45 protein-coding genes (1 of these 45 running past the window's edge) are annotated in these 57,671 nt (G+C 54.3%); 28 read left to right on the forward strand and 17 right to left on the reverse strand.

What is annotated here, in order from left to right; translation table 11 throughout:
• Positions 1-105 precede the first annotated feature (105 nt).
• From JMJ04_RS13700 to JMJ04_RS13715, 4 genes are all read left to right on the forward strand, one after another.
• Complete coding sequence (locus JMJ04_RS13700) at positions 106-1,173, forward strand: ABC transporter substrate-binding protein (RefSeq protein WP_201371028.1); 1,068 nt, start codon at positions 106-108, stop codon at positions 1,171-1,173.
• Between the two features lie 162 nt (positions 1,174-1,335).
• A complete protein-coding gene (locus JMJ04_RS13705) occupies positions 1,336-2,541 on the forward strand; it encodes an amino acid ABC transporter substrate-binding protein (RefSeq protein ID WP_201371029.1) in 1,206 nt (401 codons plus the stop codon).
• 57 nt (positions 2,542-2,598) lie between these two features.
• Entirely contained in the window at positions 2,599-4,596 is a 1,998-nt protein-coding gene (locus JMJ04_RS13710) for a methyl-accepting chemotaxis protein (RefSeq protein ID WP_201371030.1), read from the forward strand.
• A 38-nt stretch (positions 4,597-4,634) separates the two neighbouring features.
• Positions 4,635-5,240 carry a DUF4388 domain-containing protein gene (locus JMJ04_RS13715; RefSeq protein WP_201371031.1) on the forward strand — a complete coding sequence of 202 codons (606 nt, stop codon included), beginning with the start codon at positions 4,635-4,637 and terminating at the stop codon, positions 5,238-5,240.
• A 76-nt stretch (positions 5,241-5,316) separates the two neighbouring features.
• Here the strand turns inward: JMJ04_RS13715 and JMJ04_RS13720 are convergent, their stop codons facing one another.
• On the reverse strand, positions 5,317-6,087 hold the full coding sequence (locus tag JMJ04_RS13720; protein ID WP_201371032.1) for a 3-hydroxyacyl-CoA dehydrogenase: 771 nt from the start codon (positions 6,085-6,087) through the stop codon (positions 5,317-5,319).
• Positions 6,088-6,122: 35 nt separating this feature from the next.
• Positions 6,123-6,797: a carboxylesterase family protein gene (locus tag JMJ04_RS13725; RefSeq protein ID WP_201371033.1), complete on the reverse strand. Its 675-nt coding sequence runs from the start codon at positions 6,795-6,797 to the stop codon at positions 6,123-6,125.
• Positions 6,798-7,118: 321 nt separating this feature from the next.
• On the opposite strand from JMJ04_RS13725, the gene JMJ04_RS13730 reads away from it, so the two are divergent.
• Positions 7,119-8,981: a MutS family DNA mismatch repair protein gene (locus JMJ04_RS13730; protein ID WP_201371034.1), complete on the forward strand. Its 1,863-nt coding sequence runs from the start codon at positions 7,119-7,121 to the stop codon at positions 8,979-8,981.
• Here the strand turns inward: JMJ04_RS13730 and JMJ04_RS13735 are convergent.
• Together JMJ04_RS13735 and JMJ04_RS13740 are read right to left on the reverse strand one after the other, a co-directional pair.
• Positions 8,978-9,877: a SirB1 family protein gene (locus JMJ04_RS13735; RefSeq protein ID WP_201371035.1), complete on the reverse strand. Its 900-nt coding sequence runs from the start codon at positions 9,875-9,877 to the stop codon at positions 8,978-8,980. The two genes, JMJ04_RS13730 and JMJ04_RS13735, sit on opposite strands and share 4 nt — an antisense overlap.
• 207 nt (positions 9,878-10,084) lie before the next feature.
• A complete protein-coding gene (locus JMJ04_RS13740) occupies positions 10,085-10,879 on the reverse strand; it encodes an MIP/aquaporin family protein (RefSeq protein ID WP_201371036.1) in 795 nt (264 codons plus the stop codon).
• A 242-nt stretch (positions 10,880-11,121) separates the two neighbouring features.
• Here JMJ04_RS13740 and JMJ04_RS13745 point away from each other — a divergent pair, with 242 nt between their 5' ends.
• The 6 genes from JMJ04_RS13745 to JMJ04_RS13770 all read left to right on the forward strand — a co-directional run bounded on the left by JMJ04_RS13745 (position 11,122) and on the right by JMJ04_RS13770 (position 19,323).
• Entirely contained in the window at positions 11,122-11,550 is a 429-nt protein-coding gene (locus JMJ04_RS13745) for an SRPBCC family protein (RefSeq protein ID WP_201371037.1), read from the forward strand.
• A 194-nt stretch (positions 11,551-11,744) separates the two neighbouring features.
• On the forward strand, positions 11,745-13,748 hold the full coding sequence (locus tag JMJ04_RS13750; protein ID WP_201371038.1) for an acetoacetate--CoA ligase: 2,004 nt from the start codon (positions 11,745-11,747) through the stop codon (positions 13,746-13,748).
• Positions 13,749-13,877: 129 nt separating this feature from the next.
• Positions 13,878-14,870 (forward strand): phosphotransferase, encoded by a 993-nt coding sequence (locus tag JMJ04_RS13755; protein ID WP_201371039.1) that lies wholly within the window; start codon positions 13,878-13,880, stop codon positions 14,868-14,870.
• Between the two features lie 164 nt (positions 14,871-15,034).
• The gene (locus JMJ04_RS13760) at positions 15,035-16,234 is read left to right on the forward strand and encodes a hypothetical protein (RefSeq protein WP_201371040.1); all 1,200 of its coding nucleotides are present in this window, start codon (positions 15,035-15,037) and stop codon (positions 16,232-16,234) included.
• A 212-nt stretch (positions 16,235-16,446) separates the two neighbouring features.
• Positions 16,447-17,622, forward strand: coding sequence for a WD40 repeat domain-containing protein (locus tag JMJ04_RS13765; protein WP_201371041.1), 1,176 nt, complete (start codon positions 16,447-16,449; stop codon positions 17,620-17,622).
• A gap of 279 nt (positions 17,623-17,901) precedes the next feature.
• Positions 17,902-19,323 (forward strand): MFS transporter, encoded by a 1,422-nt coding sequence (locus tag JMJ04_RS13770; RefSeq protein WP_201371042.1) that lies wholly within the window; start codon positions 17,902-17,904, stop codon positions 19,321-19,323.
• 134 nt (positions 19,324-19,457) lie between these two features.
• Here JMJ04_RS13770 and JMJ04_RS13775 read toward each other — a convergent pair whose 3' ends face one another.
• Complete coding sequence (locus JMJ04_RS13775; RefSeq protein WP_201371043.1) at positions 19,458-20,711, reverse strand: MFS transporter; 1,254 nt, start codon at positions 20,709-20,711, stop codon at positions 19,458-19,460.
• A gap of 476 nt (positions 20,712-21,187) precedes the next feature.
• On the opposite strand from JMJ04_RS13775, the gene JMJ04_RS13780 reads away from it, so the two are divergent.
• From JMJ04_RS13780 to JMJ04_RS13790, 3 genes are all read left to right on the forward strand, one after another.
• A complete protein-coding gene (locus JMJ04_RS13780; protein WP_201371044.1) occupies positions 21,188-21,589 on the forward strand; it encodes a DUF2203 domain-containing protein in 402 nt (133 codons plus the stop codon).
• Between the two features lie 26 nt (positions 21,590-21,615).
• Positions 21,616-22,515 carry a peptide chain release factor N(5)-glutamine methyltransferase gene (gene prmC, locus JMJ04_RS13785; protein ID WP_201371045.1) on the forward strand — a complete coding sequence of 300 codons (900 nt, stop codon included), beginning with the start codon at positions 21,616-21,618 and terminating at the stop codon, positions 22,513-22,515.
• 148 nt (positions 22,516-22,663) lie between these two features.
• Entirely contained in the window at positions 22,664-23,923 is a 1,260-nt protein-coding gene (locus JMJ04_RS13790) for an undecaprenyl/decaprenyl-phosphate alpha-N-acetylglucosaminyl 1-phosphate transferase (RefSeq protein ID WP_201371046.1), read from the forward strand.
• Positions 23,924-24,002: 79 nt separating this feature from the next.
• On the opposite strand, the gene uvrA is transcribed toward JMJ04_RS13790, so the two are convergent.
• Positions 24,003-27,194, reverse strand: coding sequence for an excinuclease ABC subunit UvrA (gene uvrA / locus JMJ04_RS13795; RefSeq protein ID WP_201371047.1), 3,192 nt, complete (start codon positions 27,192-27,194; stop codon positions 24,003-24,005).
• A gap of 508 nt (positions 27,195-27,702) precedes the next feature.
• Here uvrA and lepB (JMJ04_RS13800) point away from each other — a divergent pair.
• The 4 genes from lepB (JMJ04_RS13800) to JMJ04_RS48015 all read left to right on the forward strand — a co-directional run bounded on the left by lepB (JMJ04_RS13800) (position 27,703) and on the right by JMJ04_RS48015 (position 30,978).
• Positions 27,703-28,329: a signal peptidase I gene (lepB, locus tag JMJ04_RS13800; protein ID WP_236038157.1), complete on the forward strand. Its 627-nt coding sequence runs from the start codon at positions 27,703-27,705 to the stop codon at positions 28,327-28,329.
• Positions 28,330-28,565: 236 nt separating this feature from the next.
• A complete protein-coding gene (gene lepB, locus JMJ04_RS13805; RefSeq protein ID WP_236038019.1) occupies positions 28,566-29,375 on the forward strand; it encodes a signal peptidase I in 810 nt (269 codons plus the stop codon).
• 625 nt (positions 29,376-30,000) lie between these two features.
• Positions 30,001-30,822 carry an alpha/beta fold hydrolase gene (locus JMJ04_RS13810; RefSeq protein WP_201371049.1) on the forward strand — a complete coding sequence of 274 codons (822 nt, stop codon included), beginning with the start codon at positions 30,001-30,003 and terminating at the stop codon, positions 30,820-30,822.
• 24 nt (positions 30,823-30,846) lie between these two features.
• Positions 30,847-30,978, forward strand: a complete 132-nt coding sequence (locus JMJ04_RS48015) for a hypothetical protein (protein WP_268887335.1) — start codon at positions 30,847-30,849, stop codon at positions 30,976-30,978.
• A gap of 63 nt (positions 30,979-31,041) precedes the next feature.
• Here the strand turns inward: JMJ04_RS48015 and JMJ04_RS13815 are convergent, their stop codons facing one another.
• Positions 31,042-31,395 carry a hypothetical protein gene (locus tag JMJ04_RS13815; protein WP_201371050.1) on the reverse strand — a complete coding sequence of 118 codons (354 nt, stop codon included), beginning with the start codon at positions 31,393-31,395 and terminating at the stop codon, positions 31,042-31,044.
• A complete protein-coding gene (locus tag JMJ04_RS13820) occupies positions 31,377-31,670 on the reverse strand; it encodes a hypothetical protein (RefSeq protein WP_201371051.1) in 294 nt (97 codons plus the stop codon). Before JMJ04_RS13820 ends, JMJ04_RS13815 begins: the two co-directional genes overlap by 19 nt.
• A gap of 53 nt (positions 31,671-31,723) precedes the next feature.
• Here JMJ04_RS13820 and JMJ04_RS13825 point away from each other — a divergent pair, with 53 nt between their 5' ends.
• Positions 31,724-31,882 carry a hypothetical protein gene (locus JMJ04_RS13825; RefSeq protein WP_201371052.1) on the forward strand — a complete coding sequence of 53 codons (159 nt, stop codon included), beginning with the start codon at positions 31,724-31,726 and terminating at the stop codon, positions 31,880-31,882.
• A 98-nt stretch (positions 31,883-31,980) separates the two neighbouring features.
• Here the strand turns inward: JMJ04_RS13825 and JMJ04_RS13830 are convergent, their stop codons facing one another.
• Positions 31,981-32,415 (reverse strand): hypothetical protein, encoded by a 435-nt coding sequence (locus tag JMJ04_RS13830; protein WP_201371053.1) that lies wholly within the window; start codon positions 32,413-32,415, stop codon positions 31,981-31,983.
• A 505-nt stretch (positions 32,416-32,920) separates the two neighbouring features.
• Between JMJ04_RS13830 and JMJ04_RS13835 the strand changes: the two genes are divergently transcribed.
• From JMJ04_RS13835 to JMJ04_RS13845, 3 genes are all read left to right on the forward strand, one after another.
• Positions 32,921-35,422, forward strand: coding sequence for an endonuclease MutS2 (locus tag JMJ04_RS13835; protein ID WP_201371054.1), 2,502 nt, complete (start codon positions 32,921-32,923; stop codon positions 35,420-35,422).
• Positions 35,423-35,715: 293 nt separating this feature from the next.
• Complete coding sequence (mscL, locus tag JMJ04_RS13840) at positions 35,716-36,246, forward strand: large conductance mechanosensitive channel protein MscL (RefSeq protein WP_201371055.1); 531 nt, start codon at positions 35,716-35,718, stop codon at positions 36,244-36,246.
• Between the two features lie 359 nt (positions 36,247-36,605).
• Positions 36,606-37,139, forward strand: coding sequence for an adenine phosphoribosyltransferase (locus tag JMJ04_RS13845; protein WP_201371056.1), 534 nt, complete (start codon positions 36,606-36,608; stop codon positions 37,137-37,139).
• 60 nt (positions 37,140-37,199) lie between these two features.
• Here JMJ04_RS13845 and JMJ04_RS13850 read toward each other — a convergent pair whose 3' ends face one another.
• On the reverse strand, positions 37,200-37,778 hold the full coding sequence (locus JMJ04_RS13850) for a nitroreductase family protein (RefSeq protein WP_201371057.1): 579 nt from the start codon (positions 37,776-37,778) through the stop codon (positions 37,200-37,202).
• Between the two features lie 143 nt (positions 37,779-37,921).
• On the opposite strand from JMJ04_RS13850, the gene JMJ04_RS13855 reads away from it, so the two are divergent.
• Positions 37,922-39,043, forward strand: a complete 1,122-nt coding sequence (locus tag JMJ04_RS13855; protein WP_236038022.1) for an RNA-guided endonuclease InsQ/TnpB family protein — start codon at positions 37,922-37,924, stop codon at positions 39,041-39,043.
• 246 nt (positions 39,044-39,289) lie between these two features.
• On the forward strand, positions 39,290-40,432 hold the full coding sequence (locus tag JMJ04_RS13860) for a hypothetical protein (protein WP_201371059.1): 1,143 nt from the start codon (positions 39,290-39,292) through the stop codon (positions 40,430-40,432).
• A gap of 50 nt (positions 40,433-40,482) precedes the next feature.
• Here the strand turns inward: JMJ04_RS13860 and JMJ04_RS13865 are convergent, their stop codons facing one another.
• From JMJ04_RS13865 to ppc, 5 genes are all read right to left on the reverse strand, one after another.
• Positions 40,483-41,220, reverse strand: a complete 738-nt coding sequence (locus JMJ04_RS13865; RefSeq protein ID WP_201371060.1) for a metallophosphoesterase family protein — start codon at positions 41,218-41,220, stop codon at positions 40,483-40,485.
• Positions 41,221-41,296: 76 nt separating this feature from the next.
• A complete protein-coding gene (locus JMJ04_RS13870) occupies positions 41,297-42,556 on the reverse strand; it encodes an argininosuccinate synthase (protein ID WP_201371061.1) in 1,260 nt (419 codons plus the stop codon).
• 2 nt (positions 42,557-42,558) lie between these two features.
• On the reverse strand, positions 42,559-43,965 hold the full coding sequence (gene argH, locus JMJ04_RS13875; RefSeq protein WP_201371062.1) for an argininosuccinate lyase: 1,407 nt from the start codon (positions 43,963-43,965) through the stop codon (positions 42,559-42,561).
• A gap of 3 nt (positions 43,966-43,968) precedes the next feature.
• Positions 43,969-45,276 carry an argininosuccinate synthase gene (argG, locus tag JMJ04_RS13880; RefSeq protein WP_201371063.1) on the reverse strand — a complete coding sequence of 436 codons (1,308 nt, stop codon included), beginning with the start codon at positions 45,274-45,276 and terminating at the stop codon, positions 43,969-43,971.
• Between the two features lie 569 nt (positions 45,277-45,845).
• The gene (gene ppc / locus JMJ04_RS13885) at positions 45,846-48,755 is read right to left on the reverse strand and encodes a phosphoenolpyruvate carboxylase (RefSeq protein WP_201371064.1); all 2,910 of its coding nucleotides are present in this window, start codon (positions 48,753-48,755) and stop codon (positions 45,846-45,848) included.
• A 1,251-nt stretch (positions 48,756-50,006) separates the two neighbouring features.
• On the opposite strand from ppc, the gene JMJ04_RS13890 reads away from it, so the two are divergent.
• From JMJ04_RS13890 to JMJ04_RS13900, 3 genes are all read left to right on the forward strand, one after another.
• Positions 50,007-51,200, forward strand: a complete 1,194-nt coding sequence (locus JMJ04_RS13890) for a protein kinase domain-containing protein (protein ID WP_201371065.1) — start codon at positions 50,007-50,009, stop codon at positions 51,198-51,200.
• A gap of 175 nt (positions 51,201-51,375) precedes the next feature.
• The gene (locus JMJ04_RS13895; protein ID WP_201371066.1) at positions 51,376-52,725 is read left to right on the forward strand and encodes an FHA domain-containing protein; all 1,350 of its coding nucleotides are present in this window, start codon (positions 51,376-51,378) and stop codon (positions 52,723-52,725) included.
• Positions 52,726-52,871: 146 nt separating this feature from the next.
• On the forward strand, positions 52,872-54,008 hold the full coding sequence (locus JMJ04_RS13900) for a serine/threonine-protein kinase (RefSeq protein ID WP_201371067.1): 1,137 nt from the start codon (positions 52,872-52,874) through the stop codon (positions 54,006-54,008).
• A 108-nt stretch (positions 54,009-54,116) separates the two neighbouring features.
• Here JMJ04_RS13900 and JMJ04_RS13905 read toward each other — a convergent pair whose 3' ends face one another.
• Together JMJ04_RS13905 and JMJ04_RS13910 are read right to left on the reverse strand one after the other, a co-directional pair.
• Positions 54,117-54,581 (reverse strand): response regulator transcription factor, encoded by a 465-nt coding sequence (locus JMJ04_RS13905; RefSeq protein WP_201371068.1) that lies wholly within the window; start codon positions 54,579-54,581, stop codon positions 54,117-54,119.
• Between the two features lie 126 nt (positions 54,582-54,707).
• Positions 54,708-56,882, reverse strand: a complete 2,175-nt coding sequence (locus JMJ04_RS13910) for a sensor histidine kinase (RefSeq protein ID WP_201371069.1) — start codon at positions 56,880-56,882, stop codon at positions 54,708-54,710.
• A 328-nt stretch (positions 56,883-57,210) separates the two neighbouring features.
• Here JMJ04_RS13910 and JMJ04_RS13915 point away from each other — a divergent pair, with 328 nt between their 5' ends.
• Positions 57,211-57,671, forward strand: the 5' portion of a protein-coding gene (locus tag JMJ04_RS13915; RefSeq protein WP_201371070.1) for a hypothetical protein. It continues 406 nt past the right edge of the window; the window shows 461 of its 867 coding nt (coding positions 1-461); its start codon is at positions 57,211-57,213; its stop codon lies off the right edge, out of view.

A 57,671-nucleotide genomic window follows, 5' to 3' on the forward strand; every position in this document is an offset into this window, starting at 1 on the left:
AGATAGCGGCAAGGCGGGATCTTGTACAAATGATTCTGTTTTTCTTATGTATATTTTTTTGGTGAAGAAAAGAAAGGCTAAACGGCTCCGATGAAATCTTTCCTAATGAAGCCTTCCCGTATCATTTGGGCAGTGCTTATATGTGCTGTCATTGCAGGAGGACTGATTACATTTAATCAATTCACCAGGGCAAAAGCTGATACAGGCACTTGTATCCAATATGGAGGATTCAGCCGCAGTGTTTCGTTTATCGAGGCGCAAGCGCATGGATTCTTCGCGCAGGAAGGTATCTGTGTTACCTACAATCAGGTCGCTAGCTCCACGCAGCAGTGGAATACTTTATTAGCTGGTCAGTACGATATTATTTCAACAACTGCTGATAACGTGGTGAATCAGTACGTGAATAACAATGTTCCTGCTCAGGTTGTCGCAGGTATTGATCAGGGGGAAGGATTGGACCTGATCGCCAATACTGCGAACGGCATTCATAGTATCGCCGACCTGAAGGGCAAGACCATTGCGGTCGATGCACCTACAAGTGGGTATGTGTTTGCCCTGGAGAAGATTCTCTCTGCTAATGGTTTAAGCCTGCAGAATGGCGACTACTCGTTGCAGGTCATTGGTGGCTCATTGCAGCGCTACCAGGCGTTGAAAGCGGGCACCTTTAATGGCGCTCCTGTCTACGCCACCATCTTGGGGGCTCCCTTTTCAGAGCAATCTCATTATGATGCCAATCTCGCCGATCTAGCTCCTTTCTCTGCATATGTCCGGACTTATCAGGGTCCGGTTGTCGCGGTCACTCAGAGCTATGCCCAGGCGAACTCCAGTGTGATCACAAACTTCCTCACAGCCATGATCCTTGGTCGCCAGTTTGCGGCAAATCCTGCGAACAAGGCCACTGTCATTGCCGACATTGCCAGCTCGTATAGCATTTCAACCCAGATCGCAACGGATGTCTACAACGATGCCGTCCAAAATCCTGCCACTGGTGAGAATTTTGCCGAGTTGGTAAACATCCCTGGTTTGATGAGTACCATCGACCTGCGCCAGGAGTTTGGCGGTTTTAAAACGACCGTGAAAAGCGCTCAGTTAGCGGTGCCATCTGGATCTTCTGTCTACAACGATCAGTACTGGATTAAGGCCTTCGTACAGGCAATGCAGCAATCGCATTAGACTGTACCCTCTTTCAAGAAAGCATGCTGTGTTTAAGACATAGCATGCTTTCTTGGAAATTAGAGTAAATTTTGACGCATATTTTATTTTTTTGCACTCATTTTTAGGAGGAATAGTGTGTTTACACGTCCTTGCAAATATATGAAAAAGGCGCTAACCAGCATGCTTGTGGCTTTAATGCTCCTCGCTAGTTTGAGTGCCTGCTCACAGTCCACCACTACTTTTACAGATCAAACTCCAATAAAAATTGGGTATTCTACATCATTAACAGGTCAGTTTGCCAATGATGGCAAGGCGCTTCAGCAGGGACTTGTCCTTTGGGCAGAGGGTGCGAACCAGAGGGGAGGCTTGCTTGGTCGCCCGGTAACGCTTGTTGGTCTGGATGATGGAAGTGATCCTAAACGTGTTACAGCCAATTATCAAACATTGATTGATAAAGATCATGTAGACCTGCTCTTTGGTCCATATTCCAGTTTGCTGACTAAGTCAGCTGCCATTGTAGCGCACCAGCATAAAGCTGCCATGTTTGCGCCTACGGGAAATGCTCCAAGCATTTTCAAGTTGCAGTTCGACAATATCTTTGTGGTTACTCTCCCTTCACAGCAGAACCTGCAGGCTTTTTCCTACTATATTTTATCCTTGCCTCAGAGTATGCGTCCGCAGACTGCTGCCTATGTATCGGTAGATAGCCCGTTTACCACGCCTCAGGTGAGTGCATCAGCGACTATTTTAGGGCTACCGGAGGGTACCCTGAAAACAGTCTATTCAAAGGTTCCCTATGAAACAAATGCCAATATTCCACAGATGGCAAAGCAGATTGCGCAATCAAAGGCTGATGTAGTTGTCCTTGGTACCAGTGGCCTTGAGGATTGCCTCAGCTTTATCAAGGAGTTTAAGGCAGAGCACTATAATCCTAAAGCGATTGTCTCGACCTCGGGTCCAGAAGAAGGCTCGCAATTTCTCAATGCTCTTGGCGCTAGCACGGCAGAGGGCGTGTTTGCCCCAAATAGCGGGTGGTATGCTCACGCGGCAACCTATCAGAATACCCAGTTTGTGCAGGCATATGTTGCCAAATATGGCGGCTCCCCAGAGGATATTAGCACAACAACTTCGGAAGCTTACTCCGCGGGACAGTTGTTGGAGCAAGCCGTGACGCAAACGCATAGCCTTGACAATGCTACCCTTATCAAGGCGCTGCACACGAATGTATTCAATAGCTTACAGGGACCGCTCCGATTTGACGCAGATGGGGGCAATACCATTGGTATTCCCACCTTGTTCCAGTGGCTGCAAGGACAATTTGTTCCTGTATATCCTTTCACCAACGCGCAAGCGAATCCAGAGTATCCCAAGAGTACCTGGTCCTAAGACTTGTTCGTGTGAAAGTTTCATCATTGGATGCAGCCAGAGAGGATTAGCACTGGAATGTTTACATTTATACGCAATCTACGCATCTTCCCGCGACTCTTTATCCTATTTACAGTCATGGCTGTAATTGCAGTACTGTCTATGGTTTTGCTGGGTTCTTTTTACTTACAGGCGGAGCAGACCCATGCTCAAGCGGTAAAGACAAGCTTTGAGGCGCAGCAGATTGCGACCACTCAACAAATTAATCTACAGCGCATGAATGCCTTACTACAGGCGCGTTTCGCGCAGATTTTTGCCAGCAACAATGATCTTCTGCAAGGAGATCCATCTTTGGCAGCCTCAGGCGCTCTGATTGAGAAGGATATTGTGGCTCGTGAGACCGACTTCAATCAGACGTTACAAAACTATAATACAACCTATAAAATCGCGTCTTCTCCTAATATGAGTGTCATTCATAATATTCTTGCCAGCGATGACGCGAATGCTCCTCTAATCACAGGTCAGCAGGCGGCTCTTGATAACGTCACAAAAACGCAGTGGAATGCATATAAGCAGTTACAGGACCAGGTTTTAGCGCAACTGCATAACCCAGACCTACAGTATCAACCAGCTTATGCAACCCTCTTTCAGGCCAACCTTAAGTTTCAAACGTTGCAGCAGAGTTGGCAGACGGTCGTAGGTGCGGCGACAACTGTGGGACAGGCGGTGACCGCTCTGAATAATTCAGAAATTATGCCTGTCCAGATTGCGACAGTCCTGGCTATTCTGCTTATTATTGCCGTTATTGGCTTTACAGCCGCCCTTGTCAACGCGACTATTTCACGTCCCCTGCGCCAGCTTGCTACTCTGACTACCAAAATCGCGCAGGGTGATACAAGTCAGCGTGTGCATGTGGAAGGGCGAGATGAGATCCAAATGGTCGCACTCTCAATGAATAATATGCTGAATAGCATTGTTCAGCTTATTAAAGAAGCAGAGATGCGCCATACAACGCTCCAGATGCAGGTTGAGCGCCTGATCGGAGAGGTCAGTGGCGCGGGTCAGGGCGACCTGCGCGTGCAGGCGACGGTGTCCTCAGACAGCCTGGGTGTATTGGCCTCCTTCTTCAACTATATGGTCAGCGAACTGGGTGTTCTCGTCATTAACTTCAAGACCCTGGCGAATGAGGTTGAGCGCGCAACGCTGCAGACATACGATGATATGGCGCAGCTTGTAGACAGTGCGGACGAACAAATTGTGCAAATCTCCTCAGCGACCACAAATATCAGCGAGATGGCCAATACAAGTCGTGTGGTCGCTCAGCGTGTTCAGGTGCTCTCGCAAGTGGGAGGTAGGGTATACCAGACGACACAATCTGGTCGTAATGCCGTGCTGCGCACTGTCGAAGGGATGGGGCATATCAATAATGATGTGCATTTGAGTGCTACGAAGGTGCAGCAATTAGCGGAGCATTCGCAAGAGATTAGTGACATTGTGAAAATCATTTCGGGCATTGCTCACCAAACAAACCGCCTGGCGTTGGATGCCTCGATCCAGGCAGCGCTGGCTGGAGAAAATGGCAAAGCCTTCCGAGCAGTGGCAGATGATATTCGTCGATCGGCTGAGGTCGCGAAGACACAGACCAGTAAAATCGAGCGCATCGTGAAACAGCTTCTTGAAGACATCGAGTCAGTAACCATCTCTATACAAGATACCGAAACCGAGGCTGCGACTGGTGCCCAGTTGTCAAGAGAGGCTGGTGCGGCCTTTGAGGCCATCGTTTCCGCTATTGAATACCAATCTCGTGAAATAGAGATGATCAATCAGGCAGCACAGCAACAATTACAAACCTCTAGTAGTGTCGCGCAGGTCATGCGAGGTGTTTCCTCATCGACACTACAGAGTAGTCAGAGTATCCGTGAGGAGGCTAAACGCATGGAACGCGTTGCCCAACTGGCCGAGCAGCTCCTAGTTTCCGCTGAGGTCTTTAAGCTGCGTGATGATCAGGACATCTTTGCGCAAACCAATCGTGAACATATTGTGGCACAACAGGCATTCCCCCAACGTAGCTTTTAGTGAGCGTCTCTTTCAGCATTTGAGTAAAGAGGGAACATGTGGAGAAAGATGTGACGCAACAACAAGGAAGAATAACTGATAATCTTTCCAGGATTATACAGATTATTCAAGTAGAAGGTAGGACCGGAGAGCTGCGAGTGGGGCGTGGAGAAGGAATAAATGCCGAGATCGGGAGCATTGGGTTTACCAATGGACAAATTGTTTTCGCCCAGGTGGGATCATATATGGGGCCGGATGCGCTCAATATAATGATAGGCTGGGGGAAGTGCGTATTTGTTTTTATTCCCCATCTGACTACGGGACCACTGCAACAGACCGGTCCCATTCCGAGCCAGCGCGAGACTTCACCTGTGATACCTCAGCTGAGGCAATCAGCGCCTCAGCAGGGGGGGCAGCCTGCCACCGCATCTGGCAATAACTCGTTTCCGCTGACAGCAGTTCCTAGAGCGACGATGTCAGTTATGAAGGCGATTGGAGTTATCGAGAAGGCGGGGCTTCCACGCTTATATCGCCAGGTCATCTTAGCAATCGATGGTCGTCAGGCAGTTGGAGAGTTAATCAGGTCTATAAACTGTACACCTGAAGAAATGAGCCAGATTTTACAGACACTGGAAGAGTTAACGATCATTCGTGTAGTAAGATGATGAGCATGTGAGAAGCCCGACCCTGCGATTGTGGCATGCCGCAATCGCAGGGTCGGGCTTCTCGCTATAGGCGCTTTTAGCGAGGACTCATGCGAATGCTACCATCCAGGCGGATAACTTCGCCGTTTAGCATGGTGTTCTCGATGATGTGCCTGGCGAGGGCGGCGTACTCGTCGGGGCGGCCCAGGCGTGAGGGGAAGGGGACCTGCTGGCCAAGCGAGATGCGGGCTGCTTCGGGAAGGCCTGCCATGAGTGGGGTATCGAAGATACCTGGGGCAATGGTCATGACGCGAATGCCCAGGCTGGCAAGCTCGCGTGCAATGGGTAGGGTCATGCCTACGATCCCGCCTTTGGAGGCCGAGTAGGCGGCCTGTCCAATTTGACCGTCGAAGGCCGCGACTGAGGCAGTATTGATAATCACTCCGCGCTCACCGTCGTCTCCCATAGGCTGATTCTCGCTCATGGCCGCCGCAGCCAGGCGGATGACGTTAAAGGTGCCGATGAGGTTGACGGAGATGACCTTGCTGAAGTTGGCGAGCGAGTGAATGCCGCGTTTGCTCAGGATCTTTTCCGCGATGCCGATGCCTGCGCAGTTGATGGCGATATTGATCTCGCCACTGTGAGCCTGCGCGGCCTTGATCGCGGCCTGTACCTGCTCTTCATTAGTGACATCGGTTTGGCTAAATATGACCGTGCTCCCTAGCTCGTTCGCTAGAGCCTGGCCTGTTTCGGCGTTGAAGTCAAGGATCGTCACTTTAGCGCCCTCGCCCGCGAGCAGGCGTACGCAGGCGGCCCCCAGACCCGAGGCTCCGCCAGTGACGATAACTCCTTTGTTGGCAATCTGCATTGTTGCTCCCTTTCCTTCCTTGGATAATAAAAAATTTAGCGTGTTTCAGCTACTTTGCTGTGCTCAAGAAGCCAGGAATAGAGTTGTGGATCAGCATAGGCCGGCGTCCAGCTATCATGTCCGGCCTCGGGATAGATGGTCAGCTTGGCTTTTCCTCTTACTTGCTCAAGTGCGTTAATCATGTTCTGACTTGCCCTGAGAGGGACGATCGTGTCTTTGGCGCCATGGAAGGCCCAGACCGGTACATCGCGCATGTTAGCTACCGTAGATGGATCACCCCCGCCACAGATAGGGATGGCAGCTGCGAAGCGCTCGGGATGGGCCGCCACCAACGCCCAGGTACCATATCCTCCCATGCTGACGCCCGTCGCGTAGACGCGATTAGTATCGACCGAGTAGGTCTGGGTTACCTCATCCAGCAGGGCGATCAATTCTTCCTGTTTCGCGGACCAGGAGGTATCGTCTGGACATTGAGGCGAGATCAGAATGAAAGGGAAGCGTTCTCCTTCTTCAACCTGCCTGGGCGGACCATACTTTTTGAGCAGGTCCAGATTGTCCCCGCGCTCACCCACCCCATGCAAAAAAAGCACGAGCGGCCAGCGCGTCCCCGCTAACATCTCGTAGTTATCGGGAAGATAAAGTAGGTAACGCAGAAGGACTGCATTGGTTGTGGTATCGTGCAGGGTCTCTTCCTGTTGTATGCTATGCATGAATTGGTTCTCCATAGAGAGGCTGATGTTGGAACGATCCACCCATTATGAGGTACATCGTTACCAACGGCGTTTTTTATGGACCCTATGCCGTTCTCTCTATTCTTATCATAAAAGATGACGACAGTACAAGTAGTATCGTCTCTTATATGAGCTGTTTCTGACGGCTTGTGCCTGAGGTGCAGGAGTGCTAGACTGCCTATTATGTAGGAGATATGTGCTGCTGGCAAAGCCAGCAGCACATATCTCCTGCACACAATTCTTTGAGCGCCGCAGGCGCGAAGATGCACCATAGAAGCTGATTTTTAAAGGATCGAACGCGTGGAGAAGAAAGAGAAACGTGTACACCTATTGGAGCGACAGCTTCAGCGGGTACAGCGTCATATAGAACAATTAGATGTGCGTAGCAATCGCTACTCGTGGATACGGCTGTTTATTTTCTTTGGAGGCCTGGCTGTTAGCCTGGCGGTGGGCTTTTTTCTCTGGTGGCTGGGGATTATCCTGGGAGTGCTCAGCCTGCTGGCCTTTGGTGTTGCCGCGTATTACCATAGCCAGGTCGATAGAAGCCTGGCACGCCACAAGGCCTGGCTCTTGATCAAATCGACACATCTTGCGCGTGCTAGGTTGGATTGGGAGCACATACCGGCTCCCGCCTCCGCAAGCGGGCAGGAGGATCATCCCTTTGAGTTTGACCTGGATGTGACGGGGAAATACTCGCTGCATCGCCTGCTGGACATGTCCTTCTCTCGTGAGGGAAGCGAGCGCCTGCGCTCGTGGCTTCTGGCAACGGAGCCGGATCTGGAGCGTATACGGACACGCCAGGCGTTGGTTGAGGAACTGCGTCCGTTGAGCCGTTTCCGCGATAAGCTGGTGCTCTTCTCGCTGATTGCGACAAAAGGCAAGACCGGCCAGATGCAGGGGCAGGAGCTTGTCGACTGGCTAAAGCGTAATCCGCCCTCTAAAGGCGTGCGCCCTCTGCTATGGGCCTCGCTCGCCTTGAACGTCTTTACACTTATAGACCTGGTGGCGAGTGTGGTCACTCATACGCCCGATCTCTGGGTGCTGACCTTCTTTGGTGGAATCTTTTTCCTCGCGCTCACGCAGAAGATACGGGGCAATATCTTCGAAGATGCGGGCTACATGAGTGATAACTTTGGTGCGCTAGGGTCGGTCTTTGGCTTCCTGGAGAGCTACTCCTATGGGCGCAACCAGCACCTGGCGCGTTTATGCGCGGCCTTTCAGCAGCAGGGTGAGAATCGACCCTCACGCGTGCTACGCGGCATTGGTCGCATCTCCTCTGCGGCAGGTTTGAAGGCCAATGGGCTGCTCTGGTTGCTGGTGAACCTCTTTCTACCCTGGGATGCATACTGCGCCTATCGCCTGGGCCAGTACAAAGAGCAGATCGTCAAGTTTCTTCCTGGCTGGCTGGATACCTGGTTTGAACTGGAGGCTTTAAACGCGCTCGCGGCCTTTGCCTACCTCAATCCAGAGTATATCCTGCCCGAAGTGTTGGCGAATGATCAGCCCACACAGGAGAAGGCACCGCTCTTTAGCGCGCATTCCCTTGGGCATCCGCTTATCCAGGATCGTGTTCGTGTAACCAATGATTTCGCTTTTCATAGGCTGGGCGAAGTGGATATTCTGACAGGCTCAAATATGGCGGGCAAGAGCACCTTTTTGCGCACACTGGGCGTCAATCTCTGCCTGGCTTATGCGGGTGGGCCTGTCTGTGCTAGCGCGCTGACAACGCGCCTGTTTCGTCTCTTTACCTGCATCCGTGTCAACGACTCGGTGACGGATGGCTACTCCTACTTCTATGCTGAAGTCAGGCGCCTGCGTCAGTTGCTAGATGCGTTGGAGCAGTCTTCTCCTTATCCTCTCTTCTTCTTGATCGACGAGATCTTTAAGGGCACCAATAACCGGGAGCGCCTCAGCGGTAGCCGGGCGTTTGTGCGTGCCATTGTGGGTCATGATTGTCTGGGTGCGATCTCTACCCATGACCTGGAACTGGTCCATCTGGAGGAGGCGGTCCACGACCTGAAGAACTATCACTTCCGCGAGGAGGTGGTCGAGGGGCAGATGGTCTTTGATTATAAACTACGCACCGGCCCCTGTCCTACGACCAACGCGCTCAAGATTATGCAGATGGAGGGGCTTCCCGTGGAGGAGGTCGATGTGCGCTAGTTCATCATCGCGATGGCCTGGCGGATCATCTTGATATAGTTGAGGACCTCGTAACGGTCTTTGGCCTCTGGGGCCAGTTCGCGATAGGCCATCAGGTCATGCAGGGCGCGGCCATAGTGCTTAAGTTGCAGGTGAAGCAGGCCGCGCTCGCGGCGATGAACTGCGGATTGAGGATGGAGCAAGACCATGAGCTCATAGATAGCCAGGGCTGGCTCGTAGGCATCGCGCTCCAGGTAGATGCGTTTGAGGTTATTGAGTATGCGCCCCAGCATCTGCTTACGCGGGACAGGCTCAAACCAGTGATGATGTAACTTGAGTGGGCGATGGGCGATCCGGCGCACCAGCTCTATACACTCCTGCTCGCTAAGCAGGTGTCCCTGGTGGAAGGCATCGATGTAGTAGGTTTCTTCGCCATACTGGCAGCGTGCGATAAAGTGATAGGGCAGGCCAATGCCTTCGATGAAGAGACCAGCGCGGCGTGCGACTTCAATATAGACAAGTGAGAGCGTAATGGGGATGCCGGCGCGGTTATCCAGGACTTTATTGAGATAACTATTGTCGGGATTATTATAGTCGCCGGAGTTGCCGCAGAATCCCTCCTCTGCAAAGATGACCTGGTTGAGAGCCTGGAGAAACTCATGTGGTTCGCGTTCGGGTGAGGTGGGCATGGCATTCAAAGGGAGGGTTGGAGAGAGGCCAAGGATCCCCCGGACTCGCCGCGCGAGGGCGTCGAGCTGTGATTGATAGCATGCAATATCTACTTCTGGATACGCCAGCTTCGCAATGAGAAGGGCCGCTCCCACCAGGTCTATGGCGGCATCTTCCTGGGCGAGAAGCGATGCGAACGCAGTATAGATGCGTTTTTGTGGGCTTTCCCGCGAAAATCTCTCTGACATACTCAGGGCATTAAAGCATACCCACTTATGGGTTGCAAGCTGGAAGGGACCTGTGTACCAGGGAGCCCTGGTACTTTCGCCTACGCCACACGGCTACGTTTGACCGCATTAGAGGACTTTGATATAGCCAAGTATACCATGAAATAGCTCAGTTCTATCAGAGGCACACGCAGGCGCAAGGAATTAAGCCCATAACATCCATGTGTGTTAGCTCGCTGCCTTTTGATCTTGCTCTGGCTGTGAAGGTTGCTGGAGCTTCCTGGTGAAGATGTGTTGGATGGGGATGCGGGGCGCGACGGGATAGTCTTCGAGGACCGGCTTGGCATTCTCTTGATTGCCGCGCAGAAGCTCATACACCAGTGCTCCCAGCAATGCGCCCAGGCAGGGACCCACAATATAGACCCAGGAATTGGCCAGGATAGCACCACCCGCAAAGAGGGCAGGCCCCAGGCTGCGTGCGGGATTCATGCTGCCGCCAGTCAGAGAGTTGCCGAGGATGCCGCAGACGATAATTGTGAATCCAACTGTGAGTCCGCTATCGGCGCGTACAAAGCGTTTATCTGTCGCGCTTCCCATACTGACCATCATCAATACAAAGGTCAGAAGCGCTTCCAGGATGATTGCGGCTGGTAGGCTGGTTTTCAGCGTGTTCGCGCCATAATGGACCAGCTCGGCTTTGTCGGGAAAGAGTAGCATATGCACGAGGCTGGCGCTGCATGCCCCCGCAAATTGGGCCAGCCAGTAGGGCAACATCAGGCGCCAGGGAAGGCGACGCGTAATGGCAAAGCCCAGCGTGATTGCGGGATTGAAGACGGCGGCTGAGAGATAGCTAAAGAGGTAGATCATGGCGGCGACCGTCAGACCGAAGGTCAGATGGACTACAAAGATGCCTGCGATATTCTCGGTATCGCCAACTATGGCGCGTACCCCACAACCAAAGAAGACCAGGGCGAAGGTACCCAGGAATTCCGCGCAACTGCGTCTAAATATATCTCGTTTCATAGAAAATACCTCTTTTGGATTCTGTATAGTATTAGTACGCGGAAAGAGGTTGGGGTGCATACATATCCCTGGGGATGCGTCTCTGATTGCAATAAGAAACGGGCGGATTGGCGCGGAACAGGGAGCATAACTGGAGAATATGAGGCATGTGGGTATGTGTATACAGGGAGTATAATTTTGTGCAGGACCCTGGCACGTGACAAGCAAAACTGGATAGCGCAAGAGAAGCAGGAGGAGACGCTGTGCGAGTAGCGAAGACCGTTCTGATCAACCGTCCGGTCGAGGAGGTATTTGCCTACGTGACGGATATGTGCAAGGTCACGGAATGGACACCTGCACGCGAAATTCGCCCGGTCAATGATGTTCCCATGGGCGTCGGTGCCCGCTTTCTCCAGGCAGGTGAGTTCCTAAATCAGCGTATGGAGTTTACCACAGAGGTAACGCACTACGAGGTGCCCAGGCTGTTTGGCTTTAAAAGCCTGACTGGACCCGTGAATTTAGAGACGACGATCATCTTCGAACCAATCGAGAGCGGTACGCGGGTTACCATGATGGGCGAGGGCGAACCGGGAGGAATGCTGAAATTCGCGCGTAGCCTGGTCTCCACCATGCTCGATAAGCAGATTAATGCCCAGGTTCACAAGCTCAAAAAGAACCTGGAGAAAGCATAGACTCGCAGGCTCGCCTCCGAGGAAGGTGTATGGTGAGGGGCTGGCTTTTGCCAGCCCCTCACCATACACCTTCCTCCCTGAGCGCCGCAGGCGTGGCAAGAGGGAGCGTGTTATAATGACGTTGAGATTAAGACATCGTGGCTCATAGCTTGACAATGATGCAAGCGAGCAAGGGAAAGGCAGTGAGCGACTGTATGGAAAGAGTATTTGAAAGCCAACCTCTCTGGGAACCCTCGGAAGCAGTGAAGCAACAGGCCAACGTCACCCACTATATGCGCTGGTTACGGGAAAAGAAGGGACTGCATTTTCAGACGCGCGAAGCGCTCTGGGAATGGTCCGCGAATGAGATTGAAGCCTTCTGGGGCTCTCTCTGGGAATATTTTTCAATTCAGGCATCGACCCCCTATACAACTGTCTTGCGCCAACGTGTGATGCCAGGGGCGCAATGGTTTCCCGGTGCGCGCCTCAATTACGCGGAACATGCCTTCCGCAACGCCACCGAGGCACGCCCGGCCCTCCTTTTTCGCTCTGAACGGCACGAACTTGTTAGTGTCTCATGGGTAGAACTGACGCAAAAGGTTGGCGCCATCGCCCAGGCCTTGAGGGATCTAGGCGTAAAACCTGGCGATCGCGTCGTAGGCTATATGCCTAATATTCCCGAAACAGCGATGACCTTTCTGGCATGTGCCAGCATAGGCGCAACCTGGTCAAGCTGCTCGCCCGATTTTGGCACCAATAGTGTTATTGACCGCTTTAAGCAGATTGAGCCAAAGGTTTTATTTGCCATTGATGGGTATCAATATGGTGGCAAGCGTTTTGATCGCCGCCCTATTATTGCGGAACTGCAGGAGTCGCTACCGAGCGTAGAGCATACTGTGCTCTATTCCTATCTCTTTGGTGAGCAGGGAACCCGGCCTGCGGCGTTGTCGAATACACTCTCCTGGCAGGAGCTTGCCGCGAAGTCAGCTCCTCTACAATTTGAGCAAGTCCCCTTTGATCATCCGCTGTGGATTCTCTACTCTTCGGGAACGACGGGCTTGCCCAAGCCCATCGTTCATGGCCATGGTGGTATTCTCCTGGAACACCTGAAGTGCCTGACGCTGGATAAGGATATCAAACCAGGAGATCGCTTATTCTGGTTCTCGACCACGGGCTGGATGATGTGGAACCTGCTGCTTGGTGGCCTGCTGGTAGGGGCAACAGTCCTACTCTACGATGGTAGTCCAGCCTACCCAAACATGGGAACGTTGTGGCAGTTTGCCGCCGATGCACAGATGACAACCTTTGGCACCAGTGCGGCTTATATTTCGAGTTGTATGAAGAGCGGTATCGAGCCGGGCCAGAACTATGATTTGCGTCACCTGCGAACTGTAGGTTCAACGGGTTCGCCGCTGACGCCCGAGGGGTTTCGCTGGGTTTATGAGCATGTCAAGTCCGACCTCTGGCTAGCCTCAGTTAGTGGTGGTACGGATGTGTGTTCCGCTTTCGTGGGTTGCTCGCCCCTGCTCCCCGTGTATGAGGGGGAGCTTCAGTGTCGTATGCTCGGCGCGAAGATTGAAGCTTTTGATGAGGCCGGAAATGCACTGATTGGTGAGGTTGGCGAGCTTGTGATTACGAATCCGCTACCCTCCATGCCGCTCTACTTCTGGAACGATCCCAACTATGAGCGGTATCGCGAGAGCTACTTCTCTCTTTATCCCGGTGTCTGGCGCCACGGTGACTGGATCAAAATTACGCCCTCGGGCAGCGCCATTATTTATGGCCGTTCCGACTCCACGATCAACCGGCAGGGCATTCGGATGGGCAGCAGTGAGATCTATCGCGTGGTTGAGAGCCTCCCAGAGGTACTTGATAGCCTGATTATCGGCGTGGAAATGCCGGGTGGACGCTATTACATGCCGCTGTTTGTGGTCTTGCGCGAGGGCGTTGAGCTGGATGAGAGCCTGAAGGCGAGGATCAAGACGCAGCTTCGCTCAACTGTCTCGCCCCATCATGTACCCGATGAGATTCAGCAGATTCCCGAGGTGCCGCGTACCCTGAGTGGGAAAAAGCTCGAGGTGCCGATCAAGAAGCTCTTTATGGGTATCCCTGTTGAGAAGGCAGCCAGCGTGGATGCCCTGAGTAACCCCCAGGCGCTGACCTACTTCGTAGACTTCGCCCAGAAGGTAGTAGCCAGGCGTGAGGATACGGCTGTATAAGTCCTGGTAGGAGTGGCACGACGCTACTGAAGTACGTGTCTACATATGACCATTAATATGTAGACACGTACTTCAGTAGCGTCGTCAGGTGCACGAGATCAGCCTTCTGTATTTTTTGAGGTGCCAAGTATGGCAGATTCTTCACTGGAAAAGCCACTATTGGCGGAATTGTTGCGTGAATGGTTGGGGGCTGCCTTTACATCCGGTTCGCTGCTGCATGTGCAAATACCTGAACAGGGGACGATCCATCAGACGCGTCTCCTGGAGACATCCTCTGGTCGCTATGCCTTGCGTCGTTATCGCTATGATCAGGATCGGCACATAGCGATAACATATGAGCATGCTCTGTCACAGTATGTCCATGAACAAGGCTTACCGGCGATTCCTCCGTTACCACTGCTTAATGGTGGTACCTGGATTGAGCATGAAGGCGTGTACTATGCTCTCTATCCCTTTGCTGCAGGCAGGCAGGTGGCGCGTCAGGAACTTTCTTCCCATAATCTCTGGGCAATGGGACAGTGTCTAGCGCGCTTACACACTGTGTTGCGTGACTATCCCTGCGTCCAGGTGACACAGCGTAACTTCCATTTTAATATGCAGAAAACCTTTGCGTATATGGGCGAGCTGGAAGAGATAATTCGTGCGCGACCGAGGATACAGCCACAGGATGAAATTGTACTGGCGCACCTTGCGGCACGGCGTGCATGGCTTCTGGATCATCAGGATGATCCCTTTTCTGATTTTCACGCATTGCACCAACAGGTCATTCATGGCGATTACCAGGAAACAAATCTCTTTTTTATGCATGACAAGGTCAGCGCGATCATCGACTGGGATCAAGCTTATAGCGCACCAGCAGCATGGGAGATTGTACGTATATTAGATATCGTGTGTGATTTTGCGAAAGAGTTATGCCAGGCATTTCTCGATGGCTACCGGGCGCTCCTCCCCCTCTCTCATGATGAGCTTGATTTGCTCATCTATTGTTATGGATGGATGCGCGCACAGAATTTGTGGCTGTACGAAGAGCTCTATATCGAAGGCAACGAGCGTGTCAGGCGCTTTCTGCCTGATGGCCCTTTTATCCCGATTAGTGAAAAGTGGGAACGCATAAAGATATGATGGGAAGAACGTCCCTCTAGTTACAGGCACTCCCAGGCGTTGTGCTATACTACGCGTGACGTATAGCAAAATGCCTGTCAGCAAGTATGTTCCTCCGTGATGCGGCCGCTCGTCAGCCAGTGTAATGGGGGCATTCAGATAATTAGTAGAGACATGGAGTAGGTATGGGTTACGAGCCGAATTCACCAGGCCCCAATTCAGCCACAAATGGTCACGCGCGTATAAAGCGCTTTGGTGCGCGTTTGCGCCCATCGGAGATAGAGCAACAGCTTTTCCAGGAGCAGGGTGTGCAGGTTCAGCGCGAGGAAACTATTCCAGGTTTCTATGAACCATCAGGACCGGGTATACCCCCACAGGGAATGGCGTGGCGTGGTCAGGTAGAGCCTGGATATGGAACCAGCCTTGATTCACCATTACCTGGCAATTATGGTTCATGGGAGTTCTCACCAGAGAAGGCATTCCCGCAGGCCGCTCCTTCACCAGCACCATCGTTTCCGCCTGTTCCTGGATTTAATCCAACTCCCGAACCTCTCTATGTGCCCCAGAATATTGCTTATAGCCAGAGTGAGGCACGCCAGCCCTCAATCAGTCCACCTTCTCTAACGCCCCTGACCAGTTCTGCTGTTCCTCCCTCGCCCTGGGGTCAGAAAAAGAAGAAACCGCTGCTGCTGGGGCTGTTGCTAGGTGTGCTACTGCTTGGTGGTTTGAGCTACTACGTGTATAGTTACATGCACATTGCCCACCAGATAAATACGCCAAAGGATCAGGTAGTGACGCCTACAGTCAATGCCCAGGCCACTGCCCTGGCGTCAGCCTATCCTTTTAGTAAGGACCTGGTGCTGACCGATACCCTTAAGGATAATAGCCAGAAACATGGCTGGCTGGAGGACCGCTACTGTACATTTGCTGCTGGTGCCTATCAGGCGCGCGAGCCAGAGGCAAATACCTATTACACCTGCCCTGCACTCAAGACTGCGTTTACCAACTTTACCTATCAACTCACTATGCGGATAACGAAGGGTGAGATTGCTGGCTTAACCTTTCGTGGCGATGATGTCGGCTACAAATACTACGCCTTTATCTTTAATAGCAATGGCAGTTATACCCTGCTTGTCTACACCGGGCGCAATGTCCCTCCACGCTCTCTTTATACTGGTAGCAGCAGCCAGTTTAAGCCAGGTGCCGATAATCAAATTGCCGTTACGGCTGCGGGCTCCACGCTTCGTCTCTTTGCCAATCATCAGCTTTTGGCATCGGTCGAGGATGCTACCCTGACGCAGGGCCAGATAGGCGTAGCAGTGTATACCCAGAAGAACGAGACGCAGGCGCTCTTTCGCGACGCGAAAGTCTGGAAGCTTGCCTGATTTCCAGGCTAACAAATCTTCTTTACGTAAGTCTTTTCCTCTTCGTGCCTGCGGCGCTGGAGGGAGGTGTATAGTGGACGCTTGGCTCCGCCAAGTGTCCACTATACACCTCCCTCGAAGACGAGCCTGTGAGCCGAGGCAGACGCCAAAGGTGAAAGGAAACTACCAGGCGGGAGGATATAAGCGCCCAGACCTCGGCACCCTTACCCGCTTTGACCTCTAAATCGTCGACCGATGCGGTGACACTGCCTGTAGCAGACGAGGTTCTCGCCAGTTTGCAGGCTGACGGCGCAGGCGAGGCTGAGGGCACAGGCGAAATTATATATCCACATCCATATCCAGATCGAGTCGTGTCCGCGTCCAGAGCTGGCGTGACGCGGCGCAAGGTCTTGCTGGGTGCGGGCCTTGCTGGTGCCGCGCTTGTCGGTTCAGCTGGCCTGTTAACATGGTTTGTACGCTCGCACCCTATGCCTATGCCACTCGCAACAGATGTCGAGGACAAGCCAGCGCTCCTGACCTATACCGGCCATACCTCTTATGTGTGGAGCGTGGCCTGGTCGCCCAATGGTCAGGCGCTTGCCTCGGCCAGCGATGACCAGACTGTGCATGTCATAAGCGCGCTCCAGGGGACGCTACTGGCCACGCCTTATAGCCGGCATACCGATAGCGTCTATAGCGTGGCCTGGTCATCTGATAGCAAGCGTCTTGCCTCGGTCAGTGCAGATCAAAGGCTTGAGACCTGGGATGCGCCGGATGGATATTATCCACGCGATTTTCGCGCGAGCTCCTGGATCTGGAGTGTGGCCTGGTCGCCCGATGGTCGCTACCTGGCATCAGGCGGAGGCGATCGCTTGGTGACAATCTGGGATGTAGTCACGGGCGGTAGTACTCTGACATACAAGGGACACAAAGGTAATATCAATGCGCTCTCCTGGTCGCCCGATGGCCGCTCTATTGCTTCGGCGAGCAGTGATCATACTACCCAGGTCTGGTCGGTTGCTGGGGGAAAGTTGGTGCGTACACATGTTGCCTATCCTATGGCGGTTACGATGCGTAGCGTGGCCTGGTCACCTGATGGCAAGCGTTTAGCGGTAGCCTGTGATAACCAGACGGTGCAGGTCTGGGATGCCTTCACAGGGGATCACCACTATGTGTATCAGGGACATACCGACCTCGTCTATAGTGTGGCCTGGTCTCATGATGGTCGTTACCTGGCCTCGGCGGGCGATGATCAAGCGGTGCAGGTCTGGGACGCGACAAATGGAGAGGTGTTGCACACATTTCGTGGGCATAGCGAGGGCGTGCGCTCGCTCTCCTGGTCGCCTGATGGCAGATATCTCGCCTCTGGCTCCTGGGACAAGACGGTCAAGGTCTGGTCGCTGAGTTAGCATACCGCGTTACGATGAACTTAGCAGCTACCTGGGGATGTCTAAGGCGTTAGTGGGATAGCTTCCTTCGTGTACAACTTTTTTGCCCCTGACAAGTACATGTATTATGTGGATTGCAGCGAAGAAAATATGAACCTGCGCATATTATGAGAAGAGTGGAGAATGGGGTGAGGAGCGCGAACTGTACAGATATAGCTACAAAGTGGCATCCCGGCTAAAAAGGCTGCATGCAAATGTTTTACCCATTGTGGGTTCTGTGACAAAAGAGAGCGGTAGAAAATGATTTCAGATGTGAGTAAAGATAATAAAGAGCATGCCTCTGGTCCCCCAGGGACGGTGGAACAGTCACGATTTCCGGTGCAACGTTTTTCGCTTATTGCGGCCATTCTCTCAACCTTGCTGATTCGTATTGCGGGCCGTACAAGCTTTGTCATCTTAGGATTTTACCTGGGCGAGCGCTTCGCTTCGGCGACGTTAGTGGCACTGGTGCTTGAAGCATTCTATATTACCGAACTCTTGCTATCGCCTGTTGTTGGAAGCCTCTCCGATCATGCGGGCAGACGTCCATTTCTCTTATTCTCCCCTATAATGGCAACCATAGCCACGCTCTGCTTCTTGCTGGCCTCGCGCCTCTACCCGCATCCAAATGTTCATGTCTTGAATGTACACCTCGTGCTGCTGCTCGTGATCATCCTATTCGGACGCCTGCTGGAGGGTGCGACAACTGGTATGAATGTGCCTGCGACCCTGGGCTACCTGACGGATATCACGATTGGCTCAGAGCGCCTGCGTATGCGTGCAGTGACGGCCTTTGAGGTGGTGACGGTAGGCGCCATTGGCCTGGCCATTCCCTTTGCGGGAAAGGTCAGTAGTACGCTTGATACCTGGGGTTTCCTGGTTGTCGCGGCATTATATATGCTTGCGCTACTCATCATTTTCCTGGGTGTGCGCGAGAGCGTGGAAATTCAGGAGCGTACCACGTCCCGGCGCTCATTCCTGGAGGGCTTTAAGGTCCTGCGCTATCGCCGAATTTCGACCTTCTTGCCCGCCTGGTTCTCGGTCAATGCCCTGGTGGGGGCGTGGGCTGTACTCATCACTATCATGCTGGCTTATCCTAAACACGCGGCGGCTCTGCGCCATCCTGGACAACTCCTCTATGGCGGCTTTAGCAAGATGGAGTCATCGCTCTGGGTGGGAGGTTTTGCCCTGCTCTTCCTCTGTGGGATGGGCATATGGATGCTGTTTGTCGCGCGTTTCCGCCGTTCAACCGTGATGCTGATTGGCCTGGTGGGCCTGGGGATAGCGATAAGCGCACTAACGGTGATAAACGGGTTGGGTGAGACAATGGGTGATGTCGTACCAGACCAGTCTACGGTAGTCCTGATCCTGCTAGGTATTGTCGCCCTGGGTGTGCTCTTGCTTAGTGGCTTTACTCCTGTGGCATTAATGCAGATGAGCGCCATCGCTGAGTCGATGCGTGGCAAGCGAGGAGCGGTCATGGGCCTCTACTCAGTGGTTCTGGCCATAGGACAGCTTATCGGGACCTCGCTAGGCGGACTCTTTGTCGACTGGCATGGTTTCTATGGCCTGATGCAATTCTCGCTTTTGATGGGTGTGTGCTCCTTCTTAAGTGTGCTCTATATGCGTTATCATCGCGATGATCTCTTGCAGCCACCCAAGAAAGGCTTACTTTCTAAATAGGGATCATCCTTGTTTGACTTCTCGCGCCAGCGGCGCTCGCTTTTATTAAAGGTGGTGCAAGTTGGCAGCCGCAGGCTGCCAACTTGCACCACCTTTAATAAAAAGTAATTTGTGCGTGAGGCTCACTATGTTTTTCAGGCCCGGCGCAGAGGTGTAAAGCTGGCGAGTAGCGTGATCAGGCCCAGGCCGAGCGCGATCCAGACTAACTCCTGACGGGCGCCCAGAGGGAGGAGCAGGAGCCCCCAGAGCGCTTTCCCCACGGGTTCAATGCCAAAAGTGAGCAGGCGAAACGAACTATTTACCCTCCCCAGCAGTTCATCGGGGGCAAGCGAGAGTCTGTAGGAGACGACTACTACGGCATAGCAAGGCCAGAGCAGGCCGATTAGTCCCATCGCAAGGATGAGCATCCAGGGGCCAGAACTCAGTGCCAGTAGTACGCTCGCCAGCGTCCAGCCAAGCAGGGAGCCGAGCATGATTGGTCCCATGCCCAGGTGCCTTTGTAGCCAGGGCGCGATGGCGCCTCCCAGGAGGCCCCCAATCCCGTTGGCGCTGATGACGATACCCAGGGTAAGCGTGTCCAGGTGAAGGGTGTCACGTGCCAGGAGAATCACCGCCAGGGTAATTCCGGCCTGCATAAAATTGATTAGCGTCGTGAGCAGAGCCATCAGGCGGAGCAGGGGCTGGCGCCAGAGAAAGCGTAGTCCTTCAAGTACATCCTGCACGAGCGATTGTGGTTGTGTCACAACGCGTTGCTGTTGAAAAGGCACACGAATACCGCCCAGCGAGAGCACTGAGACAAGGTAAGAGAGGCTATCAGCCATATATGTCAGCATCGTACCTGGCAGTGTAGCGCCTGCGAACTGAATCAGCAGGCCCCCAAGACTGGGGCCAACCAGTGTGGCGGTACTCTGAGTAATTTCGCTCAGCATATAGGCTGAGGGGACATCCTTGGGCGCGACTACACGTGGCAGGGCCGAGAGCTGAGCGATGCCAAAGAGCACGTTGGCTGTCCCTTCGAGGAAGGCCACGACATAGAGCTGTGGTAGCGTCAGGTGACCGAGATAGAAGGCCACAGGCACAGAGGCCAGGAGGAGCCAGCGCAGCGTATCGCAGGCCAGCATGACCAGCTTGCGGTTCCAGCGATCCACCAATGCGCCCGCGGGCAAGCTAAAGAGTAGGTAGGGCAGTAACTGGACGGCGCTGAGAAAGCCGGCCTGAGCAGGTGAGTTGGTAAAGGCGAGTACAAGCAATGGGAGCGCGAAAAGTGAGACCTGGCTCCCTGTCTCGGAAACAATCTGCCCACTCCAGAGGAGCAAGAAGGCGCGATTGCGCCATAAGCTAGCCGTGGGTTGAGGTGGCCTGGCTGGCAAGGTATCGATCTGATCCATATAAAGCGAAATCCTTCATTGTGTGTCCAGGGAAAAGAGTAAAAAGCTTTGTGAAGATGACTTATGAGGCACACAATAAAAGGAGGAGCACGACTATGGCCAGGCGGAGCATGCTGGCAGCCTTGTGCTTCTCTTGTGAGATTGAGGCAATGAATGCTTGTTTGAGTTGGACGCTGACCAGTACTCCAACCAGCTCAGAAGGCTCAATAATGAGGCTGCACCGTGCGGTATCCTCCAACTGACTGCTAGAAAACGAGATGTCCTTCTTACATTTGTTTATAGGGATGAGTATAGCGAAATCCTTCTGGCTGGTCAATGTGAAGGGTTCTGGCGCAATAGAGCAGTTGACTTTTGTGGGGCACTGACACTAGAAACAGGGAGAATGATAAAATACTAAGCAGGTCGGTTTTCGCTCTGTGATATGACAACAAGTGGTATGCTTGTTGAAGCCAGCAACAGAGAAGAGGAGGGAGCATATGCCGCACTACTTTACGCGTGCCGAAGCGGAGGCTTTGCTGCCTGCGATCAGTGTGGAGCTAGGCAAAATCCAGGTTCACTATCGCCAGGCGCAAGGGCTAGAGAAGGATCTTGAGGAGATGCAGGTGAAGTCTATGGGCAATGGGCACCACCTGCAAGGCAAGATACTGCATGTTCAGGAAAGCTTGCTGGAGCATGTCCAGGCGTTGCAACAGGCAATGGAAGAGTTGCAGAAACTGGGCTGTGAGCTGAAGGACCCGGAAATTGGTCTGATTGATTTTTTGAGCTTGCGTAACGGCGAAGAGGTCTACCTCTGCTGGCACCTGGGCGAAGAGCATATCGACTACTGGCATACTCTGGAGGCTGGCTTCGCGGGCCGTCAACCATTTGAGGATGAGTAGCAAGAAGAAGTACGAGAGAGTTTGGTATGACAAGCATTCAACGGGTGCTACAAGAGGGAATACAGCGTTTGCAGATGCGCGATGGGCGCGGAGGGGAACAGAATCCGCGCCTGGACGCCCAGGTCTTGTTGGGACATATACTACAGGTGCCACGGGCGACATTGTACGCCTATCCCGAGCGAGAGTTGAGCGCAGAGCAGGAGAAGCGCTTTCGCGAACTCATTGAACGGCGCGCCCGCAACGAGCCTGTCGCGTATCTTGTTGGCGAGAAGGAATTTTATGGACGCGACTTCCAGGTGGATGCGCGCGTGCTTATTCCCCGCCCCGAGACGGAACTACTGGTGGAAGCTGCGCTCAAGGAGGCGCGGCGTCGCCTGGATGCGGGAGAGACGCCAGTTGTGGCCGATGTTGGCACCGGGAGCGGGGTTATCCCGATTACCCTGGCGCTAGAGGAGCCACGCCTGCCTGTAATCTATGCCTGCGATGTCTCGACGGAGGCCTTAGAGGTTGCGCGTGCTAATTGCCAGCGCTATGGCGTTGAGGAGCGTGTGATCCTGTTGCAGAGCGATCTCTTGCAGGCCTTGCTCCAGCCCGTAGATATGCTGCTCGCCAACCTACCGTATGTCGGCACAAACGAATTACCACAGATGGCTCCCGACGTATGGAATTATGAGCCACACCTGGCCCTTTTTAGTGGTCCAGATGGGCTAGGCTTATTGACGCGCCTGTGTCGCGAAGCCCGTCAATATGGTATGCTGAGGCCTGGGGGATGGTGTGTGTTGGAAATGGGTTACCTGCATCAAGAGCCACTGACACGCCTAGTAAAGAGTTTCTGGCCCGAGGCCGATGTGGCGTGTATCAGTGACTACGCTGGATTGGACCGCCACCTGGTGGTGCGACTACCCGGCGGCAACCAGGTCCCATAACTGATCGCCGTTACTGAGGCATGATCCTGGGTTATACCCCGCTTCATATATGAGACCGTCAAAAGTGATGTATTTGCGTGTTTTTATAGAAAAGAGTGCGTAGTAGCAATGTACCTTTGCTGTGACGCGTTTAGCGGGGAGAGTCCACATGGCTCTGTTGAGAATCGTTGAGGCTCAAGTGTCATCGTTTAGTTTACCAGACCTGCTCTTAATTCTAGGAGGCGGCGCGGTCGCGTTTCTGCTTTCGTACCTCTTTACCTTTGGGGTCATCAAGTTTTGCACCCGGTTCGATTTGCTGGATCGGCCTACGAAAGAGCGCGACCGTATCCATAAGAAGCCAGTGCCACGCCTGGGCGGGGTAGCTATCTTCCTGGCCTTCGTGGTCGCCTCACTCATCTTTTACGCGTCCAACCACGAGGTGAAGCCGGATGAGATGATTCGTTTTATCTTATTGATGGCGGCCTCCCTCTTACTGGTAGCTGTCCATGCATATGACGATGTGCGTGGGATGCGTGCCCTCCATAAATTTATTGTCCAGTCGCTCGCGGTCGTGATTATCCTTGGTCCGTGGAACTGGCATTTTTATGGCATCATTCTCTTTGGCTTTAGCAATCCCTTTGGAGTCGCGGTCGAGCATCCCGGTCTCCCCTGGTATCAGCAGCCAATCATCTCTATCTTGATTCACAAGCCCGATATTACCTGGCTGGCGATCCCAGCTGTCATCGTTACCTGGTTCTGGTTTACGGGCATGACCAATACCATCAACTTTGTAGATGGCCTGGATGGGCTGGCCACGGGTGTGGTCGGAATTACTGGCTTCTTCATTACCATCATTAGTATTTACCTTGGTCAGTACACTATTGGCCTGCTGGCGGGAATCTTCACAGGTGCGGTGCTAGGCTTTCTGCCGCACAACTGGAGCCCGGCCAAGATCTTTATGGGTGATAGCGGGGCGCAATTTCTCGGGTTTATGCTGGCGGCCCTCTCCATCATGGGCGGAGCCAAGCTGGCTCTGGCGCTCATGGTCCTGGGTGTGCCCATACTGGATGTTGCCGTGATCATCGTGAGCCGCCTGCGTCGTGGCCAGTCGTTCGCCCAGCCTGATACGACCTCTCACCTCCACTATCGCTTGATGGCTACAGGCTTGAACGCCAAACAGATCTGTTATATCTTTTATGGCCTGACAACGGCCTTTGGCCTCCTGGCCCTGAGCCTGCCAAAGGGGGTTAAGATTGTCGGACTGCTGCTCGTTGGCGCGACGATGCTCTTTCTGACCTTCTGGCTGGACAATCTCCAGAAGCAGCGCGAGACCCTGCTCAACTCGCCACGCCCGCCTCTCTCTGACGAGCAGGAGTCAAATCCAACTGGGGGCGAGCACCATCACGCACGCTTGCAGACGGAGAGCTAGGTTAAGGCCGTGTGGTTGTCCGACAAAGAGAAGGCCCCGGTGCTTGTACAAGCACCGGGGCCTTCTCTTCTGCTTTCTTCTACGCCATGACTTCGTTGGAGGTCTCATTGAGCTGGCGAATCATCTCGATTTCTTCCTCCAGCATGCGCTTAAGGAAGTGCCCGGTATAGGACTGTGGCGCCTGTGCCACCACCTCGGGCGTACCCTCGGCGATGATGCGACCACCCCCGTCGCCCCCTTCGGGTCCCAGGTCAATGATCCAGTCGGCGCACTTGATGACGTCCAGGTTATGTTCAATGACGACAATCGTGTTCCCAGTATCTACCAGGCGTTGTAGGACGCTGAGCAGGCGATCTACGTCGGCGAAGTGCAGACCGGTGGTGGGTTCGTCCAGGATGTAGAGTGTGCGTCCCGTGGCGCGGCGTGATAGCTCGGTCGCCAGCTTAATGCGCTGAGCCTCACCACCTGAAAGCGTGGTCGCGGGCTGCCCCAGGCGCATATAGCCCAGACCCACATCCTTGAGCGTCTGCATCTTGGTATGGATAGAGGGGACGTTCACGAAGAAGCTAGCGGCCTCCTCAATGGTCATATCCAGTACATCGGCGATAGTTTTGCCCTTGTAGTGGATCTCCAGAGCCTCACGGTTATAGCGCTTGCCGTTACAGACCTCGCAGGGAACATAGACATCGGGCAGGAAGTTCATCTCGATGCGTACAATGCCCTCACCCTTACAGGCTTCACAGCGCCCACCTTTGACGTTAAAGGAGAAGCGGCCAGGCATATAGCCACGCATGCGTGACTCGGGTACCTGGGCAAAGAGTTCGCGAATGCCGGTAAAGGCGTTCGTATAGGTGGCCGGATTGGAGCGTGGTGTGCGCCCAATCGGCGACTGGTCAATATCAATGACCTTGTCCAGGTGTTCAAGCCCCTCAATGGTCTCGTGCTGTCCAGGGCGCTCATGAGCGCGGTGGAAGGTATGAGCCAGTTTGCGATAGAGAATATCGGTGATGAGCGTACTCTTGCCAGAGCCTGAGACGCCAGTGATGACGACGAACTTCCCAAGGGGGATATCGACGTCGACATTCTTCAGATTGTTCTCATTTGCGCCCCTGATGGTAAGCTTATTACCGTTGCCGGGACGGCGCTCGGTGGGAATCTCGACGCGACGGCGGCGTGAGAGGTAGTCGCCGGTGAGCGAGTTGGGATTGGCCACGATCTCGTCATAGGTTCCCTCGGCCACGACATAGCCACCATGCTCGCCCGCGCCTGGTCCAATGTCGATGATATGATCGGAGGCGCGCATCGTGTCCTCGTCATGTTCAACCACCAGCAATGTGTTGCCCAGATTGCGCAGGCGCGTCAGGGTCTTGATCAGGCGCTCGTTATCACGCTGGTGCAGGCCGATGCTGGGTTCGTCCAGGATGTAGAGTACCCCCATCAGGCCAGAACCAATCTGGGTTGCCAGGCGAATGCGCTGGGCCTCACCGCCAGAGAGGCTGGCTGCGGCCCTGCTCAGCGTCAGGTAGTCTAGGCCAACATCGACCAGGAATTGTAGGCGGGCATGAATCTCTTTGAGCACCTGACGCGCGATAAAGCGCTCGCGCTCAGTCAGGATCGTCGCAACGAGCTGTCCCCGCGTATCAATTTTCGCCAGGGGATCGCCAAGCAGGCTATTGCCCTGCTTGCCATTTTTCTTCGTCTTGCCATTCTTCACTGGTGCCAGGTGAATGGGCTCTCCAGGTTTGACGCCGCTCCGGCTGGCGAGTACATCATCCTCCAATTCCTGGAAGAAGCGCTGAGTGTGCGTGATTGAGAGGCTCGTCACCTGGACGATATTATGTCCCCCCACAGTAACGGCAAGAGCCTCTGGCTTGAGGCGCGCGCCCCGGCAATCCGGGCAGATGCGTGCCGTCATATAGCCTTCAATCTCTTCGCGAATACCCTCGCTATCGGTCTGCTTATAGCGCCGGTCGAGATTGGGGATGACACCTTCGAAATGGACATTATAGGTCTTGGTCTGCCCATGCTGAGGTGTATAGCGAATGGCAAGCTGCTCGGGAATACCGTGCAGGATTTTCTGCTGAATATCTTCATTCAGGTCCTGCCAGGGCGTATTCAGATCAAAGTCATAGGCCTTGGACAGGGATTCCAGAATGGCGCTATGCCACTGGCTACCATTGACGACCTTGCTCCAGGGGGCGATGGCGCCCTCAAGAATGCTGACCTCGGGATGGGTCACGATCAGTTCAGGATCGATCTCCATCTGCGTTCCCAGGCCGGTACAGGTGGGGCAGGCCCCGTGGGGACTGTTGAAGCTGAAGGTGCGGGGAGCGATCTCCGGCAGGCTAATGCCGCAGTAGACGCAGGCTGCCTTCTCCGAGTAGAGCGTTTCCTCTCCACCAATTACAGAGACCAGCACGACCCCATTGCCGAGTTTGAGGGTCGTCTCCAGCGAATCGGTCAGGCGCTGGCGGAAGGCTGGATCGACCTCTTCATGCAGGATCGCGGGAATATCTGGTTCCGCGATATTGTCCTCGTCGCGATGGGCCTCTTTGCTGGCATTGACCTCGTAGAGCGCGGGCCGCTCGGCCACCTTCTTCAGCCCATTCTCCTCGTTCTCCTCGCGTTTCTGTTTGCGAATAATCAGGCGGTCAACCACGACCTCGATGGTGTGTTTCTTCTGTTTATCCAGGTCGATTTCGTCGCTCAGGTCGCGAATCTCACCATCGACGCGCACGCGGACATAGCCTGAACGGCGCATCTCTTCAAAGACGTTCTTATATTCGCCTTTACGGCCCTGAACAAGAGGGGCCAGCAGCATGATGCGTGAGCCATCAGCCAGGCTGAGGACAGCATCCACAATCTGCTGGAGGGTCTGTTGACTGACCTCGCGACCGCACTGGGGACAATGCTGGTGCCCGATGCGTGCGTAGAGCAGGCGCAGGTAGTCATAAATTTCGGTAACGGTGCCAACTGTTGAGCGTGGGTTGTGGGTTGTGCCTTTCTGATCGATGGAGATAGCAGGCGAAAGGCCGTCGATGTGTTCAACATCGGGCTTCTCCATCTTGTCCAGGAACTGGCGTGCATAGGCCGAGAGCGACTCTACATAGCGACGCTGCCCTTCCGCGAAGATGGTATCAAACGCCAAACTACTCTTCCCCGAACCCGAAAGACCTGTGATGACCACGAGCTTATCGCGCGGAATGGTCACGTTAATATTCTTTAAATTGTGCTCACGTGCACCACGAACTACTATTTTATCCTGGGGCATAACAATCCAACCGTCCGTCCCTGCAAAACGTAGAATAACTACAGTGCTTATTTTCTATGTGGGTGTGCCAACGAAAGTGCTGCCCTGAAATGTTCAGGAACACCTTCTTTTGTTCTGGTATACTCTCGCCAAAGTACCGTAGAAAATACAAACAAACGTTCCATCTAACACTACTATACTGGCGGCTTTGCGTCAAGGGTTATGGGACCGGCTAGAGCGGATTCTTTTCATGCTCTCAAAGGGGAGAGTAAGAGCATTTGCGTTATTCCTCCCAATCCATCAAACCCATTCTGTACATGTGAGAATTGCTACAGGCCAAAAGGGTCACTACTAAGAGAAAACACTCTGGAGCGGGGAATTATTTCTTGGTTTATGACGTGTAGTCCGTAATTCTGTCTAAATATGGCTATGTTCCTTTGATGGAAATAGATTACAATAAAAACAGCTTGTAGCAGAGTTGTCTTGGTTGGCTGCAAAGATGTGGCCTGAGAAGAAGGAAGTGACTTTGGTGGAGGTACGTATGGGTGTAAAGCTGAATACTGGGAAGCGCTACCGTTTTGTGCGCGAGCTGGTAGAGACGTTGGCGCTGACAGTGTTGCTCTTTCTCGCGATCAACTTCGCGGTGCAGAAATTTGATGTGGTGGGCAAGAGTATGGAATCGCGGCTCCATAATCAGGAGAGCCTGATTGTCGACAAGGCGAGCTATTATGTACGCCAGCCTGCGCGTGGGGATGTCATTGTTTTTGAGGCGCCCCCGCAACCGACTGCCGACTACATTAAGCGTATTATCGCTGTGCCAGGAGATGTGATCTCGGTCGAAAACGGGGTGCCAACCGTTGATGGTGTGCGGCTCAATGAGACATACGTTGATCCCGCCAAAGCAGGGGCCTCACCCACTGATAGACCCATACATAATCTCCTTGTCCCTCCTGGTTACTACTTTGTGATGGGGGATAATCGCGTTGACAGTTATGATTCGCGCTCGTGGGGGTTGGTCCCGCGTGCTAACATCATTGGGCGTGCGGCGCTTATTTACTGGCCGTTTAAGGCGGATAACATTGGCCTTTTGCCTGATGTCTCATCTGTCTACGTGAAGGTACACCAACCATCGGATACAATCAATGCCAGGCGCTAAGATCTTATTCCGAAACTCAACCCCCATTCGGGGGCGCAGCGCCATTTGCGTGTCTAACGCTTCCCCCGTTCGGGGACAAGCGCGCTCAGGGTTTTCGGATCAGAAGTAGCTGCGCAACCAGGAAATAGTACTGTCGGGGGCCACGAACAGCACGACGCTACGTTTCGTGGTATCCTTCCTGTATACTATGGTGGAACTTATTGATATTATTTGAAACAGTTTAACGAGGAAAGCCCGTGGATGTAGAGCTGGATTTTGAAAAACGTTTCCGCTTAGTGCGTGAAATCATCGAAACCATCGTGTTGACCGTCTTGATGTTTCTGGTGATTCGCCTGGCAGTCCAGAACTTCAACATTGATGGCCAGAGCATGGAGCCGAACTTTCACAATCAACAATTTATTTTTGTCGACAAGTGGTCGTATCTCTTCCATCCACCCCGCCGCGGCGATGTGATTGTATTTGCCGCTCCCCCTGAACCCGACCAGGACTACATCAAGCGCGTTGTTGGCCTCCCAGGCGACGTTATCACCATTCAAGACACGACTGTATTTGTAAATGGGAAGGCATTATCTGAGACATATATCGATCCGCACCGCCAGGGGAATCCCTATGCGCCCATTGTCAACATGGTCATTCCCCAGGGCGATTATTTTGTGCTGGGAGACAACCGTGCTGGTAGCTCAGACTCGCGGGCCTGGGGCTGTGTTCCCAAGCAGAATCTCGTAGGCCAGGCCGCGTTTGTCTTCTGGCCCTTAGGACAGGATAACTGGGGGCTGGTCAAGAACGAGAGCGGTATCTTTGATCAGGTGCCCCAGCCACCCCAGGTCAGTAATCCCACCATATGTCCGGTGAAGCCTGCCCCTGTTCCTGCCACCCAGATCGCCCCCTCGCAGGGTGGGTATCCCTCACTCATCTCCCAGGCCGAACTGCCCGCCACTTTCCTGCTGCCCACCCTCCTTGGCGGCTGGTGGTACTGGCAGCAACGTGCCCAACGCCGCTGCAATGCCAAAGAAGCCACCGAGCAGGACCAGGAAGAAGAGGTATAATAAGTAGCCTGAAAAACAGGCAAGCTTAAAAATTGTTTTTCTCGTTGAAGTGCCTTTAGCCGGGTGGGAAAGCTTCTTTCCCTACCCGGCTAAATATTTCCTCAGCGAAGGCTGGAGTAAGAAAATGCTCGAAAGATATGAATGGTCGAAGCAATTGCAAGAAACGTTACAAAGAAACATCTACGATTATGTCCAACATACATGGCGTCTCTCAGATATGTATAGTAATAATGTAGATAAAAGTGGCTCAGATTACGCGGCTATAGTTAGATGGGTACGAGAAAAGTGCGAACAGAGGAATTATATATCCTGGCTCGATAATACTACTGCTAACACTTCTAGAAGGCCTTAAGAAGGGGCTTTAGGAGTTGCTTGCATGAAAAAGTTGAACATATTTCAACGGAATTGTCTTGTTATTGGTACCGATTTGGCGACCATTCAGAGCCTGGGAAAACTGCTCAACACTTGGTTTCTTCCATCACCATTCTGTACATTGTGGTATCATTGATAGGAAATGCGGCAGAAGCTGCCGCTACTTCTCGTTTTGTTTGTTTATACAATGATAAGGATTAAGTCAAACCCGATCACAATACTGACAAACGACACTAAACGGAGGTATGAGCACGTGAAATGTGACCTGGGAGATCTGGCGATCTTCTATGAAACCAGAGGTGCTGGTCGGCCCATCGTCATGTTGCCTGGGCGGCCAAGCGATCATCGTATTATGGAACGGTTCATGGAACCTCTTTTCACGCAGCGGGATGGCTGGCTACGCATCTATCCTGACTTACCCGGCACAGGGCTCACCCCGAGCGTGGACTGTCTAGCCACGCACGATCAGATGCTCGAAACTGTGCTGGCGTTCATCGACAAGGTCATCCCAGACCAACACTTCGTGCTCGCTGGCATGTCCTATGGTGGCTACCTGGCTCGTGGTGTACTCTATCATAGGGCGGCGTTGATCGATGGCGTGCTGCTCTGTGTACCTCAAATGAAGGCCGATCCCGCCCAGGTTCATCTCCCACCCAGGACTACGCTTGTGGAAGACCCGATGTTAATGGCCCAATTAGAGCCGAGCGAGGCACAGATTATCGCGGACCTCGTTGTGGTACAGAGCCACACGGTGGTGGAGGCGATGCGCGATGTGCTGGCAGAGGTCCAGCTAGCCGACCATACCTTTCTCGCTCAGCTAGATCCGGCTGGCCCCTTTTCCTTTGATGTGGATCGACTTCCCACTCCCTTTGGTGGCCCCACGCTCATTCTGACTGCACGGCAGGACCAAATTTGTGGATACCGGGACGCCTGGGATCTGTTGGACAACTACCCCAGAGCGACGTTTGCTGTACTTGATCGGGCCGGACATTTTGTGGATATCGAACAGAATGTGCTGTGCCACGCCCTCATGCGTGAGTGGCTGGATCGGGTGGAGGAAGGCGAAAGCCGCTGACCGCCAACCGGCCTGGTATCTTTGATGGGGGAGAAGAAGTCGAATCCACATACGGCGGCAGTTACAGGGGCAGTGATGGGAGAAGATTTCTTTCGTACCGATCCGCGCTCCCTGACCGATGCTCTGACACGTGTGGTTATTCACTATCACGTGTAAAATGGGAGATCTCCTTATAAGCGGAGTTGTGAGGCCATGCAAGCATGGCCCCTACACATGATGTTAACCGAGTTGGATGCTCATGTCTCCGTTGTTAAGGGTGATGCTCTTGATGGGGCGTTTGAGTCGGGCTTGAGCGTCGGCGAAGTGCTTGTTGAGCAGTGTCGTGATGTCGTCGGAGGAGAGGACCAGGCCGATGGGTCCTTCCAGGGTAGTGTTGGTGGCAACAAGCTTTCCATCTTGTATTTGGGGTAGGACTGAGATCGCGCTGGCGAAGCCATAGACTGTGAAGCTTAGCCGCACATGATCGGGTGTGATTTGGGTGCTGGGATTTTGGACCGGGCTATTTGGTGGTAGGTTGAGCACGACCAGGTTGTTGAATGCATCTTGCGTGACTTTCAGGGGTGGAATAGGCACATCGATCCCGGGGGAAGTGGGGGAAGGCCGGGAATGTTTGTAATATTCGAGGCATCCGGTACCTGGTTCACGGCCCTCGTCATAGCGGCATCTAACTCTTGTGTCGCCATATCGTGAGCATAAGGACGTATGCCGAAGGTCCAGATGGCTCCCAGGGCCAGGACCAGTATGACAAGAATAGAGAGACAGCCCAGGGTCAGGCCTGCGCGGCTACGCTTACGTGGTTGAGGCCTCTCCTGGACTGCTGCTCCTCTTGGATCTGCGTTTGGTTGCATGTTTCTCTCTCCTGCTGAATTTCTCTGATACTGTGGAAACGGAGCAGGAGGCATTGAGGGAGACATTTGCCCTGGTCTCTGGTAAGAAGTTCCTGCTTGTGGGCCTGGTACTGGCTGTTGCCAGGAGGGTTGTTGTGATGGACCCGCGAGGAACGTCTTTTCCTCATGGGGATTGCCCAGCGATGATTGCTGCCAGGCAGACGGCGTGCTAGCTTGCACGGTGGCTCCACATTGAGGACAGAAGCTCGCCTGCCTGTCGATTGGTGCGTTGCACTGTCTGCAATTCATGTCTTTCCCCCGTTTATAAAGGTTAACGCTCACGATGCAAAATCTCGTCCATGGATTGGATGATGCGTTGACACAGGGCCGGGTCTGCGTTAATGGCTTGCGCGACCTGGTTGATGAGGGCCTGTTCTTGCTCTGGCGAGAGATGGTAGCCATATTGCTGGTGGACTGCGACGGCTGCGCCACGGCGTACCTTTTCCTCGTCGCTAAACTGAGGAGGGGGAAGGGCCTGGGTTGCGCGCTCGCTGGTGGTGCCGGGAGGGCTTGCGCCTTGCAGGGGTTGCAAGCCCTGAGCGGCAAAGGCGATCTCGTTGCCAATCAAGTGCGCTGAATGAGGTGTAGCTCGCTCTACATGGACGACGACGCTCTGACTCTCCTCTTGCAGTTGGGTAATAGTGCCTTCCAGGTAGATAACCTCTGGCGCTCCCCAGAAGACACGCTCGCCTTTTTGCAGGATCATCGCTTTTCAACTCCCATCCTTTGATGCAGGTCATACAAAGGCCCTTTCTGCATATACGTTTGTCACAGGGATAGGGTTTTTATGTATGTGAGTGTGGTGGCGTCTTCGGCGCCTCGGCGCCGAAGACGCCACCACACTCTATACTCTTGAAAAAGGTAGTTGGCTTATTGTCGTGAGCGACAATATATGGTATCTTAGTCAAGAGCGGACGGCGGCGAGCAGCATCTTCTATTTTTTGTTAGTAGTGCGGACTGGACAGCAAACCCCTGAAGAGAACACACCCATGATAGTTCTGGCTTAAGACCATATTGTACCCTCTGTTGTGCCATAAGTGAGGGTCGCCGAAGTAATTATTCTGAATTTTCCTCGAAGTGCCTCTTCGAAAACCTGAGCGCGCTTGCCGTGCTACCTTTAGGTGGTCCCCGAATGGGGGAGCGTTAGCCACGGTAGTGGTGCTGCGCCCCCGAATGGGGGTTGGTTTTCGCATAAGAAGGATGATGCCGTTGTGCCCACCTCCGGGCGCATAGCCATGTTTAAGGACATTTTCAATACGCATATGCACGAAAAAAGTTTAACGACGCTCGAATACCCCAAAATTCTGGCGAAAGTAGCGCAAGAGGCGGCGTTTTCCGCCAGTAAAGAGTTGGTCTTAGCCCTGATGCCCACGCCGGATCTGGATGAGGCGCGGCGTCGCCTGGCATATACAACTGAAGCAGTACGCTTGATCGACCTGTATCCCGATGTAGGTGTGCGGGGCGCACACGATATTCGCCCTCTTCTGGTGCGTAGCTCTCGTGAGGGCATCCTGGCGCCTTCCGACCTTGTTGAGGTTCTAGAGACGGTGCGTAGTTCACTGTATGTGGCGCGCCTGCTGGATAAGCTGGAGCCGGAGCACTATCCTCTGCTGCATACGCTGGGTTCGGATATTCCCCAGCGTCCACAGATCGTTCGTCGCATTGAGGAGACCGTGAGCGAGGAGGGCGAGGTGCTGGATACTGCCAGCCCAACCCTGCGAAAACTTCGCTTTGATATTCGCGGCGCCAGTCAACGCCTGCAAGATCGCTTGAGATCCCTGGTGGGTGAGTATGGCAAGCACCTGCAAGAGCCGATCATTACCATGCGCAATGATCGCTATGTAATTCCGGTGCGCGCCGAGAGTCGCGGCCAGGTACGCGGTATTGTCCATGACCAATCTTCCAGCGGCGCAACAGTCTTTGTTGAGCCTATGGTCGTGGTCGAACTCAATAACCGTATCCGAGAGCTACAGGTCGAGGAGCGGCGCGAGATCGAACGCATTCTACGTGTGCTCTCCGCCGAGATCGGCCACGAGGCCGAGTCGCTCACGGTCGCGGTCGAACTGCTGGCCGAGTTTGATACCTACCTGGCAAAGTCACGCTATGCGCGTATGACGAGCGCCAGCGAGCCTATCCTGAATGCCGAAGGGCGTATCGATCTGCACAATGCGCGCCATCCTCTCCTGACCGGGAAGGTGGTGCCGACGAACTTCTACCTGGGGCGCGAGTTCCACATGGTGGTCATTACCGGTCCGAACACGGGCGGTAAAACCGTCGCTTTGAAGACCGTGGGCCTGCTAACTCTGATGGCGCAGTCTGGTATGCATATCCCAGCTGACGTGCATTCGGAGATCGCCGTTTTCGAGGATGTGCTGGCCGACATCGGCGATGAGCAGAGTATTGAGCAGAGCCTGAGTACCTTCTCCTCGCACATGAGTCGTATCATTGATATCCTGCGGCGCGTGGAGGCGGTTCAGCAGCAAGACGTGCCCGACATTCATGGTCGGCTGGCGGAGACGCTGGTGAAGCGCCAGAATCACCATGTGCTGGTGCTCTTTGATGAGCTGGGCGCGGGTACCGATCCCAGCGAAGGCTCGGCCCTGGCACGGGCGATTCTCTCCTACCTGCTTGAGCGTAAGGTCTCGACGGTGGCGACCACGCACTATACCGAGCTAAAGGCCTTTGCCTACGAGCAGCCAGGCGTCGTCAATGCCTCAGTTGAGTTTAATGTAGAGACGCTCTCGCCAACCTATAAGCTGAGCATCGGTCTGCCAGGCCGTAGTAACGCCCTGGCGATTGCGACGCGGTTGGGTCTGGATGAGCCGATCATTGAGAGCAGCCGCCAGTTTCTGGGCAGCTCTGGTGTGCGTATGGAGAACCTGCTTGAGGGTCTGCAAAGCGAGCGTCAGGCGGCCTCTGACGAGCGCTATCACTTGAGCATGGAGCGGGCCGAGGCCGAATACCAGCGCAAGCAATTGCAGGAGGAGCGCCATCGCCTGGAGGAGGAGCGTGTTAAGATCATCAACCAGGCACGGACGCAGGCGCGGCGCGAACTCGACGAGGTGCAGAACAAGCTGGCGAAACTTCGCGCTACCGCTGATCGAGCCAGCGTCTCCCGCGAGCGCCTGAACCAGGCGCGGGACACCGCTCGTCGCCTGGAAGACAAGGTTGCGCTGGTGCCTGAGCCAGCACAGCCGCGCAAGGAAGATCCAGCGGTTCAGCGCCTGGATGGTCCCTTGCAGGTGGGTGACACGGTGCGCGTGCTGAGCTTTGGTCAGCTTGCGGATCTGGTTGGTCTCTCTCCCGATCATAGCTCGGCCGAGGTGCAGATGGGATCGATGCGTTTCCGCGTTGACGTGGATAACATCGAGCGTGTCAGCAAGCGCCAGGCCTCGAAGGAGCGTGAAAAGAGCGTCGTCCCTAGCGCGCCCAGCATTGTCATGCCGCGCTATGAGGACCGCCCGGCGGTCTCCATGCAGCTTGACATGCGCGGCTGGCGCGTCGAGGATGCTCTGGAGGAGCTGGAGACTTACCTGAACGATGCTACGATGGCGGGCCTTGCGCTTGTACGTATCCTGCATGGCAAGGGAACGGGGGCGCTACGCTCGGCGGTTCGCCAGCAGCTCTCTCATCACCCCCTGGTGAAGTCCTTCAACTCCGCGCCTCCCCAGGAGGGCGGCGACGGTGTCACCGTCGTCAACCTCAGCGCATAGCTTAGGAAAAACAAGCAGAAGTACGCTCTCTCGCAGCAAAGCTGCGAGAGAGCGTACTTCTGCTTGTTTTTGTGAAACATGTTCTGAATGGATAAAACTCATGCATGTCTGGTCATGAATGCGCTTTTGTGCTACGCTGTGGAGAGAATTGGATATCGCACGATAGCTAAAACTCGCAGCGGGTCCTGATCGTGCTACAAGCATAAAGGAACGTTCTGGTGGAGAACGTTTTCTCTTTTCCCTCAGATCATTTTCAACATCATTTGTAAGCAACAAAGGAGCGTGGCTATCTTATGAGTCGTTTCGATACATTTAGAGATTATGGTGAGCGCGGCTGGAAGGTGGGCATGGGGGAGCTGGGTGGCTTCCGCAAATTTATCTTACGCGGCAATGTTGTTGACCTGGCCGTCGGTATCGTAATCGGTGCCGCATTTACAGCGGTCGTCAATGGCCTGGTCAAAGATTTCTTGACGCCGTTGATTGGTATTCTTTTGACTCAGTTTGGATTTACACAGAATTTAAGTCAGGGTGTCTGGCCAGCTGCTAATGCTGCGGGCTTTTATGGACAACATTTTGCCTATGGCGATTTTCTTAATGCCGCAATTACCTTCTTGTTGACGGCTCTGGCTCTCTACTTCTTTGTGGTGCGCCCGGTGACTGCTTTGCAGGATCGCTTTGCATCGAAGAAGGAGCCTGAGGCCCCCACCACGCGCGAGTGCCCCTACTGCCTGAGCACCATTCCGCTCAAGGCCACGCGCTGTGCGTATTGCACGGCTCAACTGCCACCATCTGGAGAGCAGCAGCAGGTCGCGGCGCGCTCATAGCGTTTCGCGCACCACTATAGACATCTAGTAAGGGGTGTGTGCTGGTGGGCTGGCTCCGCCAGCCCACCAGCACACACCCCTTTACCCTTTATCCTGCTTGCACGTATGGGTATCCTGACGCTATACTGCATATGGAAAAGAAAACAGGAACACGCTAGACGAGGAACCTGGATTTTTGGTGTGTGCTGAAGAGGGGCATGTCAAGTTGTATTATAATGATCTTGGCGGCCCCTATGTTATTGTTCATTTTGAACGCTAGTAGTGCCTCTCGAAAACCTGAGCGCGGGAGCGCTAGCCGCGAGAGCGGCGTTGGTTTTCGCATAAGGAGGCAGAATTCATGGAGACAGAGGAGATCGCTCATGTCGTCAACATCTGAGCCAATACGCCTGGAAGATCGCATTCGCGACATTCAAGACTTTCCCCAGAAGGGGGTGCTATTCAAAGATATTACCCCTATGTTGCAGGATGGACCGTACTTCCGCGCGGCGATTGAACGCCTAGCCGCGCACTATGCCGGGGCCGATATTCAGGCCGTTGTCGGTGTAGAGTCACGCGGGTTTATCTTTGGTGCTCCCCTGGCGTATCTGCTCAATTGTGGTTTCGTGCCGGTGCGGAAGTTTGGTAAACTTCCGGCGGAGACCATTAACATTGAGTATGCCCTGGAGTATGGCACAAATATTGTCGAGGTGCATAAGGACGCTATCAAGCCTGGGCAGCGTGTCTTGATTGTAGACGATCTGTTGGCGACGGGCGGGACGGTAGAGGCCGCTATCGAGTTGGTTGAGAAATTAGGTGGACATATCGCGGGCGTCGCTTTCCTGGTGGAGTTGAGCTTCCTCAAGGGACGCGAGCACCTGAAAGACCACGATGTCTTCGCGCTAATCAAATACTAGGTACATAAAAAGAGACTGTGCGTGATGGCCAGCTATCACGCACAGTCTCTTTTTATGTACTTACTCTTCCCAGCCGTACCAGGTGGTTTTCTGGGAAAGCGGAGTTGCGCGGCGCTCCAGGCGGGGGATGGCTGGATAGCCCACATAGAGGAAGGCCACAATATGGTCTTCAGTCTCGACCCCTAGCCAGCGTTTGACCTGGTCATTATAGGCGGCGTCGCCTGTGCGCCACATGATCGCCAGTCCCAGCTCTTCGGCGACCAGCAGCATATTCTGGACCGCTGCCGCCGTGGCCTCGACATTCTCAATATCCAGGGCCTCGTCGTTGCGGGGAAACGCTGAGACGACGGCGATAATCACCGGGGCGCGCAACGGCTTCAGGCGCTCTTTCTCCAGGCGTGCCTGCACCTGGGTCAGGGGAAGATCGCCCAGGCTTGAAAGCAGGGCCTCCTGCATGACCAGTCCCAGCTCTGCACGTGCCTCGCCTGCCAGCACGATAAACTTCCAGGGCTCGGTGCGGTGATGATTGGGTGCATGGGTCGCGGCCTCTAGAATCTCCTCAATTTGTGCGCGGGTTGGCACCTGCTCTGTCATTTTGCCAATACTGCGCCGTCTTCTTATGGTTTCGCTTATGCTCATAGACTTTACAGAAACTGAGCGAGAAAGCCCCTATGATGTATCCAGGGGATGAATCGCTCTTCCTTTCTTTGGGGAGATAGGGCGGAGAAACCCGCCACATTGACATTCGTTCTATTTTGTGCGATAATGTACGCATGCGTAAAATGTTTCAGTATAGAATCTATCCAACAAAGAAGCAGATCAAGAAGCTCAACGAGACGCTTGAAGAGTGCCGTTGGCTCTATAATCATTTGCTGGAACAACGCAAAACCTCCTATGAGCAAGAAGGCAAAAGCCTTTCTCTCTATCAACAACAAGACACCTTTCCTGCTCTTAAACAAGAACGACCATCTCTCAAACAGGTTCATTCTCAGGTGCTTCAAAATGTCGCGGTCCGTATTGATCTTGCATTCAAAGCCTTCTTTCGACGGATCAAGGCAGGTGAGGAACCTGGATACCCCCGTTTTCGTGGAGCTCATCGCTACGATTCCTTCACCTTCCCTCAAAGTGGGTTTAGCATTACCCGCGATGATCGGGTTTGCCTCTCCAAAATTGGAAGTGTCAAGATGGTGTATCATCGCCTGGCGAAGGGAACGATAAAAACGTGTACCATCCATCGTGCCTCAACTGGCAAATGGTACGTGTCGTTCTCGGTTGAGTGCGAGCCTGAGCGACTGCCTGAGTGTGCTGAGCAGGTTGGCATTGATGTTGGACTCAAGACCTTCGCCACCCTCTCGACAGGAGAAGAGATTGAGAACCCTAAATTCTTTCGTAAGGAAGAGAAGGCTCTTGCCAAAGTGCAACGCAAGCATTCCAAACTGGTGAAAGGATCTCCTGAACGTCGCAAGCATCGTAAGGTAGTCGCTCGTGTCCACGAACGTATCAAGTTCCGTCGAGACAACTTCACTCACCAGAACAGCCATCACATTGTTGCGCACTCTGGAATCATCTGCGTTGAAGACTTGCGCGTCAATCGAATGATACACAATCATTGCTTGGCAAAAAGCATTGCGGATGCATCGTGGTCGGCGTTTTTCAGCCAACTGTCCTGCAAAGCGGAAGAAGCTGGCAGAACCTATGTGGCTGTCAATCCTGCCTATACCTCGCAGACTTGTAGCCAGTGTGGGCATCGGCAAAAGATGCCACTCTCGGTTCGGGTATTCGATTGTCCCTGCTGTCATGTTCAACTTGATCGAGATCTCAACGCATCCAAGAATATTCTTGCCTTGGGACTACAAGGCTTGGGCTTGTCCCTAGAAGCCCCTGCGATTTATCCGGGGGAGTAGTCACAATACTCTCTATCTCTACTTCTTTCATTGTGATAACTCTGCTTGATTGCATGCTATAAATGGTTAGATCAAAAGGCTATTGAGATATTATAATCCATTACGGCGCGCTTTGCTGATTGCCATGCCGTTTAATTGAGGCATGCTTAGATGTAATGAAGTTGGGAACAAACTGTATCTATGCGACGTCTCTAAAGACGAGAAAACTAATGGCTTTGACTTCGGTTGAGGTGAAGGAGCATTGATATGGATGCAAAAAAATGGTTTGTTCCTTTCTATGGACTTATTTGGGTGGGGGTATCTCTCTGGCTCAGTGGATGTGGCAGTGTAGTAGAGCAGGGAACGCCACCTGCATGGAAGCCTGGTACCCCGACAGCTAATCCTACGCGTGTGCAAATTACACTAGACCTGGTAGGACCATCTACACAGACAAAGCCGGTTGTGACACTGACAAATGCACAGATGGTGCGACAACTCTACAGTACTATCTATGCCTTAGAACAGATGCCAGATAACATCGCCTGTACTGCTGAACGCGGCCCTCACTACATGCTGACCTTCCTGGAAGGCGAGAGGAAAGCTGTTTCGGTGCTGGCCCAGAGAGATGGATGTCGTCCCGTTTCTATCAAGGGTGAGGCCGGGGATCGCCGAGCTTCAAATGAATTCTGGACATTACTGGATAAGGCTATTGACGTAGCGACGCCTGCCGCAAAGCCTCAGAGTGTTGCTATTCTGCATACTCTTCAGCCTGAAATGCAGGTTGAGAGCACGCAAATTGCGGATACTGTTATTGCACAACGCCTCTACAATAGCATCCTCAAACTACAACTTTTGGCTCCGTTTCCTCAGCCTATAGGTCCAGGTTGTCAGGAGGAGACCTATCCCGAGTATCGCCTGGTCTTTCATACTGCGGAGCAGGTGATTTCTTCGCTAATCAATAAAAGCTGTGGCACTATTTCACTGGATGGTAATCATCTATCGCGCACCGGTACCTACAAACGCGATACTCAATTCGATCAGCTTTTTGCGGAGATGTTACGCCAGGCCACCTTCTCCCAGGCACGTCCCGATCAGCTAATGCTTCAGATTAATAGCAACACTGGAGATCAACAGAAGCAGGTTAAGGATGTAACACGGCTGTTGAAGCTCTACGACAAGGTGCTGACGCTCCCTACAACGCAGCCAGAGCCGAACTGCCCTTCAAACGAAGACAAGATTGCTGGTAAAGCCAGGTATACGAGCCTGAGTTTTACGCAGTGGGATCTGCCCGTGCTCAGTGTTAGTGTCTATGAGGGAAGTTGCAAGCGTATTGACCTGGGACTGACCAGCAAGGTCCTGCGGGGCGACCAGGAGTTCTGGGATCTGCTTCACCATTTAGCGCAAGCGTAGAAGCCAGGCCAGCCTGGCTTCTACAAGGTTTGTTTATAGGAAGGTACATGCTATTCGAGTCCCCACTCGTTATTGGCCCAGTCGGCGTGGGGCATGCCGCGTTGGAGGGAGATGGTGCGGAGGTGCTGTGGATCGAAAGGCGTGCGCCGCAGGTCTACACTCAGGCGCTTGCCTTCGATGGTAAGGATGGCGTATTCGGCCCAGGGCGGGTTGCGGATGGTGTCTACAGGCGAGACGCGGTCCATGGCCATGCCAACGCTGCCGGGATTGAGAATGAGTTTATCGCGGTAGCGACGCCAGAGCTGGGCATGGGTATGTCCTCCGACCAGGATAGTGGCTGGGGTTTCGCCAAAGATAGCATCAAGCTCTGCTTCGCTAGTGATATCGAGGATGCGTTCGCGGTAGGAGCGAGGCGAGCCATGATAGGCAAGAAGGGTATGCTGGGGCGAGAGCGGAATCAGAGCGCTGGCCTGAAAGCTGCGAATAAAGGCCTTTTGCTCCTCACTGATCTGCTGCGCGCACCATAGACTGATGTCCTGGTCGTACTGCCCGAAGCGCGTGGTATGCTCCTTAAGTTGTGGTGCGAGCAGCCAGTCGTCGGTATTTCCCATAATGACAGGCCAGCCCAGGGCTTTGACGCGGTCCAGAGTCTCTCCGGGTTGTGGGCCACCGGCGGCGACATCACCCAGGCAGAGAATGTGATCTACCTGCTCATCTGCTAACTCTGCTATGACAGTCTCCAGGGCGGGAAGATTGCCATGGATATCTGAGAGTATGGCTAAACGCATGGCGCGCCTCCTTGCAAGTAAACTAGGGTATAGTTGTGGAAACAGGTCGCCGCTGGCGGCCTGTTTCCACAACTATTTATTCTGCGCCTTTGAGGACTTTGGTGTTGCCACTGTTGAGCAGGTTCTCCTCCAGCCCGAGGGAGGGGAGAATCTGCGCCTGGGCCTGGGTGTTGAGGGGCAGGCCCCAGAGCTTGATAAAGCCCAGGGCGGCGTTGTGGTCGAACTGGTCGCCACTGTCATAGGTCGCCAGGCCGTGGTCATAGAGCGAGTGCTCGGACTTGCGTCCTACTACTGTACAGTGTCCGCGCGAGAGCTTCATGCGTACGGTGCCGCTGACGAAGCGCTGGGTGCTCTGGACATAGGAGGCCAGGTCCTGGTGCAGAGCACTATACCATTGGCCGTTGTAGATGAGGCGCGCATACTCGCCCGCGACAATGTCTTTAAAGCGCACCTGGTCGCGGCTAAGGGTGATGGTCTCCAGCGCCTGGTGGGCGGCGTGCAGCACCACAGCGGCGGGCGCCTCGTAGATCTCGCGTGATTTGATGCCGACCAGGCGGTTTTCCACATGGTCGATGCGCCCGATGCCATAGGTCCCAGCAATCCGGTTCAGGGTCTCGACGATCTCGGCCCCCTCCTGCTCCTCGCCATTGAGCGCCACGGGAATGCCTTGCTTGAAGGTAAGCTCGACATAGGTAGGCGCTTTGGCCTCCAGGGTGTCGGGATCGCTGGTCCAGGCGTAGACTTCAGCGGGTGGCTCAGCCCAGGGATCTTCTAGGATGCCGCACTCAATGCTACGGCCCCAGAGGTTCTGGTCGACCGAGTAGGGGCTGGCGTTAGTGACCTGGATGGGAATGTTATGCTCTGCGGCATAAGCGATCTCGTTGTCGCGCGTCATGCTCCACTCGCGCACAGGGGCGATGATCTTCAGGTCGGGCGCGAGGGTATTGATTGAGACATCGAAGCGTACCTGGTCGTTGCCTTTGCCGGTGCAGCCATGTGCGACGGCGACGGCACCCTCCTGGCGCGCGACCTCCACGAGCAGGCGCGCGATCAGTGGGCGAGCCAGGGCCGTGGCGAGGGGATACTGCCCCTCGTAGATGGCTCCAGCCTGGAGGGCGGGCCAGACAAAATAGCGGACGAAGTCGTTGCGTCCATCGACGACCAGGGCCTTGACTGCGCCGATCTTGCGCGCGCGCTCGGCGATGGCGGAGAGATCGCGCTCATTGCCCACATCGATGGTCAGGGCGATCACATCCAGGTCGTATTTCTCTTTGATCCAGCGAATCGCGACGGAGGTATCCAGACCTCCAGAGTAGGCGAGTACCACGGTTCCCATAGTTATTCAATCTCCAGAATGGCGGTATGTGTTGGTCCGACGAGTGTTTGGATGGCCTGTTTGAAGGCCTGGGCACGTGTTTCCCAGTTTGTATGGGCCTGAGCAAGGCGCTCCTGGGCCTGCCCAAGATTCAGATTTCCCGTGCCTCCCAGGTGGTTGCGGGCATGCAGACGTGCCACAAGTTGCTCCTGGCTCTCGACCGGGAAGGGGACCTTGCTGTCAAGCTGGGCGGTGACCTTTTTGCCCACGATGCGGTAGGCATCGCGGAAGGGCATGCCCTCGGTCACCATCTCATAGGCCTGGTCGGCGGCGAAGAGTTCAAAGGTGCAGGCCGCGAGCGCCCGCTCGGCGTCGACTTCGATATGGCTCATGACGAGCTCGCAAATATCCAGGCTCTCTTGAACCAGGTCGAGGGCCGCGAAGAAGGGTCCCTTGGTCTCCTGGTAGTCCATATTGAAGCCCGAGGGGAGGCCGCTCACAATGCCGAGAATCTGCTGCTGAAGCGCCAGCATGGTCTGTGTGCGCGCGCGCACCAGTTCCATCACGCCTAGATTGCGCTTCTGAGGCATGATGCTGCTTCCGGTACAGAGTTCCTGGGGAATGCGCAGGAAGCCGTACTCAACCGTTGTGTAGAGGAGCACGTCCTGGGCCAGTTTGCTCAGGTCAAGCATGATCTGCGAGAGCACCTGGACGACCGCGGCCTCGGTCTTGCCACGGCTATTCTGAGCGTAGATGACGTTATTCTGGACGCGTGCGAAGCCGAGCGTGTCGGCGACCAACTGGCGATCAATGGGTAGGGGAACGCCGTAGCCTGCCGCTGAACCCAGTGGTGATTGATCGTTGAGCGCATAGACGCCAGCTAACAACTGCTCGTCGTCCAGCAGCGATTCGGCAAAAGACGCGGCCCAGAGTCCCACAGAAGAGAGCATGGCGCGCTGCATATGCGTGTAGCCAGGCAAGGGCACGTCTTGATAACGCTCCGCGAAGGTTAGCAGCGTGCTAGTGAGCGCGAAGAGCTTGCTGCTGACCTGGTGGAGCTGCTCCTTGCCGTAGAGGCGCATATCGACGAGCACCTGGTCGTTACGTGAGCGGGCGGTATGGATCTTCTTGCCCGCGTCCCCGGTTCTGGCCGACAGGAAGTTCTCGATGCTGGTATGCACATCCTCGTCGGAGGGGAGAATCTGGAATTGTTTCTCGGCGTCTAGTTCTAGAACGGTGCAGAGGGCCGCGTGGAGAGTCTGGTGCTCCTGCTCGCTTAACACCCCAATCTTATGCAGCATGGCGGCGTGGGCGAGCGAGCCCCAGACATCGTGGCGCACGAGGCGAGCGTCGAGGGCGCTGTTCTGCGCGGCCTCGTAGCGCTCGACCTTCTCGTTCAAACTATAGCCTTTCTGCCATAGTTTTGTCACGTTTTACAATCCTTCCTGGGTAATTCCTGCCAGCTTATTGCGGCGCGCGATCAGCTCGTAAGGGAGACCGCGTAGATGCGCCGCAGGGGCGCACTCCTTCTGATTAAAGCTGGCGCTATTGATTGAACGCACATCGGGAAAGAAGAGGCCGCTGTGCGAGGAGCGCGAGACGATGTCGATATTGCCCTTGTAGAGGCTGACGACATACTCGCCGCTCACGGCCTGCTGTGTAGTACTGATAAAGGCATCGATGGCGTTCTTGAGTGGGTGGAACCATTCACCGTGGTAGACCATACTTGACCACTGGGCATCCAACTGACGCTTCAAGGGTATCTCTTCCTTGGTCAGGCAGTAAAGTTCGAGATCGCGGTGTAGCTTGAGCAGGATCTGGGCGCCGGGAGCCTCGTAGATCTCGCGCGACTTCAAGCCCATGATGCCGTCCTCGAACATGTCGATCTTGCCGATACCGTTCTCACCGCCCAGGACATTGAGCTTCTGAATGATCTCGTCCAGGGGGAGTGCCTCGCCATCAAGCGCGACCGGGAGGCCGTGCTCCCAGGTAATCTTGAAGGTCGAAGGTTGATTAGCCGCCGTGTGAGGTGGCTTTAGCCACATCCAGATGGAGTCAGGAAGCTCGGTATCCAGGCCTATACCACCACTTGCAATGGAGCGGCACCACATTGTCTTATCATCCCCACCGGCGATCAACTCTTCGACTGGAATACCGAAGTTTTCCATTAAGAGCTGCTCTTCGCCGCGTGTCAGGTCGAAGTCGCGCACAGGGACAAAGGTGGGGAGTCCGGGCGCGAAGAGGCTAAAGACATTATGCATGCGGTACTGGTCGTTCCCCTTCCCGCTAGAACCCTCCATAAGGGCGTCGCAGCCCAATTCGAGCGCCTTCTGGGCAACTTTCTTTGCGATGAGCTGGCGGGTCATTGAGGTTGAGATGGGATAGCCATTGTAGTCTGAGTTGGCCTGAATGGCTTTGGTAAGCCATTGTGTGGTAAACTCCTCGCGGGCGTCAAGCACGATAGGTGTGATACCCAGCATCTCGGCGCGTTGGATGCTCATGTTGAGCTCTTCTTCACCCTGGCCCACATCTACGCTGATGGCGTAGAGCTTGCTGGCATGATACTTGGTTTCAGCCAGCTTGACGCAGAGTGTCGAGTCCAGGCCGCCCGAAAAGGCGAGGGCAATGGTGTTTCCCTGAGGAACGTCAACGGAGTTGACTTTGTGGAGGGCCAGGGCAAGCGCGTCCTGGCTGCTGGTGGTTGTCGCCTGGGTCAGATGTGTCTGATTGTTGGTTACCATCGTGTGTACTCCTTCAAACTGAGAAAATTTTCTGGAAGGAGCGGAGATGATCCTTAAACGGCCTTCGCCCCTTCCGTCACATTTGAAGAAGGGACGAGAGCGTCAGGAAAAACTCCTGTACACACCCGTGGTGCCACCCTATTTGTCTTTCCTTCGATCTGGTAACGAGCAACGATGGAGGAATCTCATTACCCTACGTCTTTGTAGCGAAGTCACGAAAGACCACTTTTCTGGTTATGTGCTGCGTGGTAACCGTCCACTCAACCTACTTACCCTTCATATCTCTCTGGGGAGGGATGCAAGTGATTTTCTTCGGTCGACCGCTCACGAAGGCGTTCGAGAAGTGCCTAGCCGTTCCGAACTTCCACTCTGCTTCGGATCGCTGTTGGCTGCTGCTTCTGTACTTCTTTCGCTCAACGCGGGACAGGCTCAGTATTTTTGCTACTGTTGTTTATGATACAGGCCAGCCCACAAAATGTCAATGGGGAAAAAGTGAATGTGTGTGTGCGTGCAACTGTAGATCTGCCACAGTTGCACGCACACAGTACCATGAGCGCCATAGACGTGGATTAGCCGGTATTGCGCAGGCCGGCGGCGATGCCGTTGATGGTGAGTAGGACGGCGCTTGTAAGGCGTGCGCGCTCTAGATCCTGCTCGGTCGCGGATTCTTCCTCATCTTTGCGCAGCATGAGCGGCCCTCCGAGGGCACGGAGGCGCTGGATGAGTTCGACCTGGAAGTAGCTCAAGGGATCGACATAGGGATTACGCCGCTTAATCGATTCCTGGAGTACACGCGAGGTATCGAGAAGATTTTCGCCTCCGACGATGCTGATGACCAGCTTGCGCGTACGCTCATACTCCTCTTGAATTTGCTGGGAGATGCGCTGGCGTAGCGTGGGATCCTCCACAAGCGAGGTATAGCGCTGGGCGATATGCATATCGGCCTTGGAGAGCGTCATCTGCAAATTATCCAGGAAGGCGCCCAGGAAGGGCCAGTGGCGATACATGTGGCGCAGTAACTCCAGGTGCTCGGGATGATCGGCAATGTATTCTTCCAGGGCGCCCCCGACTCCGTACCAGCTTGGCAGCACATAGCGGCTCTGCATCCAGGAGAAGACCCAGGGGATGGCGCGAAGCTCCTCAATGGCGCGATTTTTTGCGCGCCGCGCTGGACGCGAGCCGATGTTGAGCCAGCCCAGTTCTGAAACAGGGGTTGCTTGCTCAAAGAAGGTGATGAATGCAGGATCATTGTAGATGAGGTTACGGTAGCGGGCGTGCGCCTTTGACGAGAGTTCGCGCATGACGTCTCGCCACTCTTCAGGCGCATGCGGATGGACGTATTTCTCAATGATGCGCTCATCGGGAATGCTGGCACGGGCCACGCCCGCTGCCACCAGTTCCATATTGCGAATGGCGATCTCGTAGAGACCGTATTTGAAGGAGAGCATCTCGCCTTGCTCGGTAATGCGGATGTGTCCATTAACGGTGCCTGGCGGCTGGCCAAGGACTGCCTCATAAATGGGGCCGCCGCCGCGTCCAATGGCGCCGCCACGTCCGTGGAACATCGTGATGCCTATGCCATGCTTCCGTCCCAGCGCGGCCAGGCGTAGTTGCGCCTCGTAGAGCTCCCAGCTTGAGGTGAGAATGCCGCCGTCCTTGCTGCTATCAGAGTAGCCAAGCATCACCTGCTGCTGGCGCTGGCAATTGGCCAGGTAGATGCTATAAACGGGATGCGTAAAGGCCTGATCGAGGATATCGGTGCAGTTATGGAGGTCCTCGATGGTCTCGAAAAGCGGAACGATAGGCAGGTCGTCGAGGCCAAACTCCTTGCAGAAGAACTGCACTTCCAGTAGATCGCTCAGGCTATTTGACATGCTGATGATATAGCAGCTAACCGCGCGCTTACCATATTCATCGCGTGCCTGACGAATAGCCTGGAAGGTGTGAATGATATGCCAAGTGTCGTCACTGAGCTTGAGTCCGGGGCGCGTCAACACGCGTGGGTCCTGAAGAAGTTTTTCCAGGATGCGCAGGCGTGCTGGCTCATCCAGGGTACGATAGTCCTCCTGATAGAGGCCCGTGAGCTGAAGTAACTCGGCGACGGCGTTGGCGTGTCGTGCGCTATGCTGGCGTATATCCAGGGCCACAAAGTAGAAGCCAAAGAGTTCGACCTGGCGTATCAGGTGCGCAAGATAGCCTCGGGCCAGTTCGGTCTCGCCGTCCGCCAGCAGGCTATCCTGGATCAGGCGCAGCTCCGTCAGCAGCTCTTCCGCGCTTGAGAAGGCAATGGAGGGCCTGGCTTTCTGCCTGGACTGCGGCGCAAAGGTCTGAGTATAGGGCTCGGTCGATGAGGGAGGCGTGATCGTAGCGCCCAGGCGTTTCCAGATGAAGGAGAGCTTGCGCCGGTAGGGTTCGAGGGCCGTTTGTGGACCCAGTTCTTGATCATATTGTGGTAACAGGAGCACGTCACGCTCGATAGCCTCCTGAAGTTCTGGCGTAATACGTGTGTGCGAGAGAGACTGTGAGTACTCCTGGGCCAGGAGTTCGATGGTATCACGATAGTGATTGATGATGTGTTCACGCTGAAGGCGGAGCGCGGTATGCATGGTTTCGGGTCCAACAAAGGGATTGCCGTCCTGGTCACCGCCAATCCAGGAGCCCAGGCGTAGGAAGGGTGGAACCTGGGCCTGGGGATAGACCTCGTGCAGTAGATCCTCAAACTCGGCGTAGAGGTCGGGCAGGGCCTGGTAGAGCACCTCATCCAGGTAGTAGATACCCATTTTGATCTCATCAATGGGTTGTGGGCGGACCCGGCGGACCGCGTCTGTCCGCCAGAGCAGGTCGATTGTGCCTTCCAGGTTGTGCTGCCAGCTTTTTTGTTGGCGTGGCGTTTTGATCTTCCCGTGGTCACGGTCCTCAAGCAGGCCCGCGATGCGACTGGTTTTTGTGATCAGGCTGCGGCGTGTGGCCTCGGTGGGATGAGCCGTAAATACCAGTTCGATGGCAAGCGAGTCGAGGAGCTGCTGAAGTGTCTCCTGGCTGAGCTGTTGCTCTTTGAAGAAGGCGATCAGCGCCGCAAGTGAGCCACGTTGAGGCGTGTGGTGGGGTGTCTCCTCATAGACCTGGCGACGCCGGATGCGGTGGTATTGTTCGGCTGTATTGACCAGGTGAAAATAGACAGTAAAGGCGCGAATGACATCAACTGCCGTGCCCAGGTCACAGGTCGCGACAATGTGTGTAATTTCCTGGTCGAGCTCATGAATTTCTGCGTGCAGGCGTTGGGCTTCTGTGTCGCTGGCATGCGCAAGAAGATCGGTGCACTCACGCAGGCGCTTACAGGAGATGCGCAACCGTTCGACGGTATCGAAGACGGTGTATCCGCCATAGCGCTTGATGGCCTGCCCCAGTGCATCGCCCAGGGTGCGAATATCGTACCGCAGGGGAGCATCTTTTTCGCGGCGAGTTTCTTGTTCTAGCATATGGCACATCTTCCAATTCAAATACTAGCGCGGCCTCCATTGCCACTGACATGCTGGCTCGTCGTTGCGCCCTCCTTATTTTATCATACACAAGATGAGCGTATTGTGCTCCTGGGTTAAGAAGTATGCATGGAAAAAAGACTCTGCCCTCTTTTCATGCACACTTCTTAGCCCAGAGGCTCATTGCGTGAGCCGAGGTAAATGAAATGCTATATAGGGAGGGGATGGATAAAATGCACAATATTTAGCGCCAGAGAGAATCTTTGTGTGGATAATAAGCACTGTTTGAAAGGCTGCGTGATTGCTGCTTAGCAAGGGGTGTTTGTGTAAATTGCACATAAAGAATGGTGGGAACTTCTCGTAAAATAGCTATTTAGAAATGGAGCGCTGCTATTTATACTTATAGCAGGTAGGCGAAAGGTTACGTTTTGGCGGATTCGTACAAAGCGTACAAAAGGTGACTATCAAGGGTGATAGGCACAGCTAGGAACCATTCTCCAATCACAGGAATGGTCTGGCTCGGCGGCGAGTTGTTTCTTGTGAGGTATCGTGCTCAGATATGCTGATTTCTTAAGAGTGTCTGGAGCGCCCGGCAGGGCGAATAGAAGCAGTGTCCTTCCAGCGTTCTTCTTCCGCAGCATTCCATGAGTAGTTGGCCGAAAGGCTGTGATGGGAGAGTCCTCATTTTGAGGCTCTCCTATTTTTTTGTTTTCGGCGTAGTCTCTTCGAGCCTGGGAACCGGTAAAAATGCAACTACATCCTTCTGTCGCACGTTTCAATTACAAAGTGTGGCTATAAAGCGCAACCTCTGTTAGGTTAAAACCTCAGCAGGATGGCGTTTATATTATGTCAGTCCTAAAAGAGAGCGCTTTTCAAGCCTGATATGATAGAATACGCTGTCAGAAACCTTCGCCTCTCTGGAGAGGAGGGAGCAAAAAGGGTAAACTTTTGCTGTCTCTCAGGTGCGCGAATACTGGAAACAAAGAGTGGTTTGATCGCCATCTTGAAGGAGTGTAGCCAGCCTGATCTCTGATTGTACCTGGCCTAAAAAAGCATGTTCTGCATGTTTTATTAAAAAGGGGCAATGGAGCGAGGTAGGAATGGCTGTATACTCCCATGACATGCGTAAGCAGATGGTGTATAATGAAGCCGCTAATATGGGATGGATATTGTCAAGTGGAGCAAAGTATTTGCCTTTGTTCCCTTACTCTGCCCGAAGGCATGAGGGTGGTGTCTCCACAAAGGGGTATTATGAACGGCGACATGATTGGTCACATCATCAGGGATCGCTATAAGCTTATTGACGAACGAGGAAGAGGGAGCTTTGCAACTGTCTATGTTGCTCGTGACCTCAAGAGCAATCATATTTACGCCGTAAAAGTCATGCACCTGGATCTCTCAAGCGACGAGGACTTATTGGCACGCTTTCAGCGAGAGGCGCATATTCTTTTGCATCTGAATGATCCTCACATTGTGCGCATTGTTGACTATGGCAATGATGGCAATATGCACTATATTGTGATGGATTATATCGATGGCCAGAATTTGAAGTATTATATGATCAATGATGGTTTGATGGACCCGATCCGGGCCATTGGGTATGCACGTCAAATCGCTGAGGGGTTGTGTATCGCACATAAACAGGGTGTTGTGCATCGCGACATCAAGCCGCAAAACATCCTTATTAATACAAGCAATCTTGTGAAGATCACCGATTTTGGCCTGGCGCGTGGTCGCGAAACGGTCACGTTGACTCAGTCCAATGTCTTTATGGGGACCGCTAATTATATCTCGCCAGAACAGGCTGAAAGCAGCCGTTCGGCTGATACACGCTCTGATCTATACTCAATTGCCGCGGTCTTATTTGAAATGCTTACGGGTCGCCCCCCCTTTCAGGGGGATACCGCAGTGGATATTGTGATCAAGCAGATCAATGAGAAGGTGCCCTCTATCTGTCGGCTTCGCTCGGATTTGCCGATGGAGACCGATCTCTTTATGCAGAAGGCACTCGCAAAGGCACCGGATGAGCGTTATGCAACCCCCCAGGATTTCATTGCGGCATTGGATCAATTGCTTGAGCGCTTGCAGGCGAGTGGCGTTGGACGTCCATCTGGCGCCGTCGCCGCGGCTTCACAGCAGAAAGAGGCCCGCCTGGTGGCGCTTGCGAATGGTCAGCCCTACGCCCTCAAGGGTGAACTGCTTGTAGTGGGGCGGCACGATCCGACACTAGGTATATATCCCGACATCGATCTGGAGCATAAGACCGTTGGGCGAAGACACGCGTATCTGCGTAGACAGCAGGGAACATATACGGTAGAGGATCTGAATGCCCTGAATAAGACGCGCCTGAATGGAGAGATTTTAACGCCGCATGAGGAGCGTAAGCTTAAGGATGGTGATATTCTCCGCTTCGGCAATGTTGAGGTACGCTTTGAATTGCGATAGCTATTGTGTGTCGGCCGGCCTGAGTTTGTTGCACACAAGCGCGTCGCAATCGTAGGGGTGCCCGCAAGGGTGCCCGATTGAGTTCGGGTGGCAGCTGTTCGCGACTGGAGAAATGCCTGGCTCCTTGTCGCGGCGAGATTACTTCTGCCACCCCTACAATCAGAGGGGTAAAGTTATGAAAGAGGCCAAGCACATTTTTGTATTAGGGGTTACTTTGCCTGTGAACACGCCAATAATTATAATCGCCATTCTTGTTCTCGCTGTTGTTATCTTGATTGCCGCCTTCTTGCTTATTCGCAGTAGTGGCAAGAAAAAGGCTGAGGCTTCTAGCGCAAGCGACTGGCAGAGCCAGCAGCAGCCGGGCTGGGGCCAGGGTGGAGAGAACAACGCCTGGAACCAGTCACAGCAGCAGCAAGGTGGTTGGGGAGCGCAGCAGCCGCAACAGCAACAGAGCTGGGGCCAGGGCGGAGAGAACAACGCCTGGAACCAGTCACAGGCCCAGCCACAGCAGCAGGGAGGTTGGGGAGCGCAACAGCCGCAACAGCAACAGAACTGGGGAGCATCAGCTGCGCAGCAGCCACAGCAGCAGCAAGGCTGGGGCCAGGGCGGAGAGAACAATGCCTGGAGCCAGTCACAGCCACAGCAGCAGCCGCAACAGGGTTGGGGAGCGCAACAGCCGCAGCAACAACAGAGTTGGGATGCTGCGCAACAGCCACAGCAGCCAAGCTGGGATGCCGCGCAACAGCCGCAACAGCAGCAGGGTTGGGGGGCGTCAGCCGCACAACAGCCGCAGCAAGGTAACTGGGGAGCCTCCCCAGCAAGCGCAGCTCCGCAGCCTGCTAATCAGTGGGGCAATCCAGCGACCGGTGCAGGTTCACAGCCTTCCTGGAACGCGCCAGCGGCCACACAGGAGCCCTGGAACCAGGGTCAGCAGCAACAGGGGCAGGAAGCCTGGAACCAGGGGCAGCAACAGCCGTGGGGAGCACAGGCCCCTCAGTCACAGTCCGCGCCTGCGTCCTTTGGTGGCTCCAATCCCTCCTGGAATCAGGCAGCATCTCAGCCACAACAGCCGCAGCAAGGGGCCTGGGGCGCTCAGCCTGGTGGGGCACCCGCGTGGCAACAGGGTGGCGCGGGACCCAATACCCCGGGGATGCAGCAGGATCAGACCGTGTTTGCCTCCGATGCCGATAGAACCGTGCTTCGCCCCGGTGGCCAGGTCGGTAGTCTGGGTATGGTACGTGTCGAGGAAGGTAAAGAGCCTGGCCGTATCTACGAGGTGCGCAAGGATAGCCTGAGCATTGGCCGTAGCCGCGAGAGCGATATCTTCCTGGAAGACCTGGCTGTCTCACGTCTGCATGCCTCTATCGTGAATATGGGCAATGGCAACTATGCCTTGAAGGATGAGGGCAGCGCGAATGGCACGAAGGTCAATGGGCAGCTGGTGAATAAGTACCAGACGTATCAGTTGCAAGAAGGCGATCGCATTCAGCTGGGACAGACAGTCCTGGTCTTTGCCAGGCGTTAGTCCCGCTTCTCTTGCTTGAGAGCGCGAAACATGGTACGTTGTAGTACAGCACAAAAATCTACAGAAGGAACATAGATACTGCCACGTAGGCACGAAGTGCCTCTTGTATACAAGGTGCATGTATTCCTGCGTGGCATTGCGATACAATGGAGCAAGACGATCTCATTGGAACAACGCTTGGCAACTATCGCATTCTTGCCAAGCTTGGGCAGGGAGGCATGGCCCGCGTCTATAAGGGATTTCAAGAGAACCTTGATCGCGAGGTTGCGATTAAAGTGCTTCCGCCCTGGTATGCCGCGGACCGGAGCTTTGTAGAACGTTTCAATCTAGAAGCAAAACTTGTTGCTCGCCTCTCCCATCCTAATATCGTAACAGTTCATGATGCCAGTGAACATAACGGGCATCTCTACATTGTTATGCAACTGGTGACAGGCGGGACGCTGAAGAATCGTCTTGATATGTTGCATAGTGAAGGGCTGGTAATGGATATTACCGAGGCCGTTCCTATCTTTACGCAGATCGCGAGTGCGCTCTCCTATGCGCATGAGCAGGGCATTATTCACCGTGATGTCAAGCCAGTGAACGTACTCATGGATGCGGATCGTCCAATCCTCTCCGACTTTGGTATCGCGAAGGTGGTTGCCGTCACGCAGAGCAACCTGACGCGTCCGGGGGCTGGCGTAGGCACGCCTGAATATATGTCGCCTGAACAGTGCCAGGGAGGTTCTGTGGATGGCCGCGCAGATATCTATGCCCTGGGTGTGATGCTCTTCGAGTCTTTGACGGGGTATACCCCATTCAGGGGCGATAACTATCCTGCTCTGGCCCATAGCCATATCTATGAGCCACCACCGCGTCCCACATCCTTCAATCCACATATCCCGGCCCCTATTGAGCATATCATTTTAACGGCCCTGGCGAAAAATCCCCAGCAGCGCTATCAACGCGCCAGCGACATGGGGGATGCACTCAGTAAAGCGCTTAGTTCACTACAAGCTGGGCCGGCAGCTAGCTATCCAGCAGCTAACGCGCCAGCGAATCCCTACTATGCTCAACCAAACACCAGTGCCTATGTGCGACCACAGCAACCGGCTGCTCCTTCTGTGGCTGAGGGTCGCCAGGTGGCGATGTATCCCTGTCATTATTGCCAGCATTATAATAAGCCCAACATGCGCTTCTGCACGCGCTGTGGGGCACCCATGAACCAGTGTGCCTCGTGCGGTACGATGAATCCAGCTAATAATCGCTTCTGCACGGCGTGCGGCCAACCCTTGATCGTCTAGTCGTGAGGCGTAAAGAGATTAATTTTGTGCCCTGTCCGGTGTTGTTAAAGCACGCGTCTACATATACACGTCATATGTAGACGCGTGTTTTAACAGCGTCGAGCCGTTTTATGTCAGGCGATCACTGGGATTGGCGCGGAGCCGCTCAAGCATTTTGCGTCGTTCTTCAAGGCGTTTGTGTTGCAGCATCAGGCGTTGTTCTGCTGTTAGTGAGAGGATCGTGCGTACACGCTCAACAATAATGCTGGGCTGAGTGGGTTTGGTAATATATTCGATGGCACCCTCTTCGATGCCCTGGAGTTGTTCAGATAAATTAACGAGGGCGCTGAGGACGAGGACGGGAATGGGGGGATTAGTCTGATGGCTATGCAGCCAGTGCAGAACGTCCCAGCCAGAAACCGGGCGCATGACCAGGTCCAGGATGATCAGGTGGGGGCGAAACTGGGGAATAAGGTTGATGGCCTCCTGCCCATTATAAGCGGCCTGCGTTGCAAAACCATTGTGCTCTAAGAAGAAACATAAAACCTGTTGAATGGCTGCCTCATCCTCGACAACCAGGATCCTGTGTTTCACTGGAGACTCGTTCTGCATCTTTCTTGCCTCTACTCTCTCCAATTTCTATTTGGTGGTGTGCTGGGTCTCGCAGCCTGCGGCTGCGAGACCCAGCACACCACCAAATAGAAAGAAGTTGCAACGAGATTAACTATTCAAGGCATAGGTTGGGCGCGAGCGACGGAGTGGGAAACGGACCTCCGCAACTGTATACTCCGCCGTCTCCCCGCTGGTTTGCTCGTCTTGTTTGGTGCTCGCGGGACGGGTGATGGTCTCGCGTCGCAGCGCAAAGCGGCCACCGAGGTCGCCAATCAGGTTCTTGATAAGGGAGAGACCCAGACCCTCGCCGCTCTCGCCTGGCTCTTCCTGCTGCTCATGCTCGGCTGATGGCCCCTTGCCGCTATCGAGTACCTGGATGGCGACATATCCATCCTCTTCCTCGAAGCCGCGAATAATGACGGTGCCGCGTGTTACTTCGGCCATGCCATGCTTAATCGCGTTAGAAACCATTTCGTTAATGACCAGGGCGAGGATGGTTACGGCCCGGGAAGGAATAACCACGGGACAGGTCTCGACCTGGAAGGAGATGCGCTTCTCGGGCGGACTAAGGTTGGCGTTAGCAACGCCCACAATCTTGCGCGCGATATCGTCGACGCGCGCCTCGCTGACATCTTCATGTGCGAGCAGGTCATGGGTGGCGGCCAGGCCTTGTACACGGTTGACGCTCTCCGCCAGAATATGGCGTACCTCGGGCGATCTGGTACGCCGGCGTTGAAGCGAGAGAATACCCGCGACCGTGGCCAGGTTATTTTTGACGCGATGATGTAACTCGCGCAGGAGCACCGATTTCAGTTCGAGTCCACGCCGGGTCTCTTCGTAGAGGCGCGCATTCTCGATGGCGATGGCGGCCTCATTGGCGAAGGTAACGACGAGCTGCATCTGCTCAGGACTGAGAAGGTGACGATGGCTACTGTAGATGCAGATACAGCCCAGCACCTTCTGCTTAACCTTAAGCGGGACACAGAGTACCGAGTGAATCTCTGATGAGAGCGTCGGGTCATCATGAATAAAGCAATGCTCGTCGGCATGGAAGCAGTCTACCGCCATGCTGGGACGCCCGGTCTGGACGGTTCGGCCGGCGCAACACTGGCCCACGCCAATCTGGAGATTGCTCGCCTGCTCGGGATTCAGCCCATAGTGTGCCAACACATGCAGGCGTCGCCGGTCGGGATCGAGCTCAAAAATACACGAGCGCTCGGCACCTGAGAGGTGCACGGCCTGCGTGGTGATAATCTGCAATACCTCTTCCAGATTGAGGGTGGAGGCGATGATATAGGAGACGCGGTGAATGGTGGCGAGTTCGTGCACCTTGCGGCGTAGCTGCTCGTCGGTCTGCTCGTAGAGACGGCCATTCTCGATATTGATGGCGATGATGCCTGCAATTACCTCGACAAAGTTCACCTCGTCGCGGGTGAACTCGCGCGGCTCGCTTGATTGCACGCTGATGACGCCGATGAGGCGTTCGGCGGTGCCAAAGAAGATGATGGGGAGCGCCATCACGCCCCGGTAGGGGGTACTGTATGAGCGGGCCTCGGTGGCGAAGTTGGGATCGCCCAGGGCGTCGTTTGAGTGCAAGGGGCGGCCCTTATCGGCGACCCATCCACTGTAGCCTTCACCTAGACGCAGAATGAAGTGCATACCACCCAGGGGACGTGGTCCATTGGTTGCACGCAAGGTCAGGACACGTTGAAGCTCATCATAGAAGAAGATGGAGCAGAGATCGACATTCAGCTCCTCAGCAATTACCTGTGCTGTGTTTTCGAGGGTCTGGTCCAGGTCCATGGCAGAGTTGCTGTAGCCATTGACCCGCTGAAGCGCGAGGAGGCGATGCTCAAGCTGCTGCGTTAAATGTGTGGTAGTCCTGGCCTGCTGTTCCACGACATGCTGGAACCCCCGTGTGAGTGCGAGGGCACTTTTATTGTGTAGTTGGTAGAGGTATCCAAGCGTGGTCACAAGTTCTTCGGGATGCTCCTGAAAGATGTGCTTGATCTCGGTGGCTGCGGCATCCACAAAACTCTGGATCTCTTGCAGTCGCGTATCGAGCTTCTCATCATAGGTGACGAGTCGGCGTCCTACCTGCTCAAAGCGCGCGGTGAGGGATGACTCATCGTGATCCTGTGTGCCGATGAGCGTCTGAAAGAGCTGCCACGCGTCGTTCTCATTTTCTCGTCCTTGATGCCCATCCCATGCGTGTTGCAGGCTCATTTTTAAGCGCGGCAAGTGAGGTGCCAGTATTTGCTCTACATTAACGCCTTGTGTCACGTTTTTATCCTAGCTTCCAACTATCCCACGGTCTCTATGGCCTGGATGTTTACTTGATCTATCACCTTTTATCAATGAGTGTATTGTAAAGGTGCTGCCTAGAGGTGTCAAGTAGACGACGAACTGAGGCCGTCGCCTCGCATAGTTCTATTGATGATTACAAATATGATGATGCTTCGTCATATCAAATGAACACTCTTTCATAAGGGGCTACGCTTTTCGAGAGGATTTATCTATGCGATGTATGAATTGTGGTTTTCCCGTTTCTCCTTCGCGCACGAGCTGCCCGCGTTGTGGCGCCGCCATAAATCAAGGGAACGATGGTAGAATGCAGGGTGGGCCGGGACCAGGAACTCCCACGCCAATGGGGAACGGTATGTATCCGCCAGCTGCGGGCGCGCCAGTTGGACAGCCTGTGCCGGGGCAGCAGTGGCAACAGGGGCCAGGGGGAGGAGCTGGCGGGGCTAATTATAACCCGCAAATGCAGCAACTCTTTGCCAACAATGGCCGCCCTGGCCCTCAACCCTATGCCTCTCCTCCAGGCTTCAATGGCCCGGCCGGTTCGATGGCCTCAACAAATGTTGCTCAGCCACGGGCCCCCCAGCGCTCGTCGCGCCTGCCTTTGACCATCGCTGGTATCAGTGTATTCATCGGCGCGATGATGTTGGTACTGGTGTTTGTTTTTGCGTCCGCGTTTTCGCAGACTTCGAATGATAATCACAAGACAACGGTGTTACCAAGCCCGACAAGTGCTCCCCAGCAGGTCGTGAGTGGCACAACCCCGACCCC

Origin of the sequence: Ktedonobacter robiniae, assembly GCF_016587375.1 — a bacterium.
GTDB classification, from domain to species: domain Bacteria; phylum Chloroflexota; class Ktedonobacteria; order Ktedonobacterales; family Ktedonobacteraceae; genus Ktedonobacter; species Ktedonobacter robiniae.

What these genes read in the sequence shown, in the direction of transcription:
- JMJ04_RS13760 (WP_201371040.1), top strand. Translation starts at nt 15,035, where the DNA reads ATGGGTTACGAGCCGAATTCACCAGGCCCCAATTCAGCCACAAATGGT.
- JMJ04_RS13845 (WP_201371056.1), top strand. Translation starts at nt 36,606, where the DNA reads ATGTCGTCAACATCTGAGCCAATACGCCTGGAAGATCGCATTCGCGAC.
- JMJ04_RS13705 (WP_201371029.1), top strand. Translation starts at nt 1,336, where the DNA reads ATGCTTGTGGCTTTAATGCTCCTCGCTAGTTTGAGTGCCTGCTCACAG.
- JMJ04_RS13890 (WP_201371065.1), top strand. Translation starts at nt 50,007, where the DNA reads ATGAACGGCGACATGATTGGTCACATCATCAGGGATCGCTATAAGCTT.
- JMJ04_RS13755 (WP_201371039.1), top strand. Translation starts at nt 13,878, where the DNA reads ATGGCAGATTCTTCACTGGAAAAGCCACTATTGGCGGAATTGTTGCGT.
- JMJ04_RS13830 (WP_201371053.1), bottom strand. Translation starts at nt 32,415, where the DNA reads ATGATCCTGCAAAAAGGCGAGCGTGTCTTCTGGGGAGCGCCAGAGGTT.
- JMJ04_RS13820 (WP_201371051.1), bottom strand. Translation starts at nt 31,670, where the DNA reads ATGCAACCAAACGCAGATCCAAGAGGAGCAGCAGTCCAGGAGAGGCCT.
- JMJ04_RS13750 (WP_201371038.1), top strand. Translation starts at nt 11,745, where the DNA reads ATGGAAAGAGTATTTGAAAGCCAACCTCTCTGGGAACCCTCGGAAGCA.
- JMJ04_RS13735 (WP_201371035.1), bottom strand. Translation starts at nt 9,877, where the DNA reads ATGTCAGAGAGATTTTCGCGGGAAAGCCCACAAAAACGCATCTATACT.
- JMJ04_RS13850 (WP_201371057.1), bottom strand. Translation starts at nt 37,778, where the DNA reads ATGAGCATAAGCGAAACCATAAGAAGACGGCGCAGTATTGGCAAAATG.
- JMJ04_RS13780 (WP_201371044.1), top strand. Translation starts at nt 21,188, where the DNA reads ATGCCGCACTACTTTACGCGTGCCGAAGCGGAGGCTTTGCTGCCTGCG.
- JMJ04_RS48015 (WP_268887335.1), top strand. Translation starts at nt 30,847, where the DNA reads ATGGGGGAGAAGAAGTCGAATCCACATACGGCGGCAGTTACAGGGGCA.
- JMJ04_RS13775 (WP_201371043.1), bottom strand. Translation starts at nt 20,711, where the DNA reads ATGGATCAGATCGATACCTTGCCAGCCAGGCCACCTCAACCCACGGCT.
- prmC (WP_201371045.1), top strand. Translation starts at nt 21,616, where the DNA reads ATGACAAGCATTCAACGGGTGCTACAAGAGGGAATACAGCGTTTGCAG.
- JMJ04_RS13865 (WP_201371060.1), bottom strand. Translation starts at nt 41,220, where the DNA reads ATGCGTTTAGCCATACTCTCAGATATCCATGGCAATCTTCCCGCCCTG.
- argG (WP_201371063.1), bottom strand. Translation starts at nt 45,276, where the DNA reads ATGGTAACCAACAATCAGACACATCTGACCCAGGCGACAACCACCAGC.
- mscL (WP_201371055.1), top strand. Translation starts at nt 35,716, where the DNA reads ATGAGTCGTTTCGATACATTTAGAGATTATGGTGAGCGCGGCTGGAAG.
- JMJ04_RS13900 (WP_201371067.1), top strand. Translation starts at nt 52,872, where the DNA reads ATGGAGCAAGACGATCTCATTGGAACAACGCTTGGCAACTATCGCATT.
- ppc (WP_201371064.1), bottom strand. Translation starts at nt 48,755, where the DNA reads ATGCTAGAACAAGAAACTCGCCGCGAAAAAGATGCTCCCCTGCGGTAC.
- JMJ04_RS13860 (WP_201371059.1), top strand. Translation starts at nt 39,290, where the DNA reads ATGGATGCAAAAAAATGGTTTGTTCCTTTCTATGGACTTATTTGGGTG.
- JMJ04_RS13790 (WP_201371046.1), top strand. Translation starts at nt 22,664, where the DNA reads ATGGCTCTGTTGAGAATCGTTGAGGCTCAAGTGTCATCGTTTAGTTTA.
- JMJ04_RS13895 (WP_201371066.1), top strand. Translation starts at nt 51,376, where the DNA reads ATGAAAGAGGCCAAGCACATTTTTGTATTAGGGGTTACTTTGCCTGTG.
- JMJ04_RS13700 (WP_201371028.1), top strand. Translation starts at nt 106, where the DNA reads ATGAAGCCTTCCCGTATCATTTGGGCAGTGCTTATATGTGCTGTCATT.
- JMJ04_RS13740 (WP_201371036.1), bottom strand. Translation starts at nt 10,879, where the DNA reads ATGAAACGAGATATATTTAGACGCAGTTGCGCGGAATTCCTGGGTACC.
- JMJ04_RS13870 (WP_201371061.1), bottom strand. Translation starts at nt 42,556, where the DNA reads ATGGGAACCGTGGTACTCGCCTACTCTGGAGGTCTGGATACCTCCGTC.
- JMJ04_RS13855 (WP_236038022.1), top strand. Translation starts at nt 37,922, where the DNA reads ATGTTTCAGTATAGAATCTATCCAACAAAGAAGCAGATCAAGAAGCTC.
- JMJ04_RS13770 (WP_201371042.1), top strand. Translation starts at nt 17,902, where the DNA reads ATGATTTCAGATGTGAGTAAAGATAATAAAGAGCATGCCTCTGGTCCC.
- JMJ04_RS13725 (WP_201371033.1), bottom strand. Translation starts at nt 6,797, where the DNA reads ATGCATAGCATACAACAGGAAGAGACCCTGCACGATACCACAACCAAT.
- JMJ04_RS13720 (WP_201371032.1), bottom strand. Translation starts at nt 6,087, where the DNA reads ATGCAGATTGCCAACAAAGGAGTTATCGTCACTGGCGGAGCCTCGGGT.
- uvrA (WP_201371047.1), bottom strand. Translation starts at nt 27,194, where the DNA reads ATGCCCCAGGATAAAATAGTAGTTCGTGGTGCACGTGAGCACAATTTA.
- JMJ04_RS13710 (WP_201371030.1), top strand. Translation starts at nt 2,599, where the DNA reads ATGTTTACATTTATACGCAATCTACGCATCTTCCCGCGACTCTTTATC.